This window comes from endosymbiont of Acanthamoeba sp. UWC8, from assembly GCF_000730245.1.
Taxonomy (GTDB): domain Bacteria; phylum Pseudomonadota; class Alphaproteobacteria; order Rickettsiales; family Midichloriaceae; genus Jidaibacter.
Genome location: NZ_CP004403.1, coordinates 1,439,054 through 1,496,724 on the forward strand (window position 1 = coordinate 1,439,054; position 57,671 = coordinate 1,496,724).

At 35.9% G+C, this 57,671-nt stretch carries 51 protein-coding genes and 1 pseudogene (2 of these 52 running past the window's edge); 30 read left to right on the top strand and 22 right to left on the bottom strand.

What is annotated here, in order from left to right; all coding sequences use genetic code 11:
* A protein-coding gene (locus I862_RS07965; RefSeq protein ID WP_052646536.1) for an EAL domain-containing protein crosses the window boundary here: on the top strand, positions 1 to 808 show its 3' portion. The gene continues 497 nt to the left of window position 1, outside the view; only the last 808 of its 1,305 coding nucleotides appear in the window; its start codon lies off the left edge, out of view; the stop codon is at positions 806 to 808.
* Between the two features lie 2 nt (positions 809 to 810).
* Positions 811 to 1,254, top strand: coding sequence for a protoporphyrinogen oxidase HemJ (gene hemJ / locus I862_RS06950; RefSeq protein ID WP_038540495.1), 444 nt, complete (start codon positions 811 to 813; stop codon positions 1,252 to 1,254).
* A gap of 123 nt (positions 1,255 to 1,377) precedes the next feature.
* Here the strand turns inward: hemJ and I862_RS06955 are convergent, their stop codons facing one another.
* A complete protein-coding gene (locus tag I862_RS06955) occupies positions 1,378 to 2,505 on the bottom strand; it encodes a leucine-rich repeat domain-containing protein (protein ID WP_038540498.1) in 1,128 nt (375 codons plus the stop codon).
* Positions 2,506 to 2,741: 236 nt separating this feature from the next.
* On the opposite strand from I862_RS06955, the gene I862_RS07970 reads away from it, so the two are divergent.
* Positions 2,742 to 5,072 (top strand): ankyrin repeat domain-containing protein, encoded by a 2,331-nt coding sequence (locus I862_RS07970; RefSeq protein WP_052646537.1) that lies wholly within the window; start codon positions 2,742 to 2,744, stop codon positions 5,070 to 5,072.
* 30 nt (positions 5,073 to 5,102) lie between these two features.
* Here the strand turns inward: I862_RS07970 and I862_RS06965 are convergent, their stop codons facing one another.
* Positions 5,103 to 5,687, bottom strand: a complete 585-nt coding sequence (locus I862_RS06965; RefSeq protein ID WP_052646538.1) for a COQ9 family protein — start codon at positions 5,685 to 5,687, stop codon at positions 5,103 to 5,105.
* A gap of 71 nt (positions 5,688 to 5,758) precedes the next feature.
* On the opposite strand from I862_RS06965, the gene map reads away from it, so the two are divergent.
* The 3 genes from map to gyrB all read left to right on the top strand — a co-directional run bounded on the left by map (position 5,759) and on the right by gyrB (position 11,546).
* On the top strand, positions 5,759 to 6,553 hold the full coding sequence (gene map, locus I862_RS06970) for a type I methionyl aminopeptidase (protein WP_038540500.1): 795 nt from the start codon (positions 5,759 to 5,761) through the stop codon (positions 6,551 to 6,553).
* Positions 6,554 to 6,723: 170 nt separating this feature from the next.
* Positions 6,724 to 9,024 (top strand): ankyrin repeat domain-containing protein, encoded by a 2,301-nt coding sequence (locus I862_RS06975; RefSeq protein ID WP_038540503.1) that lies wholly within the window; start codon positions 6,724 to 6,726, stop codon positions 9,022 to 9,024.
* Positions 9,025 to 9,122: 98 nt separating this feature from the next.
* Positions 9,123 to 11,546, top strand: coding sequence for a DNA topoisomerase (ATP-hydrolyzing) subunit B (gene gyrB, locus I862_RS06980; RefSeq protein ID WP_038540507.1), 2,424 nt, complete (start codon positions 9,123 to 9,125; stop codon positions 11,544 to 11,546).
* Position 11,547: 1 nt separating this feature from the next.
* Here gyrB and I862_RS06985 read toward each other — a convergent pair whose 3' ends face one another.
* The 3 genes from I862_RS06985 to gatA are packed head-to-tail and all read right to left on the bottom strand — an operon-like array spanning position 11,548 to position 15,441.
* Positions 11,548 to 12,504: an aminoglycoside phosphotransferase family protein gene (locus tag I862_RS06985; protein WP_038540510.1), complete on the bottom strand. Its 957-nt coding sequence runs from the start codon at positions 12,502 to 12,504 to the stop codon at positions 11,548 to 11,550.
* A 48-nt stretch (positions 12,505 to 12,552) separates the two neighbouring features.
* Positions 12,553 to 13,950 carry a class II fumarate hydratase gene (gene fumC / locus I862_RS06990; RefSeq protein WP_038540513.1) on the bottom strand — a complete coding sequence of 466 codons (1,398 nt, stop codon included), beginning with the start codon at positions 13,948 to 13,950 and terminating at the stop codon, positions 12,553 to 12,555.
* Positions 13,951 to 13,980: 30 nt separating this feature from the next.
* Complete coding sequence (gatA, locus tag I862_RS06995) at positions 13,981 to 15,441, bottom strand: Asp-tRNA(Asn)/Glu-tRNA(Gln) amidotransferase subunit GatA (protein ID WP_038540518.1); 1,461 nt, start codon at positions 15,439 to 15,441, stop codon at positions 13,981 to 13,983.
* Between the two features lie 221 nt (positions 15,442 to 15,662).
* On the opposite strand from gatA, the gene I862_RS07000 reads away from it, so the two are divergent.
* Together I862_RS07000 and I862_RS07005 are read left to right on the top strand one after the other, a co-directional pair.
* Positions 15,663 to 16,373 (top strand): hypothetical protein, encoded by a 711-nt coding sequence (locus I862_RS07000; protein ID WP_038540521.1) that lies wholly within the window; start codon positions 15,663 to 15,665, stop codon positions 16,371 to 16,373.
* A gap of 6 nt (positions 16,374 to 16,379) precedes the next feature.
* On the top strand, positions 16,380 to 17,093 hold the full coding sequence (locus I862_RS07005; RefSeq protein WP_148299508.1) for a hypothetical protein: 714 nt from the start codon (positions 16,380 to 16,382) through the stop codon (positions 17,091 to 17,093).
* Positions 17,094 to 17,473: 380 nt separating this feature from the next.
* Here I862_RS07005 and plsY read toward each other — a convergent pair whose 3' ends face one another.
* Entirely contained in the window at positions 17,474 to 18,055 is a 582-nt protein-coding gene (gene plsY, locus I862_RS07010; protein ID WP_038540527.1) for a glycerol-3-phosphate 1-O-acyltransferase PlsY, read from the bottom strand.
* Between the two features lie 6 nt (positions 18,056 to 18,061).
* Entirely contained in the window at positions 18,062 to 19,381 is a 1,320-nt protein-coding gene (hslU, locus tag I862_RS07015) for an ATP-dependent protease ATPase subunit HslU (protein WP_038540529.1), read from the bottom strand.
* 258 nt (positions 19,382 to 19,639) lie between these two features.
* On the opposite strand from hslU, the gene I862_RS07020 reads away from it, so the two are divergent.
* Both I862_RS07020 and phbB read left to right on the top strand, forming a co-directional pair.
* Positions 19,640 to 20,809, top strand: a complete 1,170-nt coding sequence (locus tag I862_RS07020; protein WP_038540532.1) for an acetyl-CoA C-acetyltransferase — start codon at positions 19,640 to 19,642, stop codon at positions 20,807 to 20,809.
* A gap of 22 nt (positions 20,810 to 20,831) precedes the next feature.
* On the top strand, positions 20,832 to 21,551 hold the full coding sequence (gene phbB, locus I862_RS07025; protein WP_038540535.1) for an acetoacetyl-CoA reductase: 720 nt from the start codon (positions 20,832 to 20,834) through the stop codon (positions 21,549 to 21,551).
* A 94-nt stretch (positions 21,552 to 21,645) separates the two neighbouring features.
* On the opposite strand, the gene I862_RS07030 is transcribed toward phbB, so the two are convergent.
* Together I862_RS07030 and I862_RS07035 are read right to left on the bottom strand one after the other, a co-directional pair.
* On the bottom strand, positions 21,646 to 22,734 hold the full coding sequence (locus I862_RS07030; protein ID WP_038540538.1) for a LysM peptidoglycan-binding domain-containing M23 family metallopeptidase: 1,089 nt from the start codon (positions 22,732 to 22,734) through the stop codon (positions 21,646 to 21,648).
* The gene (locus tag I862_RS07035; RefSeq protein ID WP_052646539.1) at positions 22,721 to 24,046 is read right to left on the bottom strand and encodes a M23 family metallopeptidase; all 1,326 of its coding nucleotides are present in this window, start codon (positions 24,044 to 24,046) and stop codon (positions 22,721 to 22,723) included. Before I862_RS07035 ends, I862_RS07030 begins: the two co-directional genes overlap by 14 nt.
* A 239-nt stretch (positions 24,047 to 24,285) precedes the next feature.
* On the opposite strand from I862_RS07035, the gene fmt reads away from it, so the two are divergent.
* Complete coding sequence (fmt, locus tag I862_RS07040; protein WP_038540540.1) at positions 24,286 to 25,215, top strand: methionyl-tRNA formyltransferase; 930 nt, start codon at positions 24,286 to 24,288, stop codon at positions 25,213 to 25,215.
* Here fmt and I862_RS07045 read toward each other — a convergent pair.
* Positions 25,212 to 27,371: a hypothetical protein gene (locus tag I862_RS07045; protein WP_038540543.1), complete on the bottom strand. Its 2,160-nt coding sequence runs from the start codon at positions 27,369 to 27,371 to the stop codon at positions 25,212 to 25,214. The genes fmt and I862_RS07045 overlap by 4 nt on opposite strands.
* An 88-nt stretch (positions 27,372 to 27,459) precedes the next feature.
* Positions 27,460 to 27,978, bottom strand: a complete 519-nt coding sequence (locus I862_RS07050; protein ID WP_038540546.1) for a DUF3576 domain-containing protein — start codon at positions 27,976 to 27,978, stop codon at positions 27,460 to 27,462.
* A gap of 142 nt (positions 27,979 to 28,120) precedes the next feature.
* Between I862_RS07050 and tpiA the strand changes: the two genes are divergently transcribed.
* Entirely contained in the window at positions 28,121 to 28,837 is a 717-nt protein-coding gene (gene tpiA, locus I862_RS07055) for a triose-phosphate isomerase (RefSeq protein WP_038540550.1), read from the top strand.
* A gap of 3 nt (positions 28,838 to 28,840) precedes the next feature.
* Here tpiA and I862_RS07060 read toward each other — a convergent pair whose 3' ends face one another.
* The 4 genes from I862_RS07060 to I862_RS07075 form a co-directional block, all read right to left on the bottom strand.
* Complete coding sequence (locus I862_RS07060; RefSeq protein ID WP_038540552.1) at positions 28,841 to 30,106, bottom strand: heme biosynthesis HemY N-terminal domain-containing protein; 1,266 nt, start codon at positions 30,104 to 30,106, stop codon at positions 28,841 to 28,843.
* Positions 30,099 to 30,881, bottom strand: coding sequence for a hypothetical protein (locus I862_RS07065; RefSeq protein WP_038540556.1), 783 nt, complete (start codon positions 30,879 to 30,881; stop codon positions 30,099 to 30,101). Before I862_RS07065 ends, I862_RS07060 begins: the two co-directional genes overlap by 8 nt.
* Positions 30,882 to 30,971: 90 nt before the next feature.
* On the bottom strand, positions 30,972 to 31,799 hold the full coding sequence (locus I862_RS07070) for a DsbA family protein (RefSeq protein WP_038540560.1): 828 nt from the start codon (positions 31,797 to 31,799) through the stop codon (positions 30,972 to 30,974).
* 32 nt (positions 31,800 to 31,831) lie between these two features.
* Entirely contained in the window at positions 31,832 to 33,172 is a 1,341-nt protein-coding gene (locus I862_RS07075) for a M48 family metalloprotease (protein WP_038540563.1), read from the bottom strand.
* Positions 33,173 to 33,299: 127 nt separating this feature from the next.
* On the opposite strand from I862_RS07075, the gene flhA reads away from it, so the two are divergent.
* A complete protein-coding gene (gene flhA, locus I862_RS07080; protein WP_038540565.1) occupies positions 33,300 to 35,420 on the top strand; it encodes a flagellar biosynthesis protein FlhA in 2,121 nt (706 codons plus the stop codon).
* Between the two features lie 7 nt (positions 35,421 to 35,427).
* On the top strand, positions 35,428 to 37,392 hold the full coding sequence (gene priA, locus I862_RS07085; protein WP_038540568.1) for a replication restart helicase PriA: 1,965 nt from the start codon (positions 35,428 to 35,430) through the stop codon (positions 37,390 to 37,392).
* A gap of 9 nt (positions 37,393 to 37,401) precedes the next feature.
* Here the strand turns inward: priA and cysS are convergent, their stop codons facing one another.
* From cysS to I862_RS07110, 6 genes and pseudogenes are all read right to left on the bottom strand, one after another.
* Positions 37,402 to 38,739: a cysteine--tRNA ligase gene (gene cysS / locus I862_RS07090; protein ID WP_038540571.1), complete on the bottom strand. Its 1,338-nt coding sequence runs from the start codon at positions 38,737 to 38,739 to the stop codon at positions 37,402 to 37,404.
* A 33-nt stretch (positions 38,740 to 38,772) separates the two neighbouring features.
* Positions 38,773 to 38,964, bottom strand: coding sequence for a hypothetical protein (locus I862_RS08450; RefSeq protein WP_038540573.1), 192 nt, complete (start codon positions 38,962 to 38,964; stop codon positions 38,773 to 38,775).
* 9 nt (positions 38,965 to 38,973) lie between these two features.
* Positions 38,974 to 39,474, bottom strand: a pseudogene (locus I862_RS08875) (peptidylprolyl isomerase); the annotation flags it as partial.
* A gap of 2 nt (positions 39,475 to 39,476) precedes the next feature.
* A complete protein-coding gene (locus I862_RS07100; protein ID WP_038540577.1) occupies positions 39,477 to 39,719 on the bottom strand; it encodes a SurA N-terminal domain-containing protein in 243 nt (80 codons plus the stop codon).
* A 19-nt stretch (positions 39,720 to 39,738) separates the two neighbouring features.
* Positions 39,739 to 41,937, bottom strand: a complete 2,199-nt coding sequence (locus I862_RS07105) for an LPS-assembly protein LptD (protein ID WP_038540579.1) — start codon at positions 41,935 to 41,937, stop codon at positions 39,739 to 39,741.
* Positions 41,938 to 42,070: 133 nt separating this feature from the next.
* The gene (locus I862_RS07110) at positions 42,071 to 42,958 is read right to left on the bottom strand and encodes a branched-chain amino acid transaminase (RefSeq protein WP_038540582.1); all 888 of its coding nucleotides are present in this window, start codon (positions 42,956 to 42,958) and stop codon (positions 42,071 to 42,073) included.
* 63 nt (positions 42,959 to 43,021) lie between these two features.
* On the opposite strand from I862_RS07110, the gene rsmA reads away from it, so the two are divergent.
* Positions 43,022 to 43,858: a 16S rRNA (adenine(1518)-N(6)/adenine(1519)-N(6))-dimethyltransferase RsmA gene (gene rsmA / locus I862_RS07115; RefSeq protein WP_052646541.1), complete on the top strand. Its 837-nt coding sequence runs from the start codon at positions 43,022 to 43,024 to the stop codon at positions 43,856 to 43,858.
* A gap of 1 nt (position 43,859) precedes the next feature.
* On the opposite strand, the gene I862_RS07120 is transcribed toward rsmA, so the two are convergent.
* Positions 43,860 to 44,285: an arginine repressor gene (locus I862_RS07120; protein ID WP_052646542.1), complete on the bottom strand. Its 426-nt coding sequence runs from the start codon at positions 44,283 to 44,285 to the stop codon at positions 43,860 to 43,862.
* A gap of 75 nt (positions 44,286 to 44,360) precedes the next feature.
* On the opposite strand from I862_RS07120, the gene I862_RS07125 reads away from it, so the two are divergent.
* The 15 genes from I862_RS07125 to I862_RS07985 all read left to right on the top strand — a co-directional run.
* Positions 44,361 to 45,137: an ABC transporter substrate-binding protein gene (locus tag I862_RS07125; RefSeq protein WP_052646543.1), complete on the top strand. Its 777-nt coding sequence runs from the start codon at positions 44,361 to 44,363 to the stop codon at positions 45,135 to 45,137.
* A 6-nt stretch (positions 45,138 to 45,143) separates the two neighbouring features.
* Positions 45,144 to 45,797, top strand: a complete 654-nt coding sequence (locus tag I862_RS07130; RefSeq protein WP_038540585.1) for an amino acid ABC transporter permease — start codon at positions 45,144 to 45,146, stop codon at positions 45,795 to 45,797.
* On the top strand, positions 45,781 to 46,473 hold the full coding sequence (locus I862_RS07135; protein ID WP_038540588.1) for an amino acid ABC transporter ATP-binding protein: 693 nt from the start codon (positions 45,781 to 45,783) through the stop codon (positions 46,471 to 46,473). The genes I862_RS07130 and I862_RS07135 overlap by 17 nt, the downstream gene beginning before the upstream one ends.
* 119 nt (positions 46,474 to 46,592) lie before the next feature.
* On the top strand, positions 46,593 to 46,778 hold the full coding sequence (locus tag I862_RS07140; RefSeq protein ID WP_038540592.1) for a hypothetical protein: 186 nt from the start codon (positions 46,593 to 46,595) through the stop codon (positions 46,776 to 46,778).
* Positions 46,750 to 47,637: a hypothetical protein gene (locus tag I862_RS07145; protein ID WP_038540595.1), complete on the top strand. Its 888-nt coding sequence runs from the start codon at positions 46,750 to 46,752 to the stop codon at positions 47,635 to 47,637. The genes I862_RS07140 and I862_RS07145 overlap by 29 nt, the downstream gene beginning before the upstream one ends.
* A gap of 164 nt (positions 47,638 to 47,801) precedes the next feature.
* Positions 47,802 to 48,287, top strand: coding sequence for a FixH family protein (locus I862_RS07150; RefSeq protein WP_148299510.1), 486 nt, complete (start codon positions 47,802 to 47,804; stop codon positions 48,285 to 48,287).
* Between the two features lie 204 nt (positions 48,288 to 48,491).
* Positions 48,492 to 50,906 carry a flagellin N-terminal helical domain-containing protein gene (locus I862_RS07155; RefSeq protein ID WP_038540602.1) on the top strand — a complete coding sequence of 805 codons (2,415 nt, stop codon included), beginning with the start codon at positions 48,492 to 48,494 and terminating at the stop codon, positions 50,904 to 50,906.
* Between the two features lie 93 nt (positions 50,907 to 50,999).
* Positions 51,000 to 52,817 (top strand): flagellar filament capping protein FliD, encoded by a 1,818-nt coding sequence (gene fliD, locus I862_RS07160; RefSeq protein ID WP_038540605.1) that lies wholly within the window; start codon positions 51,000 to 51,002, stop codon positions 52,815 to 52,817.
* Between the two features lie 22 nt (positions 52,818 to 52,839).
* A complete protein-coding gene (locus I862_RS07165; RefSeq protein ID WP_038540608.1) occupies positions 52,840 to 53,343 on the top strand; it encodes a hypothetical protein in 504 nt (167 codons plus the stop codon).
* Between the two features lie 127 nt (positions 53,344 to 53,470).
* Positions 53,471 to 53,986: a 2-amino-4-hydroxy-6-hydroxymethyldihydropteridine diphosphokinase gene (gene folK / locus I862_RS07170; protein ID WP_038540612.1), complete on the top strand. Its 516-nt coding sequence runs from the start codon at positions 53,471 to 53,473 to the stop codon at positions 53,984 to 53,986.
* On the top strand, positions 53,979 to 54,743 hold the full coding sequence (gene folP, locus I862_RS07175; protein WP_038540615.1) for a dihydropteroate synthase: 765 nt from the start codon (positions 53,979 to 53,981) through the stop codon (positions 54,741 to 54,743). The genes folK and folP overlap by 8 nt, the downstream gene beginning before the upstream one ends.
* A gap of 58 nt (positions 54,744 to 54,801) precedes the next feature.
* Positions 54,802 to 55,215: a glycine--tRNA ligase subunit beta gene (locus I862_RS08735; protein WP_052646544.1), complete on the top strand. Its 414-nt coding sequence runs from the start codon at positions 54,802 to 54,804 to the stop codon at positions 55,213 to 55,215.
* 37 nt (positions 55,216 to 55,252) lie between these two features.
* The gene (gene glyS / locus I862_RS07180; RefSeq protein WP_052646545.1) at positions 55,253 to 56,350 is read left to right on the top strand and encodes a glycine--tRNA ligase subunit beta; all 1,098 of its coding nucleotides are present in this window, start codon (positions 55,253 to 55,255) and stop codon (positions 56,348 to 56,350) included.
* Between the two features lie 113 nt (positions 56,351 to 56,463).
* Positions 56,464 to 57,003, top strand: coding sequence for a hypothetical protein (locus I862_RS07980; RefSeq protein ID WP_148299511.1), 540 nt, complete (start codon positions 56,464 to 56,466; stop codon positions 57,001 to 57,003).
* A gap of 30 nt (positions 57,004 to 57,033) precedes the next feature.
* A protein-coding gene (locus I862_RS07985) for a hypothetical protein (protein WP_148299512.1) crosses the window boundary here: on the top strand, positions 57,034 to 57,671 show its 5' portion. The gene runs 118 nt beyond the window's last position; the window shows 638 of its 756 coding nt (coding positions 1–638); it begins with the start codon at positions 57,034 to 57,036; its stop codon lies beyond the right edge, outside the window.

Genomic DNA, 57,671 nt, shown 5'->3' on the forward strand with positions numbered 1-57,671 from the left:
TCATTATATTTATAATGAGGATATCTCTCAAAAAATGCTTCAACATCAAAACCATATGAAGTTAGCAGCATATTTTCAAAGAGCAATTATCGAAAACCGTTTACGCCTGGCGTTCCAACCGATAATTGACAGCAAAACCGGAAAAGTTAAGCATCATGAATCTTTACTCAGAATAGTTACCGAAGAAAATAAAATAATTTCAGCAGGGCCTTTTATCCCTATTGCAGAATCAATGCGTTTTATCGACCAAATTGATTTTTTAGTATTAGACCTAGTGGTTAAGGAGCTTAAGTTTAACCCCGACGTTACTCTTGCTATGAATATTTCTAACCTTTCAATTGATAATACCGAATGGTTAAGGAAAGCTAAAAACCTACTTAAAGATCCCGGGATTGCATCGAGACTAATAGTTGAAATTACTGAGACTAGTATGCACAGAGAGCTATCAAAAGTTGCCTATTTTGTTGATACTCTGCAAAGTCTTGGGTGCTTAGTTGCAATAGATGATTTTGGCGCGGGCTATACTTCTTTTACTCAGCTTAAAATGATTCATGCTGACTTAATTAAAATTGATGGTATATTTATTCGCGATATAGTTGATAACCATGATAGCCGTTTATTTGTTCAAACGTTATTAGGGTTTGCTCATGGTTTCGGGATAAAAACCGTAGCTGAATTTGTGGAAACCGGAGAAATTGCCAAAACTTTAATTGATCTTAATATAGATTATATGCAAGGAAATTACTTTAGCCCTGCGGTAAATTACCGTACATGGATTAAAGATGATGTTTATAAAATTTTGAATTGAGTATGAGTGAATTTTTATTACAGAACTATCTAACCATTAAAGCGCTCCATATTATTTCAATAATATGTTGGATGGCAGGGTTGTTTTATCTGCCCAGGCTTTATGTATATCATACTAAAGCAAAGGTAGGCTCCGAGCTCGATCAAACTTTACAGGTAATGGAAAAAAAACTCTTAAAGCTGATAATGAACCCGAGTATGATAGCAAGCTTTGTGTTCGGGATTTTATTAATATATATAATCGGGTTTGAAAGCGGCAAGTGGTTACATGCTAAGATTTTATTAGTATTAATTATGGCTCTCACCCATGGCTTAATGGCAAAATATAGAAAAGATTTTGCGACGGGCAAAAATACTAAAGGTGATAAGTTCTACCGCGTGCTTAACGAAGTCCCTACTATACTTATGGTCATTATAGTTTTCCTTGCAATAACAAAACCTTTTTAAATAAAAATAAAGTAAATTTTTTAAAAGTAGTGTTGCAAAGCAATAATAAAAAGTTTTTCTGCTTTTGCAACACTACATGAAATCGGCACTTATTCTCCTTCACCCTACAACACTAGTGAGAAATTATCTTTCTAAAGTTGATTTATTAACATGAGAAGTAGCCCCTAATAATCTTGGCATTATACCTTGAGGGGTTTCAACTGTTTGAGATGTTACGCCTTCTTGTAATATTCTATCCGAGGACTTTATATCTTTAAATGATAAATAGCTATTTATATGATATATTAATTCATGAGGAAGTTTGTGTAATAATGAGAAACTTTCATTATCATCAAGCTGAATTTTCTTGCAAATTCCGGCCAAAGTAAAAAAGTTATCTTGTTTATAACACATATAACGCGTTGCTTGATGCATAAGAGACTTCATCTTTTCCTGCTCTTCTGTTGTAAAATTTGATAATAAGGATTCTTTATTAAGTATAACCTTAATTTTCGGCTGTAATTGCATAAAACTTCTAAAATTACTTTGGTCAATTATTTGGTTGTAAAGTCTTTCAATTTCATTGCAAAATATTACTCGGTTTTTTAAAATTAAATCATTAACTTCTTCAAATTTATCCGGGCTTATAGTTCTCTTACGTAGATTTATTTCCAGTATTGACTTGTTACTTTCTAAGAGCTTAATTAATTCTATTGCTCCTTTATCAGTTATATAGTCGTCACTTAAGTCAAGCGAAGTTATGATCTTATTCTCCTTTAAAGCTTCTGCAATTGCTATCCATCCTGCTTCTCTTATATTGTTATAACCTAAGTTAAGTAATGTTAGAGTTTTATTCTTCCTTAAAGTTTCTGCTATTGCTATCCATCCTGCTTCTCTTATCCTGTTATAACCTAAGTCAAGCGAGGTTATAGTTTTATTTCCCTTTAAAGCTTCTGCTATTGCTATCACTCCTGCTTCTTCTATATAGTTTCCACTTAAGTTAAGCGATGTTATAGTCTTATTCTCCTTTAAAACCTCTGCTATTGCTATCACTTCTGCATCTTTTAAATCGTTATCGCTTAAGTCAAGCGATGTTATAGTTTTATTCTCTTTTAAAACTTCAAAGAGAATTTTTAATTGAGATTCAGTAAAACTAGTATCTTGTAAAATAAATCCTGAATACTGATTTAATTGCTCTTTAAGCCTGAGTTGCAGCTCGTCACTCCCTAAAGCTACTATCTCATTCCAATTATCCTTATTAAAATACTTCATAAACATCCTATGTTATTTTAAATTACATGCTATTATACCATATTATTATTACTATTTTATTACATATTTGCTTTTTTATTGACCATGCACATGTTTTTTAATAAAAATGTAAAAACTAAATATATATATTTTTTTATTTTTGTTTTCAAAATACTATCCTTTTTAAGCCCGGGGTCTTACATCTTAAATACTTTTAAGTTATTATGCGTCTAAATTATATTTTATCAAAATAATCTATGCCTAAGAATAATAAATTAAAAGCAGTGTTGTTAATAGGCTCTGAACAGGAAGAGGAATATGCAATTTTATCAAAGGTTTATAATAAGGAAGGCTACCTGATTATAGGTAACGGTAAGGATCCGATAAATAATAAAGATTTGCACGGCTTAAAGGGACGAATAGATCATAACACACGAATAGATATAATAGCTCACGGAAATTCCGATGAAGGTACCCATCTGATTTCATTGAAGCAGGAAACTATAGAAACTAAATTGTTATTCAGTAACTTAAAAAAGCTGAGCAACGGAGAGGCGCTGCAGGTACATTTGTGGAGCTGCTACGGAGGAATAGCCTCAAACGATGCAGTGCATCTAAGTAGCGGCTCATTTCTTGTTACACACTCTTCCGCGGAAGAGAAAAGTCTTTCATGGACCGGTGTAAAATTAGGTAAAATAATTACGGAAATGGAAAATAATACTCATACGGCGCTGCCGTTTCAAAGCTTAGCGAAAAATTTAGCTTTGTATTATTCTAACCCGTTTACAATAAATAATTATATAAACGGTAAAGTTTACAGTTTATATATAGCTCCGAACCTGATCAGCATATTTAAAAACCCAGAAGAAGAACTGAATGATGCCGTCACGGAAGTTGGTTTATATTATGAAAGCTTGCTAAAAAATATATATGATAATAAAAAAACCGCTTACTTTACCCACACTGCTTTGGATGTCCCTCATTTTAATATCGAAGCAAGAGAATTCGTTTTACTTTCCAATTTTATTTATAATTGTGCTTTCAATAATTTAGATATTCTTCAAGAAATAACATCCGACGAAAAGTACACTGCTAACGTTGCCTCTTTGATCAATAAAAGCATAGACAGAATCAACCCTTTAGCAGCAGCTGCGATAGAAGGATATTATGATATTGTAAAACTACTTTTAGATAAAGGTGCTGATCCGAATATAGCAGCTAATAAGGGAGTTACCCCACTTTATATAGCTGCTCAAAATGGACATGTAAATGTAGTTGAGTTACTGCTAAAAAGAGGTGCAAATACCGATTTTATCACAGACGAGGGTATTACTCCACTTTATATAGCTGCTCAAAACGGGCATGTAAATGTAGTTGAGTTACTGCTAAAAAGCGGCGCAAATGTTGATCCTATCACGGGCAAGGGTATTACTCCCCTTTATATAGCTGCTCAAAACGGGTATGTAAATATAGTTGAGTTACTGCTAAAAAGAGGTGCAAATACCAATTTTATCACAGACGAGGGTATTACTCCACTTTATATAGCTGCTCAAAACGGGTATGTAAATATAGTTGAGTTACTGCTAAAAAGCGGCGCAAATGCTAATTTTATCACGGAAGAGAGTACTACTCCACTTTATATAGCTGCTCAGAACGGGCATGAGAACATAGTCCGGTTATTGCTGAGCCAAGGCGCCGAGGTGAATATCATTACAGACCAAAATGCTACACCTCTTTATATAGCAGTTCAAAACGGGCATGAAAGCGTAGTCAGATTATTGCTGAGCCGAGGTGCCGAAGTAAATTTTGCTGATGAAAACGGCTTTACACCGCTTTATATAGCTTCCAAGAAAGGATATGAAAATATAGTTAAATTATTACTGGAGCATAATGCAGAGATAAATTCAACTGCGGATAATGGTTTTACACCTCTTTATACTGCTGTGCTAAACGGGCATGAGGGAGTAGTAAAATTATTATTAAGTCATAATGCCGAGGTTGACATTGCCGTTAACCAAAGCACTCCTCTTTTTTTAGCTGTTCTACTGGGGTATGAAGGTATAGTTAGATTACTTTTGGAATATGGTGCAGAGGTTGATCATGTTCTTGAAAATGGGACTACACCCCTTTATGTAGCTTCTATTAAAGGATACAACAGTATAGTTAAATTACTGTTAAAGCATGGTGCAGATGTGAATCATGCTGCAAACGACGGTATTACTCCTTTAATGATAGCTTCAATGGGCGAATTGTACGATACGGTTAAATTGCTGTTGGAATATCATGCTGATCCTATGATCAGTGATCATAAGGGTATGATGCCTCTTATGACGGCTAGAATATTAGGAAACGATAAAATTGCAAAAATACTAGAACGTGCTATTAAACAAAATGCCGATAAATCAGAACATTTCATTGAAAAAGTATCTCAGCTTTATGCGGAAGAATATCTGGAAATGTATGAAGCTAAAGGTGTATACAGTGATTATGAGTGCGATAATGATATTCCGATATTCAGCTATCAAAGCAAATTCGGAAGTGAATTATTAATCTGCGAACCGTGTAATACTTTCCATGATGAGTTGTAATCAGCATTCCGAATAGTAAGTAGGAGCTGATTATTTCCTTGGGTTTAAAAACTTACCTATGCTTATTACGTTATCAATTCTTCTTTCCAGAAACCCTATGGTATCCTGATGGTTCATTGAATTATCATTTAACCAATATATTAATGTAGAAGAATAGACGGAAGAAAGAAGAGTGCGTTTAGTATAATAATTAAAATCGGTAGATTTATCAAATCCTGCTTCATACCAAATTATATCGGCAGCCTGCCATAATAACTTTAATCCGAGTGGTGACTTAAACGGAATACTTAAATAAGCTACGGTTTTGGCAATTACGTCTTTATTTTCAGCATATATACTCAGCTTTATTTTTATCGCTGCAATTATTCTATCCCTTACACGCATTTTATCCAAACTAAGCTTCTTAAGCTCTGCTATCATTTTCATCTCATTTCTTGCAATGAAATACTCTATAACCCTGTCTATACCGTTTTCAAAGACCACCTCCCCCAGATATTTATTATACCCTGCATTTTGGGAGGCTTGTTCCAGAGATCTAACCCCCCAACCGGATTGAGGAACAAGTTTAATTATTTCTTCTAAAATTTTTTCTTTTATTATATCTTGTTTTGTCATAAATCTATTATGGATGGTTTATTATTTAAATAGCGCATGTGCGCGTGTTTGTGTGTAGGTAAGGGTATTGTATGTCAAAAAACAGAGAAATTAAATTACATTCTAAAGAAGAATTTGAAAAAATGCGAATTGCAGGTAAAGCTGCCGCTGAAGTGCTCGATTTTATAACCCCCTATATTAAGCCCGGGGTTACTACTCTTGAACTTAACGATTTATGTCATAATAGAATAATTGAGATGGGAGGCATACCTGCTCCTCTAAATTATAAAGGATTCCCTAAATCAATATGTACTTCGGTGAATCATGTTGTTTGCCACGGCATACCAAGCGAGAAGGTATTAGATAACGGAGATATATTAAATATTGACGTAACGGTGATTATGGACGGTTGGCATGGCGATACCAATCGCATGTATTACGTCGGCGATAAAGTTTCCGTAAAGGCTGCCAGATTATGCCAAATTACTTATGAAGCAATGATGCTCGGCATAGAGCAGGTGAAACCGGGGGCAAAACTTAATGAAATCGGTAAAGCAATTCAAAACTATGCCGAGAAAAACAGCTTTTCGGTAGTAAGAGATTTCTGCGGGCATGGAATCGGACAAAAATTTCATACCGCTCCTAATGTATTGCACTATTATGACAAAATGGAAGATCTCATATTAGAAGAGGGAATGTTTTTTACAGTTGAGCCTATGATTAATGCAGGAAAATATGAAACTAAAGTTTTAGGCGACGGTTGGACGGCCGTAACTAAGGATCGTTCGCTTTCCGCCCAATTTGAACACACTATTGCGGTTACGAAGGACGGCTTTGAAATATTCACCACTTCTCCGAAATCTTATGTCTTACCTCCCTATAGTTGAAAGGTTGACAACATATTAAGCTTATAATAGCTAATTTCTAGTTGTAACAATTTTTTAATTTTTGATTAAGAAGTTATTGGTATTTTATTATATTAACTAATAATATAATTTTTTTTAATTAAAACTATATTATAGTATTCTTTTTATAATAAATAATTAGTTATATAAGTATGTTAAAAGATTATCAAAACGCTTTAAAACAAGAGTTTGTACGTATTGCCAAATTAAAAAAATTTGACAAAGAGACAAATGACTTTATTAATACATGCCAAGATATTACCTTATCATGCGTTGCAGGCAACGGATATTTTGAAGTAGTAAAACATCTTGTTCGGCAAGGGCTTAAAATTGACTTTGGTGCGGTAAACAATGCCCTTAACAATAAACATTTTGAAATAGCTCGCTATCTTGCTGAGCATGGCGGTTATATTAATGAAAATGCCATTGTATGGGCTGCAGAAAAGAATAATTTCGAAATGGTTAAACTCCTTGTCCAATGTGGCGGCAAGATAGATGAAGATGCCGTGGCATGGGCTGCGGCAAAGAATAATTTCGAAATGGTTAAATTTCTCATTGAGCATGGCGCTAGCATTAATGAAGATGCCGTAGAAAATGTTTTAATTGAAAATAATTTTGAAATGGTAGTATTCCTAATTAAGCATGGAGGTAAAATCGAAGATTATTTTGTACAATTTGCCGTAGCCCGTAATTATTTCGAAATAGCAAAATTTCTTGTCGAGCATGGCGGCAAGATTAATGATGTGTCGGTAAAAAACGCAGCTGCTAAAGGGAGTTTTGAAATGGTTAAGTTTCTTATAGAGCATGGCGGCAAGATTAATGATGAGGCGATGGGAACTTCGGTTGCTAAAGGAAATTTAGAAATGGTTAAATTCCTTATTGAGTATGGCGGCAAAATTAATGATGACATGGTAAAAACCGCAGCTGCTAAAGGAAATTTAGAAATGATTAAATTCCTTATTGAGCATGGCGGTAAAATTAATAATGCTTTGGAAAATGCAACGGCTAACGGTCATCTTGAGATAATTAAATATTTCGTTACTCAAGGAATTAAAATTAGCGAGGAAATTTTGATTAAAGCTGCCGAAAGCAATGACCGGGAAACAATAAAATATATAATTGAAACAATTGCAGAACCGAAAAATATAAATTTAAAAGATGGAAAACTTTTATTTTTACTTTCAGGAAATGATGAAATGTTAAAGTTAATATTAGAAACCGTAAAAGTTTCCGCTTACGAATTATATCAAATATCAAAAAATGCTTTCCTGAAAGGTAACTACGACTTAGCCGCCAAGCTACACGGTATGCTTGATAAATGCTTTAAAAGCAACTTAAGAGCCGATGTTGAAAGTGCAATTATAAAAGGGTTAAAAGCATCAGTTGAAAATAATAAACATCACGCAATAGTTAACCTTATTGATAAAGCCGGAATTAAAATTTCGGATAAGTATTCGCACCTGATAAATAATATTAAAGACGATATTGAACCAAATGAATTTAACTTTATATACGGCTTGACCCATAGACTTGCCCAACATTATATTAATTTATCCAAAACTTCCCTCGAAAAAAATTTAATGCCGGAAGCAATCGACCCGGAAGTTAAAAAAATACTATCGAAGGCCTTTGTGATAGATAATCAGGAAAGATTGGAGAATTTTGAACTATTAAAGCAAATTTTTCCTGATAATAAAGAGTTGTATAAAGTAAAAAACGAATTCGACGCTTATTATATGGTTGTCGGTAAAGCTCTCAATCAGCTGGATAAAGATTTTGCTCTTGAAGTACTGGCACTTAACGGGATTGGAGTTCCTGCGCTTGAAGAGCCTGTTAGGGTATACCGCGGTTTTGTCGCAAACATGGATGAAGGAAATATCGACGGTTTTTTTAAGTACGGTACAAGAGCTTTCGGTAAAGGGGAAATGCAGAAAACTTTGGGTTACCATGTCAGAGAAGCTTGGAATATGGTTGATAACGGGAACACCTATGTTTGGCAGTACGGAGCTACTTACGTATCTTTGGAGCCTTCCGTTTCGGCTATGTTTGCCAACGGGTTTATGGCTTCGATAAAAGGGGAGAATATATTGTTGGAAGCTAGGCTGGAAGCAGGATCTGTAAAAGTTTGTGGGCATAATACTCACGAATATGAGCTTGCTCCGAGCGGAATTGAAGCTGACGAAATTATAGCAATTTACAAGCTTGAAGAAAATACTGTAAAATCAGTATATAAAAATCCTTATCTGCAGGATTCCTCGCTTATTCCCCGCTTTAAAATTAATGACACGGTTACTCAAGATATTAATGCTATTGAAAAATACAATTCACTCGGTTGTGAAATTATCAAGTATGAAAATTATGAAGATTTTCTGGCTAAATATAATCATTTACCCGAAATGCTAATGCCGTATTTTGAAGGACGGATCTTTTATAATGAAACCCTTTTTGAGTAGAATATAGCCTTACTTTGCAATGATCTGCTTGTAAATTAATTGATATAACTGTAAAGTATCGTGAATAGGATTGTCTAATAATATACCCGCAGTACAAGATGAGCAACGTTTCCAAGAATGAAGAATCTACATTAAGCAAAACCAGCCAAGATTACGGCGCACATTCCATTCAAGTATTAAAAGGGCTTGAAGCGGTAAGAAAAAGACCGGGAATGTATATCGGTGATACCGATGACGGCTCAGGTCTTCACCATATGGTTTATGAGGTGGTGGATAACGCTATTGACGAGACTTTGGCCGGGCATTGTACGAAAACGTATGTTGCGATAAACCAGGACGGCTCAGTTACAGTGCGCGATGATGGGCGCGGTATACCTACCGGTATTCATAAGGAAGAAGGAATTTCAGCTGCTGAAGTTATTATGACTCAACTGCACGCAGGCGGTAAATTCGACAGTAATTCTTATAAAGTATCAGGGGGCTTGCACGGTGTCGGGGTTTCGGTAGTAAATGCTTTATCCAGCTGGCTTGAACTTGTGATTTGGCGTGACGGTAAAAAGCATTTTATGCGTTTTACCGACGGAGTTGCAGACGAAAGACTTAAAGTAGTCGGAGACAGCGAGGGTAAGCGCGGTACACAAGTTACCTTTATGCCTTCAACTGAAATTTTCTCAGGAATTGAATTTAGTTTTAATACGCTTGAACACAGACTAAAAGAGCTGGCATTTTTAAATTCCGGCGCAGAAATAATCTTAGAAGATTTTCGAGAAGACCCGAAGAAGAGCGTAACTTTTAAATATGATGGCGGTATTTCGGAATTTGCAAAGTATTTGGATAAAAACAAGCACCCTATTCACCCTACAATATTTATGACAGGTGAATCGGATGGAATTGTTGTGGAATGTGCCATGCAATGGAATGACAGTTACCATGAAAATTCTTTTTGCTTTACTAATAATATTAGGCAAAGAGACGGCGGAGCGCATTTAGCCGGCTTTAGAGGTGCATTAACCCGTACGTTGAATGCCTATGCTAATGAATCAGGGGTATTTAAAAAGCAAAAAGTAGAACTTTCCGCAGAAGATATGAGGGAAGGCCTAACTTCAGTATTATCTGTAAAAGTACCTGACCCGAAATTCTCTTCTCAAACTAAAGATAAGTTAGTAAGTAGTGAAGTAAGACCTGTTGTTGAGTCAATTGTTGCTGAAAAGCTTGCTAAATGGCTTGAGGAAAACCCTAACCAAGCGAAAACAGTAGTAGGCAAAATTCTGGAAGCCGCTTTTGCCAGAGAGGCCGCCAGGAAAGCAAGGGAGCTAACACGTAAGAAAAGCTCTCTTGAAATGTCTACTATTTCCGGAAAACTTGCTAATTGCCAAGAAAAGAATCCGGAGCTATGTGAGCTCTTCTTAGTAGAGGGAGATTCTGCAGGTGGTTCCGCTAAACAGGCAAGAGATAGAAAAATTCAGGCAATTTTACCGCTTAAAGGAAAAATTTTAAATGTAGAGCGGGCAAGATTTGATAAGATGTTAAATTCTGCTGAAATCGGAACACTTATTACTGCACTTGGCACAAGTATCGGTGATGAAGAGTTTAATATTGAAAAATTAAGATACCATAAAATTATTATAATGACTGATGCGGACGTTGATGGTGCACATATCAGAACTTTGCTGCTCACTTTCTTCTACCGTTATATGCCTGAGCTTATCAGGCGCGGCCATCTTTATATCGCTCAACCTCCGCTTTATAAAGTTAAGCGCGGAAACAGTGAAGTTTACTTAAAAGATGAAAGGGCTCTTCAGGAATATTTAGTTAGCTCAGCTTCCGAAGGAGCTATATTAGTTGAAAATGGAGCACAACGGGCAGGTAAGGATCTTGCAAATTTATGTCAGCAAGTGTTGCAATTTTATAATCAGCTTACTCATTCGGTTAAAGCTATTTCAAAAAACCTTCTTGAGGTTGCCGTTCTTGCCGATTTCTTTAATTTATCTTCAACTCTTGAAGAAGTAGCTGAAGATATGTTAAGTAGATTTAAAGCAATGACTGAAGGCAGTAAAGTTGATTGGAGCTATAAGATTGAAGAGAAGACTCTCACCATCGTTAGGCTGGAAAGAGGCGTACAGGAAAATTGGACTATTAACTCACATTCTTTACCGCAAAGAGAAATAGATGCTTTGAATGCAGCAGCTAAAAATATTAGGTCAGTTTTTGCACAAATAGTAGAAATTACCTTTAAAGGGCAAAAATGCATATGTCATACTCCATCTGAATTAATTGAGAAGTTATTCGAAATAACCAGAAAAGGCTTATATATTCAAAGATTTAAAGGTTTGGGAGAAATGAACCCTGAGCAGCTATGGGAAACTACGCTTAACTCGGATGCCAGAACCTTGCTTCAAGTTAAAGTTCAGGATATTGACCAGGCTGAAGAAGTATTTTCTACTTTAATGGGAGAAGTAGTTGAGCCAAGAAGAGAATTTATTCAATCAAATGCTTTGAAAGTTGAAAACCTTGATGCTTAATTTATGAAGCGGTGATAATAAAATCTCTTAAAGATTTTGCAATATAACCTTTATAACTTTGGAACTGATTTAAGTTCAAATGGTTTTCAACTCGACTGAAACTGAGGGCAAATACAAAGTATCTCAATATTTGCGCTAACTTTAAAGCATTGGAGAGTTTAAGCTCACTACCATAATCTCTCCACTCATAAAGGTAAGTTTTTTGAGCTTCCAAATATATATTGTCGGTCTCTTGTAATAAATGATTGCGTTTAGCGCTTTCTAAAAAAGAAACACAGGAAAAAAACGGGTGAGAAATAATCCAATCACCCCAATCATTAATAGTAATAAAACCATCTTGAACAAGTATATTATTATCATGAAAATCACCATGCTCTATTGTTTGCGGAATATTATATTTTAGTAATTGCTTACATAGTAATTCAACTTTAGGCACTAATTTATAAAGCCGCTTAATTTCGGATGTTGTCAAGCCATCTGATTCCAACAAATCTTTTTTAGTGATAAACTGTTTATATAGGTGCGGTAAATTATCAAGTCGCCGGTCATTATTAACCCCTAGCGCGGTTATCTTATCTATGTGGTTTATACTTTTAATTTGGAGGCGTGCATAAATTTTTAATACTTGGCAAAATAAGTCTACGCTAAAATTTTCTTTTAAAATATTTCTCAGCGGGGTTCCCGCATCTTCCGATATAAAACAATTAAGCTCGGCATTAGAGCATAAAATTCTCGCAACATTTTTTGATATGTGATCATATAATATCCGCACCAAAGCAGGCTCGTTTGCAAAAGCATCAGCCATTATTTTTAAATAAATCTTCCCGCTTGAAGTTTTTAAACAAATTACGCAAGACCACGGCATAGCCCGAATAATTTCAGGCTCCTCCAAAACTTGGATCTTTAAAGAATTTAAACTGCTTTTTGCCCAATTAATACATTCTAATATGTCGTGCATGTTAAAAGCTTGTTTCAATTTAAAACCGTATATAAAGCCAAAAGTGTATTAAATCATCTGCTCAGGTTTTACCCATATATTAAACTGTTCTTCGGAAAGCAAACCAAGTTCCAAAGCTGATTGTTTGAGGGTTAGGTTTTTTTTGTGTGCATTTTTAGCAATTTTTGCCGCATTGTCATAACCTATATGCGGATTTAAAGCAGTAACCAGCATTAGGGATTCCTGCATAAGTTTTTGAATCCTTGCCTCATTTGCGGTAATACCTGAAATACAGTGGTCAACAAAACTTACCATAGAGTCGGATAACAACCTTACCGATTGCAGGAAATTATAAATTATCACCGGTTTAAAAACATTAAGTTCAAAATGGCCGTTTGAGCCTGCCACTGTTATAGTGACGTGATTACCCATCACTTGGGTACATACCATTGTTAGAGCTTCACATTGGGTAGGGTTTACCTTACCCGGCATAATAGATGAACCCGGTTCATTCTCAGGCAACATAAGTTCACCTAAACCTGATCTGGGACCTGAGCCCAATAGCCTAATATCGTTTGCTATCTTCATTAAGCTTGCAGCAAGCACATTAAGAGCACCGCTTGCTTCGACCAAAGCATCGTTAGATGCTAAAGCTTCGAATTTGTTTGGTGCAGTCTGAAACTTATATCCTGTTTCGGTAGAAATTTTATCGGCTATTTTTTCTGCGAATCCCGGGCTCGCATTTAACCCCGTACCGACCGCAGTTCCGCCTTGAGCAAGTAAGGAAAGTCTGGGTAAGGTTGCTTTTACTCTTTCAATCCCGTATGAAATTTGTGTAGTATAGCCGGAGAATTCCTGACCTAAAGTCATGGGAGTTGCATCTTGCAAGTGTGTTCTGCCGATTTTTATAATATTTGCAAACTCTTTGGTTTTTTTATCTAAAGCTTGATGAATATAATTAAGAGCCGGAATTAATTTCTCATTTATTTCACAGACAGCAGCAATATGCATTGCAGTCGGATAAGTATCATTGGATGATTGCCCCATGTTTACATGATCGTTAGGGTGCACAGGTTTTTTAGACCCCATGGTTCCGCCCAGCATCTCTATCGCGCGGTTGGAGATAACTTCATTTATGTTCATATTAGTTTGAGTACCGGACCCGGTTTGCCAAACTACAAGCGGAAAATTATTTTCAAGTTTACCGGCTATCACTTCATCGGCAGCTGCACAAATTGCATCCGCAATTTTTTTATCCAGTAATTGCATTTCTTGGTTTACTGTCGCTGCACATTTCTTAATTACTGCCAAAGCTTTTATTAACGGCTTAGGCATTCTTTCTTCGCCAATCTTAAAGTTTCCGAATGAACGCTCAGTTTGTGCTCCCCAGTATTTATCAGCCGGTACTGCTATTTCACCAAATGTATCAGTTTCTAGTCTAATATTAGACCGGACATTATTCTCCATATACCCTCTCTTTATTGTTAATTAAATATTTCAAATACCCTTAAAGTTAGCACATTTCTCAATAATATCAGCAACTTTAAACACCGTTTCTTCATCATAAGATTTTCCGATCAGCTGTAGACCGAGCGGCAACCCATCGGAACCTAAGCCGGCCGGTACGGAAATACCCGGAAGACCCGCTAAACTTGCCGGAATGGTAAACACATCATTTAAATACATGGTAATTGGATCCTGCTTGATTTCGCCGATTGCAAAGGCGGTGGAAGGTGCAGTCGGCGTGAGTATTACATCAACTTTGCCGAACGCCTCTTGAAAGTCATTCGCGATCAATCTCCTTACCTTTTGAGCTTTGAGGTAATACGCATCATAGTAACCTGCCGAAAGAACATATGTACCGATCATAATACGACGCTTAACCTCTCTCCCGAAGCCTGTTGCACGTGTCTCTTTATACATATCGTCAAGCGTCCCTTTTTGCGGTAATACTCTTAATCCGTATCTTACACCGTCAAAACGTGACAAGTTTGAAGAAGTTTCCGCAGGAGCAATAATATAGTAAGTAGCGAGTGCATATTTAGTATTCGGTAAGCTGATTTCAACTATTTCAGCACCCGCAGACTTTAACCACTCAATCCCCTGTTCCCAAATTTTAGTTACATCCGGATGAGTGCCTTCCACCCGATATTCCCTCGGAATTCCTACCTTCAAACCTTTAATGCTTTGCCCTAGAGCAAGCTTGAAATCAGGAACGGGCATATTCATTGAAGTTGAATCTTTTTTGTCATAACCGCAGATGCTTTGCAGCATAAGAGCCGAATCCTCAACCGTTCTTGCAAATACACCCGCCTGATCGAGCGAACTTGCAAATGCAATCATTCCCCATCTTGAGCATCTGCCGTAGGTAGGTTTAATTCCGACGATTCCGCAAAATGCCGCCGGCTGTCTGATCGAGCCGCCGGTATCACTCCCTAAAGCTCCCATGCAAAGCTTAGCGGCAATAGCCGCCGAAGAACCTCCTGAAGAACCCCCCGGCACCAGATCCGTAGCATCGTCTTTTCTTTTCCATGGATTGATTACATTGCCGTAATAGCTGGTGGTGTTGGAAGAACCCATAGCAAGTTCATCCATATTGGTTTTACCGATCATTATTCCACCGTTATTGAATAAGTTAGTAGTTACGGTGGATTCATATTCAGGCTTAAACCCGTCTAAAATATGCGAACACGAAGTAGATAAAACTCCTTTAGTACAAAACAAATCCTTAACTCCGACAGGTATACCTTCTATTATCCCGCCGCCGTTACTTTGAATTTTTGCATCGGAAATTTTTGCCTGAGCAAGAGCTATTTCATGAGTAAGCACGGTAAAAGCATTAAGCTTTGAATGCTCAGCATTTTTCAAATGCGCTTGGGTCAGTTCAACCACAGTAATTTTTTTATCGGCAAGAAGCTTTTTCGCTTCGGAAATAGTCAGATTCGTAAGCTCGGTCATAAACATCAGCAGGATTATTGTTTAGAACATAAGATAAACATTTTCATAAATATTGCAATCAGGCAGAGAGAATTAATATGCTAAAAATATTTGAATTAAATACCTTTTGCTAACCCACGTTGATGTAGGCAAAAAATTAAATTCTGATTGAATTTGTTTTTTCATTGCATCTTACTATAATTATTTTATAATTTATTTTAATAAAAGTAATATTATTATCAATGAAACATTTACAAAGATTTTTGATTTTAACATGCGTTCTTCTGCTATCCGGGTGTGCCGGCCTGATCAAATCGGATTTTAGGCTTATATCCGAAGACTTTGAGGGATTTAATAAAAATGAAAAAGGTATAATTCTCTTTACTATATTACAAAATACTGACGTAGGAGTTTTTTTCACGGATATGAAAATGTTACCTAATTCATATACATTACGTAAAGTAAGCGATGAAGATAAGATCCCGAAAATAATCTATAGATTTCAACCATCTTATTTGAAATCAAAAGTTAACTATTATGCACAAAACATGCTATTCCTTGAACCCGGGCTTTACTACATAGATGAAATAACGCCGAGGCCTGGGGGTCGCTATTTCTCATCCCCGGGATACAAAAACGGAAAGATCATGTATGGGGCATTTGAAGTAAAAGCAGGACAAGTAATTAGTTTAGGCAGCATAGATATTAGTGACGGTAAATTAAAATTCATACGCGAAGATGAGAAAATAAAAAAAGAACTACATGCTGAAGGATATGATGAATTAGCAGCTAATATGAAGCCTGGAATTTTTTATGAAGGTGGATCCGCTATAAAGGTTCATAAAAATGGACAATTTAATATTTTACCAAAAGCTGTAATAGATAAAATAATTGAAGCTGCACGGCAAAACGCCTTAGCAAAAGCAAAACTATCTTTAAAATCGGAAATGTAAATCAAAATGATGAAACTTAAACCATTACAAACCTTTTATGTGTTGTTAACTGCCTTCCTTCTTGCCGGATGCTCATCTCATCAGCAAGCTAATATCAAAGATTTTAAGGCTTTGGATAATTCTAAAAAAGGAGTAGTGTTATTTATGATTACCGAAGACGAAGAGTCTTTGTTCCGCTCTCCGAAAAGACAAATTGCTTTAAGATATACTCTTTATAGATTATTTGGAGAAGATCTTTCGAAAAAAGGCGAAACATATGAATCCCTTACAACACAAACATATTTAGTTAATTTTAAAGCTAACTACGCAAGTACCATGCTTTTTCTAAAGCCCGGGTTATATGTTATTTACGATATATCTCTTATAGATTATTCTAATGTAAAAAGATGGTATAAACCAAGAATACTGGATAAGGGAGGCGCCATAATATACGGAGCTTTTGAAGTCAGACCTGGAGAAGTAATCAGTTTAGGGAGATTAGACGTTACTGATGAAAAATTTAACTTTATAAAAGAAGATGATAAAATTATTAAAGATCTGGAAAGTGCCGGATATAAAGACTTAGTTGCCAAAATGAAACCAGGTATTTTTTATGAGTCAGGTTCTTTAGTCCATACTTACACTGATATTGGTAAGGTTAAGTGGAAAGTTATTCCTCAACATGAAATTGCTAAAGAAATGCAATTTTTAATGTCGGGAGATAAGGGCAATAATAATTAATTTTATATAAGATTTATAATAGAGTTGTATTCAAGCTTTTATTTGTAAAACTAATTAAACCAGAGAGCCATAATATCCTTATATAGTAAATTAAGCTAAAAATCTGAGAACAAATACTCTTAGCCTATTAGTTGGATAAAAAATGATATACAATTAATTTTCGATAATAAATCATTAAAGTTGCCTGAAGACTTATTCAAATAAATGTGTAAGGTATTCAACTTAATTTACTATAAATATGAAAGGAACAGTCACCAGGGGGTTCTTTGCTTAAGGCATTATCCCCGCGCATTGCCAGTAATTCCGCATCGGTCGGTGACGATATAGTAAAGCATCCGGAGAAAATATTTTACTGTTAAAGCTTTCTAAAAACTAAGGCTTCATTTTTTAAACTTTAGTTCAGTACCGTTTAATAACCGTTTTATATTATCCTTATGCCTATAGAAGATAAGTATACAGAGCACTAGGCTCATAATAAAATAAGGAGTAGCAAACCAGAAAGCTGTAATAGTTGAACAAAGTGCTGCGCTTAAAGATGCCAAGGAAACTGTTCTACTCAAAGCAAAAACTAAAATCCATGAAAATACAAATACCAATCCGACATAGGGTACTGAAACAAGAAGTACTGCAACGGCAGTGGCAACTCCTTTACCCCCTTTAAATTTTAACCAGATGGGGAATATATGCCCTAACACTACCGCTGTTCCGCATAATGCAATCAGCGTGTCGTTAAAGTTTAAAAGCAGAAAGATTGTTATTGGTATAACGCCTTTAAGTGCATCTAAAATTAAAGTAAGTATTCCTAATTTTTTTCCTCCGACACGCATGGCGTTAGTTGCCCCTATATTGCCTGATCCGCTTTTTCTTAAATCGCCGTGACCCAGTAATTCGGAAAGTATTAACCCAAAAGGTATAGATCCCATAAAGTAAGAAACAAAAGTAACTATTATAAATTCAAACATATTTTTCTAAAGTATAAATTTACTTAAATCATGAGTCTTAGTTAAAGAGGTAAGGTTATCAACTACATAGTCACGATTAACCGTCACTTTAGCATAAGGAGTTTCAGTTGCCGAGAAGCTTACACCTTCTAAAAGTTTCTCCATAATGGTATGGAGCCGTCTAGCTCCGATATTTTCGACTTCCTGGTTAATTTCAGTAGCTACTTTTGCTATTTCCCTCAAACCGTCTTCACTGAACTCCAACTCAACATTTTCCACTGCAAGCAATGCGGTATATTGCTTCGGCAAGCTATGAGCAGGGTCTTTTAATATCTTAACCATATCTTCTTCGGTAAGCGGGTTAAGTTCTACTCTAATCGGTAGTCTACCCTGAAGTTCAGGAAGTAAATCCGAAGGCTTAGCTAAATGGAATGCTCCCGATGCGACAAATAGAATATGGTCGGTTTTTACCGAGCCGTATTTTGTAGTTACCACAGTACCCTCAAGGAGAGGTAATAAATCACGCTGTACCCCTTCACGGCTAACTTCTCCACGGCCTTGGCTTGCAGTACGAGAGGCAATTTTATCTATCTCGTCAATAAAAACTATCCCTTCATTTTCCACCAACCTAGTTGATTCTCTAATGACTTTTTCTTCATCTAATAGCTTATCGCTTTCTTCCTTGAGTAATGCCTCGAAAGCATCCTTAACATTAAGTTTTACTGTTTTAGTTTTTTGCCCGCCCAAAGCTTTGCCCAGTACATCCCCGATACTTAACACTCCCATTTGGCCGCCCGGCATTCCCGGTATATCAAAAGTCGGTAAATTCATTGATGGATTATCAGCTACCTTGATTTCAACCTCACTTCCGTCCATTTTACCTTTTCTAAATTTTTCATAAAATTTTAGCTTGGTTTCTTCACTGGCGTTTTCGCCGACCATAGCATCAATTAACTTAACTTCCGCTGCAATAGTCGCCTTTTCCGTAACTTCTTTGCGCATATTTTCACGTACTAAATTAATAGAAATATCCATTAAATCTCTAATAATTGAATCTACATCTCTACCTACATAGCCGACTTCGGTAAACTTAGTAGCTTCTACTTTAATAAAGGGAGAGCTTGTAAGCTTTGCAAGTCTCTTGGCAATTTCAGTTTTGCCGACTCCGGTAGGTCCGACCATTAAAATATTATGCGGAACAATTTCCTCTTTAATATCTTCAGGCACATGTTTTCTGCGCCAACGGTTTCTAAGTGCAATTGCTACGGCACGCTTAGCATTATCCTGACCAACAACAAATCTGTCCAATTCGGCGATTATTTCTTTAGGGGTTAGAAATGTAGGCATTCTTTTTCGTAAATTATTTCTTTAGGTATTTTAAAATAACTAATGTTCTAAAGAAAGCAAGGTATACCATACTATTAAAATATAAATTTTTGTTCGCAAAATAATCATTGATTTTGGTTGCATTTAGATTAACAATTTATTTCTTATTTGATTACTGTGCTGAATATTAAGTAACTATTATTGTCAATTGTTGCAAAGTCATGTAACTTATTAGTTTAGGCGGGATCAAAATTTTATTTTTAAGGAGAAGGTTGGTTTATGGAAGTGGTAATAGTTAGCGCACTAAGGACGGCAGTAGGAAATTTTAACGGAACCTTAAGCTCAATGCCTGCGCATAAGATGTCAGAAATATTAATTAAAAAAACTTTAGAAAATACTAAAGTAGCCCCAAATGAGGTGAGCGAAGTTATAATGGGACAGATTCTAACCTCAGGTGAAGGACAAAATCCTGCAAGGCAAGCCTCGATAGGAAGCGGTTTACCGTATACGACAACTGCCTTCACAATTAATCAAGTATGCGGTTCAGGCCTAAGAGCAGTAGCATTAGGGTATCAAGCAATCCTAACCGGACAAGCTAAAATAGTAATTGCCGGTGGGCAGGAAAATATGAGCCGTGCGCCTCATGCAGTGCATATGAGAAACGGAACTAAAATGGGTTCGGCAGAACTAACCGATCTTATGATTAAAGACGGGTTATGGGATGCATTTAATAATGTACATATGGGTATAACGGCAGAAAAAATTGCCGAGCAATTTAATATCAGCAGAGAAGATCAGGATAAATTCTCGGTTAATTCGCAAAATAAAGCGGAAGCCGCTCAAAAAGCAGGTAAGTTTAAAGATGAAATAGTACCCCTTACTATACCTTCCAGAAAAGGCGATATAGTCTTTGATCAAGATGAATTTATTCGTGTAGGAGCCAGCTACGAAGCTTTATCAGGAATTAGACCGGCATTTAAAAAAGACGGCACGGTAACTGCCGGTAATGCTTCAGGTATTAATGACGGGGCAGCACTTTTAATGCTTATGAGCAAAGAAGAAGCAGAAAAAAGAGGCCTAAAAATACTGGCAAAAATTAAGGACTTTGCCCAAGCAGGGGTGGATCCTATCATTATGGGAACAGGGCCGATAGATGCGTCACGAAAAGTATTGGAAAAATGCGGTTGGGCAGTAGATGACCTTGACCTTATTGAAGCTAATGAGGCGTTTGCAGCGCAAGCAATATGCGTCAACAAAAGCTTAAAATTAGATGAGACTAAAGTGAATGTGAACGGCGGAGCAATTGCATTAGGCCATCCGATCGGTGCATCAGGCGCAAGAGTTTTAGTAACCCTTATTCATGAAATGAATAAAAGAGATGCGAAAAAGGGCTTAGCCACTCTTTGCATCGGTGGTGGTATGGGTGTTGCTATGTGTATAGAAAGATAATTAATAAAATAGGAGAAAAATAATGGGAAGAAGAGCGTTAGTTACAGGTGGAACCAGAGGTATCGGAAAAGCAATAGCAATGGCTTTAAAAGCAGCTGGCCATAAAGTGGCAGTTGTTTATGCAGGAAGTGATGATTTGGCAAAGAAATTAGAGCAGGAAACCGGCATCAAAACTTTTAAATTGGATGTGTCTAACTATAATCAATGTGTAGAAGGAGTAGCAAAAGCGGAAGAATACTTGGGCGGTAATGTTGAAATCCTGGTAAACAATGCAGGGATTACACGTGATGCTATGATGCATAAACTCTCGTATGAAGATTGGAAGGCAGTAATTGATACCAACCTTTCTTCCGTATTTAATATGTCTAAATCCGTCATCCAAAAAATGAGGGATAATAAATTCGGCAGAATTATCAGCATGAGCTCGGTTAATGCTAACGGTATGATGGGGCAAACCAACTATTCTGCTGCAAAAGCAGGGATTGAAGGTTTTACTAAAGCACTGGCACTGGAAAGCGCAAGAGCCGGAATAACCGTTAATGCAGTAGCACCAGGATATATTAGCACTGAGATGGTCGCAGCAATGCCAAAAGAGGCTTTAGATGCAATTGTTGCTAAAGTACCGGTGCAGCGCTTAGGTAATGTAGAGGAAATAGCAAGAGTTATAGCATTCTTAGCTGATGATGCTTCAGGGTTTATTACCGGAACGATTATCCCGGTTAACGGTGCGCTAAGAGTATAATTTTAATATCTAAGTTATAAAATAAAAAGGCGGCTTTAGGGTCGCCTTTTTTATATAGTGCTTAGTAACAATATCTATAAAGATATACTTATTATTACTTCAGAAGCTTTTCAGGATTAATAGTCGATTTTCCTTTGCGCAATGAGAAGTAAAGCTGTGCTTTATCTACGTCTCCGGTTTTACCTACCTTAGCAATGGTTTGCCCTCTTGATACCTTATCTCCCTTTTTAACTAGAACCGAGCTGTTATGGGCATATGCTGATAAAAGATCATTTTCATGGCGTATGATCACCATTTTACCATAGCCTTCAACATCATTACCGACATATATTACCTCACCCCTACTTACAGCCGCGACGGGAGAGTTAAGCGGAGCAGCAATTGACATCCCCTCACTGAATTTACCCGGGCTTTGGCCATAATGAGATATAACCTTAGCATTCTCCCCGATAGGCCATACGAATTTATCTGAATTTAAAGGCGTAGGTAGGCTATAAGATAAATCAGTAGCTGGGCTGTTCCCATTCCCTTTTAATAAAGATTTGCTTTTATTTCTGCCTTCTTCATCACCTAATTGCTTCTCTAAACTTTGAAATTCTTCTTCTTCATAGGCATCTTTACTTGCCTCTGATTTAGAATTAGATATATTATTCTCTCCCTCATCAAGGGGAATGATAGGAGCTGCTTTTTCTTGTGCCACACCTTTGTACGGATCAAGCTCTTCAGCGTGAATATTATTATCTTTGTTGGTTAACGGAATCCTTAGTTTTTCCCCTATTTTAACATGATAAGGCGGATGGATATCATTTATTTTTACCATATCAGCAAAAGAAACTTTATATCTTAAAGATATGCCCATTAAAGATTCACCCGGCCGCACAATATGATAAAGCTCATTCGGGAGTCTGATATGCTGGCCGGCATAAATACGATAGGGTGGGCTTATTTTATTAATTTTAGCTAAATCTTTAAGAGAAATATTATTCTCAACTGCAATTTGTAAAAGCGTCTGCCCCGGATAGACGATCGCATACTTAGAAACACCGTCTTTACCGTAATAATAGTTTCCTTTATGACGTACGGCTGCCGGGTTTTGAGCAGAGCAGGATGAAAGTATAGCCGGTATTAATAAAGCAAAAGCTATCTTTTTTGTTGTGTTCATTTTTATATTATTTGTTCGCATCTTTTTTCTTAAACATAAGAATTTTTTCTTCCATACCTTTTAGCTGATTTTTAAATCTTTGTAAATCGGCTCCTGTGAGAGCAGGGAATTTAGGAAAGCTAATTTTGGACGGGTTGACTTGTTGGCCTCGTTCACGTACTTCGTAGTGTAAATGAGGGCCAGTTGCCATTCCGGTAGAACCGACAAAACCTATTATGTCTCCTTGGCTTACCCTACTTCCTTTTCCGATTCCGCTTGCAAACCTGTCAAGATGTGCATAGAGGGTAGAATACTTGGAGGAATGTTTAATCTCTAAATGTTTCCCATAACCGTTCTTAACTACTTTAATAAAATGAATGATCCCGTCACCTGCGGCAAACACGGGTGTTCCTCTGGGTGCTGCATAATCTAAGCCTTTATGCATTTTTGAATATCCTAAAATCGGATGCTTTCGTATACCATACCCGGAAGAAATTTTTGCACCGCTTATAGGAGTTTTTAATAAAGTTTTACGAATGCTTTCTCCTTTATGATCATAATAATCAGTAGCTTGATTATCTGATGCAAATCTGAATATCTCCTTTTTCTTGCCTGCAAGAGTCACGGCAGCATAAGTTATATTTCCGTCCCTTACTTTTTGTCCCTTCTCATTAATTAGATAGTCATAATAAACTTCAAATACATCACCAGGTTTTATATCCCTTTGAAAGTCAACGTTATAACTGAATAATTTTATGAGATCCATTATCGCATATGGGCTTACACCGGAGTTAACGGCTGATAAATATAAACTATCATTTATTGTGCCATGGGCGAAAACTTCTTTAACGGTAAGCGGTATTACTACAAGGTTAGCAATATATTCTTTTTCCTTATTGTCATACTTTACTTCGATGATCTTATCATCGGTAATTACTTTTATATAACTTACTTTTGAATAATAGTCATGATCCTCGGGTTTATCGGCTTCAGCTAAAAATTTAACCTCAACTTGGTTACCGATTTTTAACTTTGAAACTTCATAAACTTTATTGATTGCCGAGCTGATAGAGTAGGAGTCATTTATTGCAATACCCGCATCTGAAAATATTTTAAATAAAGTATCGCCTGATTGTACGGTAAATAACATTAAAGAATCTGTAGGATCCGGAGTTTTTTCCTGTTCTATTACTTCCGGCTTAGCTTCTACTGCTTCTTCGGGAGCAGTAATAGTCTCCAGATCTTTTTCCAGGTCATTAAATGAAATATAAAAACTGATGTTAAAAGCCAGTGATATAAATATAATTAAAAATAGGATGATATGTAGTTTATCAAACTTCTGTAATTTCCTCATTGACGCAAAGATTATTTATCTAATAGAAGATTTATAATATTATAAAGAGTCGGTTGCAAGAAATAATGCGAAACTATGATAAAATTCTTATATTTTCTAAAAAAGCTAATTAATAAAAATCAAGTTTAAAAATCCTCTATTTATCTATAACTAAAGAAAATATTGTGCAGCTTAAAATACTTTAAAGTTGCAATTCTTTTAGTTTCATTAGATAGTTTACAAAAAATAGTTGAGCAAGTATGAAAATAGTATTTATGGGTACCCCTGAATTTGCAATCCCGGCTTTAGAGGCTCTGATCGGTTCTAAACATCAAGTGCTTGCTGTTTACACGCGAGAGCCGAAACCTGCGGGTAGGGGAAAACAATTGTTGAGCAGTCCTGTTCAAACTATAGCTGAAGAACATAGTATACAGGTTTTTACCCCTAAGAATTTTAAAAATCCCGAGGAAATAGAAAAGCTGAAAGCTTTAGATGCTGATATAATAGTGGTAGTGGCTTACGGGTTAATTTTACCGAAAGCGGTTTTGGAAGCATTTAAATTCGGAGCACTTAATATTCATCCTTCAAAACTTCCCAGATGGCGGGGAGCAGCACCGATAGAAAGATGTATAATGGCCGGTGATGAAGAAACCGCAATTTGTATTATGCAAATGGATGAAGGGTTAGATACCGGGGATGTTATTTTGGAGGAGCCATATATGATTCCGCAAAATATGACGGGTAGAGAACTCGCGGCCGTTTTAGCCGAAAGAGGTGCGAAGCTTTTAATTGAAACGATTGAGCAAATTGAAAACGGTAAGGCGGTTCGAAAGCGGCAATCTGAAGAAGGATTAACCTACGCTAATAAAATTTTCAAGGATGAGGAAAAAATTGATTGGAATATGAGCGCACATCTGGTTAATGCGAAGATTAGAGCATTAAGCCCTAAGCCCGGAGCTTATTTTATATTTAGAAATGAAAAGATAAAAATTATTACGGCCGAATATGATTTAACACCTGTAGATGTGCCGATCGGCACGGTAATTGATGATCATATGACGATAGCATGTAAGGAAGGAGTGATAAAGCCCACACTGGTACAAAGAGAAGGCAGGAAAATGGTTTACACCGAAGCTTTCCTGAGGGGGTTCTCGGTTCCTATGGGAAGTGACCTTAATTGCAGCGGTTAACGTTCCGATTGAATAGTAGCTTCTTGTTGCTGCCTTTTTTCTATAACTCCTTCCACCCATTTAGGCTTCGGGTGCTCACCATGAGTTTGCGGTTTAATATCCTCTTTCATTTTAACTTTTTCATTTTCAAAGTTTTTCAAGTCTGTGTCACTGAACTTTGCAATACGTGGCTTTTCTATAGCAGGAGAGGTAATCTCTTCATCCTTATTTCTCTTAAACGGTTTTGTTACGGTATCTAAAATCTTATTAATTATCTTAGTAACCAAAGGCTGTTTTTCTCTATCCTCATATTTAAATTTATTATAGCTTGCCGTGTTTTGCTGAAGACCTTCTATATTATCTTTATAGGGATCCTGTGGGAAAGCGGCAAGGGTATCTTTTTTAATGCCGTGCGCTCCCCTGGTTCCGCCGTTGGCTGAAGCCATAAATTGAGTGTGCCCGCCTTTTACTTGAGTTTTTAAGTTCTCAATTTGTTGATCTTTTAATTGTAGTGCTTCATTCTCTACTTTAATAGATGGGGCGATTTTTAATTGTAGTTTTTCATTTGCTGCTTTAAAAGTTTGGTCAGTGAGTTCTAATCCTGTCCTATCCTTACCGCTTGCACATTGCACTACAACTTCGCTTAGTGCTATATTATTAAGTTTTGCATCTTTATTTAAAGCTCCATGAAGCAAAGAGAAGGCAACCGCATTCATCTCGGTACTTAGTTCAAGGTTGGAGTTATTAGGGTCCCTAAACAGGTGTGAAGTGGTCATAAGATGCTTAGCATCTATTGCATGCTCTAAAGCCTCCAATACTTCGAGTTCATAGCCAGCATCTTTTTGTCTTTTAAGTTGGGTTCTGGCTGCTTGTTCATTTTTCCCTGTGTTTAGAAACTTTGCAATATCTAATGAACCTCTCTTTTCTGAAATATAGCCTACATCCGACAAAATTTTCTCAAAGCCGGTATTATCATTTCTCGAGGCCAGACGCCAAATGTTAAACGGAGTTGTTGCTCTACGGCCACCCAACTTTTCCTGTCCCTTACCTACCTGTTCATGGATAGCGCTATCTATCCCGGTCGGGTTAGCCGGCGAATTAAGCACGTTAATAGTTGTGGTTCTTTCTTGGGGCACAAAACTTTGCAGCTGCCTTAAATTCTCAGTTGCTATCTCCTGGCGTTCTTCTTTTGAAATTTGTTTACCGTGGAACGATGCCGTGCCCGCATGTAGAGTCCTTGCTTTCATTTCTAATGTTATCGGTTTTGAATCAATTAAGGGGGAGCTTATATAAGTGGTTTTAGAATGTGCATTACGTATGCCTATCAACTCACCTCTCAGCTGGGTCGGTAGCACGAATTTTCCTTCGGCAATTTTGCCTGCATGCTCATGTACCAAATCTTTTAAATGCGGTGCAAGGTTATTATACCAATCCATATTTACAGGCTTACCTTCCATAGTGAGTTCTATATTTTCTCCTCTATTCGCATGCTTTATTGCCAGATATTGAAGTTTTTGATTATCGGTTAACCCAAGAAGCATGGCATCTGATTCTACGACTAAGCTATCTTTACCTTCGCTATCTTTTTGCTTAGTAATTGTGGTCACATGATAATGCTGATCGGAAAGGTTACCAAAATCTTTTGCAACCGAGATTTTTTTCCCGGCATTTTCTATGCCTGCTGCTTTGAGATAATCAACTAGTAAGGTATTATATGTTTTAATATTAGATTTTCCTTCTATATTACCTAAAAATACTCCTACAGCTTGCCTTATTTCCGCCCTTGCGATGCTTGCATTTAATTCGTCGATTTCTTTTCTTTCTAAAGCATGGCCGAGTAATTTTTCAGCAGCTCTTGCGGCATTTAAAAATTGGATCTTATATGACTCCGGGCTATCAAGCGGCGGCGGAGCAGCAGGGTCAACGTTATGTGCATCTCTAATTAACACTTTAGAACCGTCTTCTAAAGTGTTTCTTGTCCATTTTGTCCCTTCTCGAGCATCTCTATTCTCTTCCAGCTGTTCAATTAACTTGCCGTAATTAGGAGATTGGAGATCAAACTCAATCTCTTTAGGCTTAGGAATATCTTTTAAAGGAGTATTTATATAAGCAGCAATTTTCCGTTCAATTTCTTCTTGGTTTTGCTGAAGCCTTTCGTAGTTACTAGGATTTTTCATAATATAACAAAATAATTAACCTTTTATAGCGTTATACTAGCAACAAAAGGTTAATTAAGTGTTAACGAGAAATAATGTTTAAAGTAGTTTAAAGACTATTTACTTTAATTTCTCTGGCTTTAAGCAGAATTTTATCTTCCATATCTCTTGAAAATTGAGGAGTAATCGGGCTATCTTTCCATGCTCCATGAGCATCTTTAACTTGTTTGAAGGCTGAAACCTTAACTGCATCGGATCTTAAAGAAGCTCCGATAATCATGATATTAAATTTGAATCTTTCTTTAGCATTAGGGCTGCTTGTATACCAATCGGTAATAATAACTCCGCCGAAAGGATCCGCCGAAACAAGTGGTGCCTGCAGCAAATGAACCGAATCCAGAGAAGCTCTCCACAGGTAACTGTTAACATTTATTGCATCGGCAACCGATTTACCTTTTTTCTTAGTACCACCGAAAAGCACTATTCCATCATCGCCGGTAAGTTTACCCATTCTTTCCAATTCACGATCTTCCCTTGATTTAGGATAATTTGTTTCTTTATCTGCTTTTGAGCAGGAAGTAATGGTTAGAGCAGCTATAATTGTAGCCAAAACCGGGTACTTTTTCATAAGTTCACCAAATATTTATTTTGCTTAATTTCCTAGCATTCAAATCCGATAAAGTCAAGAATACGAGTTTTGCAATAAACTTGCTATTAGAATTAAAAAAATATAATTTTATATCTTAAATACCATATAAATTATTATTTCTATGTACCGAAAAATACTGATTGCTAATTGGAAAATGAACGGCAATTCGGAAAGCTTAAAAAGTCTTGCAGAACATTATATTAATACGTTCACCGAGGAACAAAAGGTAGAAGTTGTGCTTTGCCCTGCTCATCCTTACCTCAGCTTAGTAAATGATATAACCGGGGAGACTTCTATAGAGCTTGGTGCACAGAATATTGCCTCATTCCCAAAAGGCTCTTACACGGGCGAAGTCAGCGGTGAAATGCTTGCTGATATTGGGTGTAAGTATGTAATAATCGGGCACTCCGAACGAAGAAAGCTTTTCAATGAACAAAGTGAAGAAATAGCGCGAAAAATAGAATTAGCAGCGCAAAATAATTTAATCCCTGTGCTTTGTGTTGGGGAAGAGTTAAATAAAAGGCAGGATGGAAGTTATTTGAATTCCATTAAGGAGCAAATTGAAGACTCTCAAATTTTATCTCAAAAAAATGCGGTTATTGCTTATGAGCCGGTTTGGTCTATCGGTACGGGGGTGATACCCACTGTTGAAGAAATTGCAGAAGTTGTTGATATAATCACAACTATGTCAAAAGCAAAAGTGTTATACGGAGGCTCAGTAAGTGCCGATAATTCGCGCCTAGTATCAGGCATAGCTAATTTAGACGGGTTTCTGGTAGGTGCAGCGAGCCTAAAAGCGGAAGAGTTTTATGCAATATATAAAAGCTTATCAGGTTGAGCTTTAGACCCTTGCAATCGGAAAGCAATTGTTGGTCGGGAATTTAGTAATATCCATTGTGTTGAAATCCCAAAAATATAATAAATGGAAAACATCAATTTCCGAGCCTATTGCGCGTTTAACCCACTCGATTACTTCAGTAACATTCCCGTGTGTTTTTTGGCAATATTCAGCCATTATAAGGCATGCCCTAAATTTATAATTCTCTTCAATAGATTTTGATATTGCTTCAAAAGCGTCTTCATATTTTCCGATATCAAGGGCAGCTTTTGCCAGTAATAAATTGCTTTCATAATGACCTGGATTATAGCCGGTTATATTTTTTACAATTTTAAAAAACTTCTCATCCGTGTAATTTTTTCTTATGGAAACTAATATATCTGATGCGCTAAAACTTGGTTCTATTTGCCATACAGCCTTAATATATTTTATACTATCCTCGAATTTTTGAGCTGCAGCTTTAATTTTTGCCAATAAAATGAGGTTGGGAGTAAAGTCACTAAGGTGCTTATAGGAAGATAAAGCATATTTTAAGGCGTTTTCACTATCACGGGTTAGAAAATAGTTATTCGCAACTTTATAACAAGCAATTGATAATAGTTGTTTTCTTCTATTTTTAGCGAGTAAAGAAGATTGTCTGGAATTTTCAATAAAATCAATTAACTCTTCCCATTTATCCTCCATGATAAATGCATGAATATATGTGCTTAGTAGCCATTCGCTTTTATGAATCTTGTTAAGTTCATTGCAGTAAGTTATCACTTCATTCCAATTATTTTCCTGTTGAGCAACTGAAATTAACCCTTCTATGCCTGCGATTTTTGTTGCATCATTTTTAGATAAATTTAAAAAAGCCAACTTAATTTCACCCAGCTCCTCTTTTAACAAAGCTACTTCCGAGGCTAATAAGTTGGTTAAATTTTCAGGTAAATGTGTTCTTAGTCGGTTTAATGCTTTATTTGCTTTCGGATGATTATGATTATATATCGCAACCAGTAACTCCTCAAGTTTTAAAGGAATATTAACCTTATAAAAGGAAGTAATTAAATTTTTAAAATTATAAGGCAAGCCAAGTATGACAAAGAATATACGTATTAATAACAGCATTGCCATAAAAAAGAACAACAGAAACAATACTGATAAAGCAAAAGAAGTTTCTACATGGTAACCAAAGGCATCAAAACTGATGTTGCCGCTGTTTTGATACAACCATAAAAACCCGAAAGTAAGACAGGCTATAAAGATTAATAATGTAATAATTCTAATCATTTTCCAGTATACTCAATGTAAATTCATTTAAAAGTTTTTCTAAGCCAATTCTAGTATGCAGCAAATTTTGTAAGTATTCCAATCCTTTATTCTGATTAGAAACAGTTTTTAAAATATTATAAGCTGAAGCTATATTGCCCATCTCTACTGCTTTTTTGGCTTGCACCAGTTTATCTTTCCTTATCTTTTCCTGTTTATAATCCTTGCTGCTTGTAACCACTACCAATTTATTAAAATATTGTTTTGCTCTAGCATAGTAGCCTTCAGGCTGGGTTATTTCCGTACTATTATTTTCTATATTTTCAATTATTTTAATTAAATTGGAATTTGACTTAAGAGAAGGATAATCAAGTTTAATAAAATTATTCATTTTATCTTTTAAAAAGGAATCATGATAATCTGCAATCTTCTCTAAATCCGTAAGTACATTGTGTGAGTCTTTTAGCTTTTGCCTTAGCAGATAGATCCGCTTGATTAATTCGAACTTATTAGCCTTATTAACTATTTCCTCACTACTGGTTTTAGGAACATTTTTAAAAACTTTTAAGGTTTCGGCCAGCAAGTGTTTTTGTGCTTTTATTTCTTCTAGATTTGATAAGCTGTATTGTGTGGTATCCTGAACTAATAATATAGAATTACGAATTTGATCTAATTCTTTTTTTAGAAAAAAAAGACCTAAATATATGCTTAGGATTAGCATTCCTAACAATGCTATAAGTATGGGTGTCTTTTTTATTTTTTTGCTAACAATAGCTTCTTTTATTTCTTCATTCATAAAAAAACCTCTCCGAATATCTGGTAGAATAGACGAAGAGGTATAAAATTAATATTATTTTTTTTATAGTATTATTACAAAGTTAGCGAGTTACTTTGAATCTGCGGTTTGGGTAACTTTATTAGGCTGCTCTGCTTTAGCTTTAGCTTTAGCTTCGTTAATTTTTGCAACTAAGCTTTCGTAGCCTAACTCATTCATAAGCTCTCCGGCTATAATGAATGTAGGAGTTCCGCCTATGCCGACTGTTCTGGCAAGATTCTGATTAGCTTGGATAATTTCATTTATCCTATTATCAGTTAAAGCCTTTTTAAGATTAGGAATATTAACTCCGACTTTACCCGCTAAGCTAAGTAAAGCTTCTTCGTCTTTCTTACCTTTGTCGGTTAGTGCCGCTAAGTGGAATGCTAAATATTTGTCCTTATCAACTATATTTACAGCCAAAGCATATCTAGCCGCAAGTACTGAGCTTTCGCCTAAAATCGGTAATTCCTTAAACACATATTCTATATCAGGATTATGTTCAATAATTTTAGACTTGATATTTGCCGTGTGTTTGCAATAACCACAATTATAGTCAAAAAATTCAATTACCTTAACTTTAGCATTCTTCATTCCCACTCTCGGATCATCCGAATTATTTTCAAGTTCCGCTAAGTGAGTTTTTATTTTTTTACCTGATTCAGCAATTGCCTCTTGCATTTTTTTCATTTGATAATTTTCTAATGATTTAATAATCGCTTCAGGGTTATCTTTAATCACTCTTATTATAGTTTCTTCAAGAGCATTTTCATTTTCTCTAAGTTTCTCAGTATTAAGTTTTTCCGCAGAAGGAGATTTAGAATAATTAAAATAAGCAAAACCCAGGAAAGCAAAGAACCCTAAGAGGAAAACATAGGTGGATAAAATTCTATAATTCATATTGATGACCGTATTTTATAATTTACTGCAACTTATCTTTTAAAAGTTTTATGAGAATAAGCAAGTGATTTTCTATTTTTTATTGCTGTTTTAGCTTCTTCCAGTGCGCTCATATAAAATGGGTCTTTGATGTGATCGGATTTACTGCTTACACTATTAATAAATTTTTTAGCAGTTTTAGTATCTCCGATAATTGCAAATGCACGAGCGAGAGCTATATATGAATAGTCAGTCATATTTTCCTTACCCAAAACAACTCCTAAACTGTGCCAAGCACTAAAATTTGATCTGTCGACATCAATTGCAGAGCGTAAAAGTTCTCCGGCTTTTTTAAGGTCGGAATCGGCGGTAATTAATGCGGAAGCTAACTCGATTTTAAATATAGTAGATGTACTTTTAAGTTTTAATGCTTTTTCATAATAAGTAATAGACTCGTTAACCTTGCCGTTTTCATACAGAAATTGGGCTTTAAGTTCAATAAAGTAAGGATTATTCTGCTCTAATAAAAGCAGCTTATCTATGAGCTCGAGTGCGGTTTTTAATTTCCCGATTTTATAATAAGCAATCGAATGTGCATATAGGTCAGGTTTATCAGTGCCCCCATACTTTTTAAAAACTTCCTTAAAGGGAGAAGTAAAAGCAAATATCTTAGCTACAACCATTTTATACCTATGGTTTAAGCTTGCAGGGAGAGCCCCTGAAGATAGGTTGGTATTTTGCTTAATATAATTAATTCTTTCTCTGGAGACCGGGTGGGTAAGAAGATAAGGATTTGATCCCTTATAAAAAATTCTTTCATTACTATTTAAGTGGCGAAGGAGCTTAGATAAGCCATCAGGAGACAACTTAATCTTCTCTAAGTATTTAATTGCAGCAGCATCTGCTTGTGATTCCTGTATTCTTGAGTGCTTTAAAAAATCCATTTCAGCAGCATGTTTCCCACCCAATGCTACTGCACCGAAGGTTTCAAAATTTCCGCTTAATAACCCTGCGGCAGCTCCTAAAATAGTACTTGCAATCATTTTATTCTTCAAAGATTCCATCTTTTCGCGAGTTAACGAAATATGTCCTAAAGCAATATGAGCACACTCATGGGCGATTACTCCCGCGAGCACATCCGGGTTATCCGAAAAAGTAATCAGGTCGGTAAAGATAAAAATATTAGTATTATCCATTACAAATGCATTAATACTTTTATCGCCGACTATTTTGATTTTTAAATCTCTACCGGGTAAACCTGCTGCTGTGAAGATCGGTCGCGCAATTTCAGTTATTACTTCTTCTGCCTCTTCATCAATTATTATTTGCATGCCGTGTGCAGTGTTGCATATCAGAAATGCTGCAATAAAAATAATGATTTTTGAAATATGCATTTTCTACTTAGTAGGTTTTGAAGTAGTTTAACTTGAAAATTCTTAGAAATAAAAGAAAAAAGTATTAACAAAATATTATTCCCACCTATACTCATACTTATAAACATATTATATTGTAAGGATTTAAATGCGCATTGGGAGTTTCAATCTGCCATTTGATAAGGAAGGAATCTTAAACGGACTTTCCGGTTCAAAGCGCAATTTAGATATCTTTTTTGCAGTAGGTGTTCTTTGTATAGTCGGGGTGCTTATCTTTCCGATTCCTCCAATGGTAGTTGATTTTCTTTTAAGTATTTCGATCACACTTTCAGTTTTGATATTAATGACATCGCTTTTTATTGATAGGCCTCTGGATTTTAGTTCGTTTCCTACCGTTTTATTAGTTGTAACCATGCTAAGGCTTTCTCTAAGTATTGCAACCACCAGGCTAATATTAAGTAAAGGTCATACGGGTACCAGTGCGGCAGGGCACGTAGTTGAGGCATTCGGTTACTTTGTTATGCAAGGCTCGGTTATAATCGGAGTTATCGTTTTTGCTATTCTTACTATTATAAATTTTATCGTTATTACTAAAGGTTCGGGCAGGATTGCAGAGGTGGCGGCAAGATTTAGCTTAGATGCAATGCCGGGCAAACAGATGGCTATAGATGCCGATCTTTCAGCCGGATTAATCAGTGAAGAAATAGCACGAACTCGCAGAAAGCATTTAGAAGATGAAAATACTTTCTTCGGAGCTATGGATGGTGCTAATAAATTTGTTCGCGGTGATGCTATCGCTGCACTGCTTATCATATTTATCAACTTTGTTGCCGGTATTATAATCGGTACCGTGCAAATGGACATGAGTTTTGAAAAAGCGCTTACCACATATACCATACTTACTATCGGTGACGGATTGGTTACTCAGATACCGGCATTAATAGTATCTACAGGGGCAGGTTTATTGGTAACAAAATCAGGTTCTACCGGCTCCGCTGAAAAGGCAATATTTGAGCAGTTGGGAAGTTATCCGAAAGCTTTAGGAGTTAGTTCGGGGTTAATTGCATTTATGGCGATGATGCCTGGGATTCCTGCTGTTCCTTTTCTATTTGTAGCCGGTATAACTTCAGGCCTTGCATATTATTTAAATAAGGCTAAAGCTAAGGTTAAAGCGGATGAAGAGAAAGCAGATGGTAAAGCTCAAGGTGATGAAAGTGTTGACGGAACCGCTCCTGAGGATGCTTTAAGTGATACTTTACAAATTGATACTATAAAACTGGAATTAGGTTATGAGTTATTATCTTTAATTAATTATCAAAAAGGCCATAAATTAACTGATCAGATAAAAGCCTTAAGAAAGCAGATTGCCAGAGATATGGGGTTCATTATACCTTCAATTAGAATACAGGATAATCTTGAGCTAGACCCGACTACCTATTGTATTAAGATTAAAGATATAGAGTGCGGCAGGTCGAATGTCAGGCCGGAAATGCTGTTAGTAATGGAGCCGAAAGGAAAAGCTATTGAGCTTCCGGGAGAAGTCACGACTGAACCTGCGTTCGGGTTAGCTGCTAAGTGGATACTTGAAGATCAAAGAGAAGAAGCACTATTTAAAGAGTATACGGTAGTTGACCCGCCGACGGTTATTATCACTCATTTAACGGAAATTATTAAGGAAAATATAACTGAGTTACTTACCTATAGCCAAACCCAAAAGCTAATCGATGGATTATCCCCCGAACATAAGAAATTAGCTTCGGAGATCATTCCTTCACAAATTTCTACCACAGTTTTACAGAGGATTTTACAGCAGCTTTTATCCGAAGGGGTATCAATTAGAGATTTATCCACTATTCTTGAAGCTGTTTCCGAGATTTCAGTGAACACCAACAATGCATCAAAAATTGCGGAACATGTGAGAACCAGGCTTTCTAAGCAAATCTGCCATACTAATACTAATGAAAAAGGATATATACCGATAGTTATATTATCACCTCAATGGGAACAGGCATTTGCAGATGCAATTACCGGAGATAATGATGAAAAGCAACTTATAATGGCGCCGAGTAAATTGCAGGAATTTGTTGCTTCCATTAATAAAGTTTTAGAGAGACATGCGCTTGAAGGGGAGTTTCCCGTAATTTTAACTTCCTCAAATCTTAGACCTTTTATTAGAGCTATTGTTGAGAGATTAAGGGCAAATATAGTAGTGTTATCGCAAAGCGAAATTCACCCTAAAGCTAAAATTAAAACAATAGGTCAAATTTAATTAAATAATGGAAACACTTTATTCTGTTTTGCTACCGCTAAGGTTCGATAAGCCTTTTACCTATAAATATACGGGTGAAGATGACTTATCGCACGGGCAGCTAGTTAAAGTTTCTTTCAGAAGCACCGAGATAATTGGTGTTATTATAGGTAAGACCAATGAAAGCCATGGTAAACTTAAGGAAATCAGTAAAGTTTATAGGGGGCTGAAATTTGAAGAAAGCCTTATAAAATTTATTGGCCGGGTAGCGGATTATAACATGGTACCCAGAGGGTTAATACTTAAAATGGTACTTGGGGGCAATAAGCATTTTGATAAAGAAGTTAAGTTTGAAATAGAAGCGCATAAAACCATATCAAACTTGGTGAGCTTAAGAGAGGAACAACAAAGTGCTTTAGAGCTTATTCAAGAAAAGTTGTCACAAAATCAATATAGCTCTATTTTACTTGAAGGTATAACCGGTTCCGGTAAAACGGAAGTTTACTTAAAAGCTGTGGAAGAATTAATTAATCAAGGTAAACAGACGCTAGTGCTATTGCCTGAAATTGTTTTAACCACTCAACTTATGCAAAGATTTGAAGAAAGGTTAGGTTTTAAGCCGGTTCAGTGGCATTCAAGCATTTCTCCTAAGGAAAAAAAAATATATTGGGAGGCGGTTTTCAGCGGTAAAGCAAAATTTATAGTCGGGGCAAGGAGCGCGTTATTCCTGCCGTATAGGAATTTAAAGCTGATTGTAATCGATGAAGAGCATGATCAATCATACAAGCAGGAAGAAGGAGTAATCTATAATGCTCGAGATATGGCGATTTTAAGGGCAAGTTTGGAAAAAGTACCTATTATTCTCTCTTCAGCTACTCCTTCTTTAGAAAGTATATATAACGTTAAGCAAAACAAGTCTGAAAAAGTTTATCTTTCTTCTCGTCACGGAACAGCAACATTACCGGAAATTAAAATAGTTGATTTGAATAAAGAGCAGCTTAATAAAGGAGAATGGATTTCTCCCACCTTAAAAAGCCATCTTGAAGAAATCCTGGCTTCAAAGCAACAATCTTTATTATTCCTTAATCGTAGAGGGTATGCTCCGATTACCTACTGTAGTAACTGCAAAACTAAAGTAGAATGCCCGGATTGTAATTTTTGGATGGTAGAACATAAGAAAAAAGGTGTTTTACAATGTCATTATTGTGGGTATTCAATTGAGAAAGTGCAAAAATGTACAACATGCGGCAGTACCGAAAAAGTTTTTGCCTTAGGCCCGGGGGTAGAAAGAATAGAAGAAGAAATCAAAAAACTTTTGCCTGATGCCAGAACTGTCTTATTTACCAGCGATACCATCGAAAACCATAAAGAAGCTGAAAAGATAATTGATGCAATTATGAATAATGAAGTTGATATTGTAATCGGTACCCAAATGGCGGCAAAAGGGTTGCATTTCCCTAAGCTTAACTTAGTCGGGATAATAGAAGCTGATAAAAACTTAGTCGGCGGAGACATAAGAACACTAGAGCGGACCTATCAGTTACTGCATCAAGTTTCAGGCAGGGCAGGGAGAGAAGCTGAGAAAGGAGTGGTAATCATTCAAACTTATGAACCGGAAAGCGCATTGCTAAAAAACTTAAGCAACGGAAATAGTGAGAAGTTCTATGAAGCGGAGTTAAATGATAGAATGGAAGCTGATATGCCCCCCTATTCAAAACTTGCAATTATAACTTTACAATCTATAAGTGAACAAGCTTGTTTGGATACCGCAGATCAAATCGCTGCTCATATTCCTGAAACCGGCAATATTACTGTTCTAGGCCCCTCACCTGCTCCGATCTTTATGTTAAGAAAAAGATATCGTTATAGATTCATTATTAAGAGTGCAAAGAATATAAATATGCAAAAGATTATTGCTCATTGGCTTTCTAAAATTAACCTCTCTCCAAGAGTTAAGCTTAAGATAGATATTGACCCTTATAGTTTTTTATAAGAAGTATTGTCAAAGCTTGCTAATTTCAAAAGTTCCTTTGGTATCTTTTATAGTATAACCTTTGCTCTCAATTTCTCCTCTTAAAGAGTCAGCTAATTGCCAATTTTTTTCCGCCTTAGCTTGCATGCGATTGTTTGCAAGTTTTATAATTTCAGCAGGTATAGTTTCAATATCTTTTAAAAGATTTAAACCTAAAAATTCGGCATTTCTATAAAGATGAAGCGCCATAGTTTCATTGCCTTTGAAAAACTGATCAGCATAACCATGAAGTCTGGCAAGAGCAGCAGGAGTATTTAAATCATCTTTTAAATCTTCTATTACTTCAAGGTTAGCTGTAGAAGCTAAGTCTTCTTTATTAAATTTACTTAATACGTTTCTGAATCTCTCAATAGCCTTTTTCGCATCGTCAATTGCTTTTTGGGTAAAATCTTGAGGCTTGCGATAATGAGTCGTGAGGTAAAAATACCTTAGCACAGTGCCCTCAATTCCTTCACTTAAGGCTTCTCTCACGGTTTTAAAGTTATTTAGGCTTTTGCTCATCTTCTCGCCGTCAACAGTTAAAAAACCGTTGTGTACCCAGTAACGGGCAAATTCGGCGGAATTATTAGCGCATACGCTTTGAGCAATTTCATTTTCATGATGAGGAAAAGTTAAATCTATTCCTCCGCCATGGATATCAAAAGTATTGCCGAGGTGCTTTTTACTCATTGCAGAGCATTCAATATGCCAACCCGGTCTACCCCTGCCCCATGGGCTTTCGAAGCTGGCATGGTATTCATTTTCTTTTGCGGGCTTCCATAAAACAAAATCAGCCGGGTGCTTTTTGAAAGGTGCAACCTCTACTCTTGCTCCTGCAATCATTTCTTCAACACTTCTTCTTGAAAGTTTGCCATATCCCTCAAAAGACTCAATGTTAAAAAGAACATGCCCTTCTACCGGATAAGCAAACCCTTGCTTGATTAGGCTCTCGATCATTTCAATCATCTCTTGGATATGTGCGGTTGCTCTCGGCTCAATTGTCGGAGGAAGGCAAGAAATGGCCGCTATATCTTCATGATAATAATCGGTAATACGAGTGGTTAGGGAGCTAATATCTTCTTTATTGAGTTCGGAAGCTGTAATGATTTTATCGTCGACGTCAGTAATATTACGAACAAAGGTAACCTTAGGATACACTTTTTTCAGTAACCGATATAAAGTATCAAACACCACAGCAGAGCGCGCATTACCAAGATGAGGACGATCATAAACGGTAGGGCCACAAACATACATCTTAATATGAAGCGGATCTATGGGAATAAATTCTTCTTTAGCTTTGGTAAGTGTATTAGTTAAAAATATGGACATATTTTTTTATATTACCCGATTTGGATTTAAGAATTATTTTAAATCAATAAAAGCTTGGTTTCTAAGTTTTAAAAGATAAGCCTTAACTCGGTTATCGAGCTTCCTTTGTTTCAAAGATTCTCTTAATTCCTCATCTTTAGCCAAATTTGAAGGGGGTAAATCTTCTTTTTGCTGCGGAGCAACCTTTCTATCAAGTACTTTTATTATATATACGCTATCATTCATAATAATGGGCTCAGAAATTTCACCCGGCTTAAGATTAATTACTGCTTCAACGAATTCATTAGATAGCTGTTTGATATAAAACCAACCTATCTCTCCTGATTTAGCAGCACTGGAGCTTTGAGAAAAGTTTTTGGCAAGTTTGGCAAAGTCAGCGCCGTTTTTAATTTGGTCAGCTAATTGTTCTATTAAATCTTTAGCTTCCTCAATATTATTAGTGCCGGTAAAGATTGCTATTTCTGCAAGTCTTACTTTATCTTCATCTCGAGTTGTAGAGTGAGTTCTTTGTAATAGAGGGGAATCTTTGATATCCTGCTCGGTTACTACTACAAACGGTTCAATTTGAGTTTTAATAAGTTTTGACCAAAGTAATTGATGCTTTATTTGATTTTCCAGTTCATCTTGAGAAATTCCCGAGTTTTTTAAAAATGCATCAAGTTGGCTAATCTTTAAATTATTATTAGCTGCAATAGTATGAAAAGCACGTTTAATATCTATTTCATCAACTATGATATTTAGTTTTTTGCTTCCTGTTCAAAAAGCTTTTCATCTATTAGCATCTGTAAAACTTGGAATTTTAAAGCTTCTAAAGCTTTCGGGTTGTGAGGCAGATTATTGGATTTTACAACCAATTCTATTCTGCGATTTAGATCTAGGTCGGTTATCGGCATATGGTTTACGACTGCAACAACTGCTTGTTCAGCAGCATATGAGAGTTGGTAAAAGATAATAAATATAAATAACAATATTTTTTTCATTCTACTCCTTTTCCTCTAATTAAAATCCGGGAATCTTAACATTTAAAGCATATGTCGTGCTTGGTTTTAAATCATTAAGCTTTGTATGGTCTCTTTCTACAACAAAAAATGTCTGTAAGCAATCTCCGAGATAGTTAAGATTCACCCCTTCGGAAATTTTCTTACTTGCTCCGGGGATTTTACCGCCTAATTTTCTCTTTACATGCCCCCCTAGCCACCAATCATTATAAATATTATATGAAGCTGTGCTTGTTACATCTTTGCGATAAATTTTATTAAGTTGGTTATTATAAGTAAATATTTTTTTACCGACTTCCATATAATTTATCGACATATTCCATTCAGGTAAATTTAAAGAAGTATATACTTCATTACGCATTACGGACAAATCTTTGTTATCTAATCTTAATTTATGCACAAGGTATACTTCTTTGATGGGCTGTAAATATACTTTACTTACATAATCGGATCTCTTTTCTGTAAGGCCGGAAGCTTTACCGTAATTTTCATGCTTTTTAAAATTAAAAACTTCTCCGACGGTAAAACCGAGGTTTTCAATATATTTGCTTTTTAAATTACCTCTTAAGCCGTAATTTAAGCGAGATCCTGTTTCTAATTGGTCATGCCCTAAATACCTGTTGCTACTTATTAAATTTAAGGCAGAAATTTCAAAAAACTGGCTATCCTCATTAGGAATTATATGTGACGGTTTATGATCGCGGGCAATTATCAGATTTGCAATCGGTTCAAGAGTTATTGTTCCGAAATTAGTATAATTTACAAGAGGTAATCTCCATTCGATATCAAATTGCGGATAAGCCATCGTGGTGTTACCTACCGGTTTATCGCCGGTAACTTTTTTAGAGTTATTACTTTGGTGTACCTGATAATAATCACCTCTAATACTTCCACCTATTTGTAATAACTGCCCATAGGGTAAAACAAAAGGGACTTTGTATCCGACAGTAGAAGATAACCTTTGGTATTTTAAACCGGTATTTCTATGCAAATTCAAAGCATCAATATCAAAATAAATTTTTGAGTTATTATACTCTAAGTCTTTATCAAAATAACCTCTCAACCAAGGAACAACTCTAGGAGCTGTTTTCCAATCTGCGTCGGTATAAGCCGTATTTAAATTTTGGAAGTATAGAGTATCTAAAAATAAATAATTATTATCCCAGAAATTCCTAACAAATCCATTGGTAGTTAAGATATCTTCCTGGCTGATTTTATATTTTTTAAGATATGTTTTACTCTTATCATATACTCTCATTAGATTAAGACCGATATAACTATCAAACATAGTATTTTCTAAAGTAAAGAGGGATTCGAAGTTAATATGGCCTCTCACTTGTTTACTGTTTTCAACCACTGTACCATCTTTTAGAACTTTCTTAGTATCAATCATGCTACCTTCTAATAGGTATTCACCATGATCGGTTAAGTGCCTAAAGTTTCCTTCCAGTAACGGTTGATCTTTTGTAAACAGCCTGACTGATGTAGTTGCATCCATGTTAGGGGCTATGTTCCAGTAATAAGGAGTTCTTATGCTGTAACCGAAGTCATTTGTCCAAGTGAAATTCGGTGATAAGAACCCACTCTTACGCTTGGCTCCCGGAGTAGGAGTGACAATATAAGGCGTATATGCAATCGGAGTTCCAAAGGCTTCTAATCTTGCGTGTTTATAAGTGATAGATTCCTTATCCCGGTCAATTAAGGCTTCTTTTGCCCTAATTTGCCATAAGGGTATATTGGGAAACACATTGTTTTCACATATCCGACAGGTTGAGAAGACTACGTTGCCCATTTGCATCTTAGTTTTACTGAAGATCTCTACTTCTGATGCAGATATTAAACCGTTCTCAGTAAGTCTTCCTTTAAAATTTAAGGCTCTTCCTTTATATAAAAACCTATCCAGATTTAAAATGTCGGCAAAATAAACGCTGCCGTCCTCTTTAAGAATGGCAATATTTCCTTTAGCGTAATATTTATCTTCAGCCTTATGGTAATGCATTTCTTCAGCTGTTAAGACTTCATTGCCTTGCACAACTATAACATCTCCCTTAAAAATAATTACCTCATCGGCATCATTGTAAAAAAGATCATTATATTCTATATATACCGGTTTATTTTGGGAGTTTACGTAAGTATTTCCATAACTTGTTTTATAGGCAAAGAGTATTAAACCGATAAAAAATAATATTAAACGCTGCATTGTTAATTTCAAATAAAGTAAGTATTGTTATATTTAGCAAAAAATTATAATTTTAACAACTAATTAACTTTGTTAATCCTTTGTTAGAAAATCGTGAATAATTTATCGGTAATGTGTTCGGATTATTGTTAGCCTAAGCATTAACCAATTTGCTGTAAGCTTCCATTAAAATTTTAAGTTTGTGGTTTTTTATATCAAAACCATAGGTGGCTTTAGTTGCTGCAATTTGCCCGATCGGCATTATTTCAATAGCCGTGCCTGTAAAAAATGCTGCCTCAGCTTCATTTAAATCTTCAATTTTTATGTATTTCTCTATTACCTCCATACCATTAGTCTTAGCAATTTCAATTACGGTTTGCCTGGTAATTCCGTTTAGAAAACAATCCGGAATCGGGGTTAAAAGTTTATTACCTGAAATAATGAAAAAATTTGAAGTAGTTGCTTCAGTAATATTTTGGTTTATATCAAGCATGAGGGCATCATCAAATCCTTTTGCGGTAGCTTCATTTTTTACCATGGTTGCAATCATATATATTCCCGATGCTTTGCTTTTAAAAGGCGTACAAGCGGCCGGAGGCTTTATCCAATTGCTTATTACAACTCTTGCTCCTCTTTCTCGTATAGTTGTTCTGGATTGTTCAAAAGTTTCCCATCCCGCAATTGCAGTATGCACTTTACAGTTATTTCCTGAAATTAGCATAGTTTCACTGCCGAGCCATGCGACTGGTCTTAAATACCCGTCTTTAATATTTTGTTTTTTGATCACGTTAATTGCAGCGAGCTCAAGCTCTTCCAGGGTAAACGGTAGATTATACCCGACAAGTTTCGCCGAGTTGATTAATCTTTGTTGATGCTCCCTTAGTTTGAAGGGTTTATAATTATAAATTCTAATACCTTCAAAAACGGTACAGCCGTAATGCAATCCATGAGTAAGAATGTGAATTTTAGCATCTTTCCACTCGACAAAATTGCCGTCAAACCAAATAAAACCTTCCCTTTGATCAAATGGAATAAGAGACATAAAAAACTCCTGTTAATTTATAAGAAGGAAGATATATTAGTTGCAAACTCAAAGCAATAATCTATGGATAAAATTTCAAATATACTGCCTTCAATTAGTGAAATAATTAAAAGGTATAAATTAATACCAAACAAAAAGCTTGGGCAAAATTTTATCCTTGATACTGATATCACTGATAGAATAGTTTTATCGGCCGGAAATTTAAAAGGGGTTAATGTACTTGAAATAGGTTCAGGAGCAGGTACTTTAACCAGATCATTATTAGCAAGTAATGCTGAAAAAGTTGTTGCCGTTGAAATGGATGTAAACTGTATTAAAGCTTTAGAAACTCTAATTACTGCAAATGTTGAGCGTTTAAAGGTAGTGCAAGGAGATGCTCTCAAAATTAAGGAAGAGGAGGTAATTGACTATCCTGCTAAGGTGATTGCCAACCTTCCGTATAATATCGGTACCGAGTTAGTATTAAAGTGGATTACAAAAACAAATTTATTTGAGTCTATCACGGTAATGTTGCAGAAGGAAGTAGTAGAAAGAATGTCGGCAATGCCTTCAACTACACATTACGGGAGGCTCTCAATTATATGCCAATTGTTATGCGAAGTTGAGAAAAAATTTGATGTTGAAGCGCATCATTTTTATCCTCCTCCCAAAGTGACTTCAAGTATAGTAACTATAACCCCGAGAAAAGAACCTCTTTATAATGCAAATATTAGTAAAGTGGAGAAAATGACCCAAATCTTATTTGGTCAACGTAGGAAAATGGTCAGATCTATATTAAAAAATAAAGTTCAGAATCTGGAATCAGTGCTTGAGGAGTTAAACATTAATCCGCTTGCAAGGCCGGAGAATCTTACACTTAAAAATTTTTGTGATCTGGGGGATAAAATTATTTCCCTATAAGCTACATTATGAGCTCTTCAACTTGCCTTCTGGCTAGATGTAATTTATTGGGATTTTTTACTGCTATAAAAATTGTATCATCTCCGGCTATAGTGCCTGCTATTTCTGATACCAGTTGGGATTTAGCTTCGATTTCATTATCAATTATAATAGCTATTGAATTGGCAACGCCCGGAATAGTCTTGATTATAAGAAGATTGGGCTCCGAAATATTGATATATTTAATAACTGGCCTAGAGAAAAAGGTTTTTTTCTCTTTTACTTTGTAAATGCTGTTCTCTTTTTCAATATTCAGCTTCTTTAGTTTTCTAGATAGTGTAGATTGCTCTACGTGTTCTTGCGACAACTCCTCTATCTTAAGCATTAAAGCTTCCTGGCTCGAAATTTTCTCATTTTTTATAATTTCTAAAATCAGCTTTTCAATCATGGGTTATGAAGTTATATGTTGCATATGTATGCATAATAGGTTAGCATAGTATGCAAAGAAAAGTCGAGAACAAAAATGAAAAAGAAGCTTATAATATTAGTTCTAGGCCTACTATCAATTACGCTTATAATGTGCTTAAATCCATTTGCCGAGCATGATAATGTAGATAGGGATATAAAAAAGACTTTAGTTATGGGGGTATCTTTAGACTATCCGCCTTTCGAGTTTATGCATTTAGGTAAGCCGCAGGGGTTTGATATTGATTTAGCATATATGCTTGCAAATGAGCTTGATTTCAAGCTTGAGATTAAAGACATGGATTTCGGTTCCTTAATTCCTGCGTTAAATAGCAAGCAAATAGATTTTATTATTTCAGCTATGTCGCCTTCTCCCGAGCGTGCTAAAAACGTAGATTTCACTAAATTATATTACCAGGCTAAAATAGAGATCTTAACTCTTGACTCGAAAGATATAGAAGCAATATCCCGATTTGAAAATAAAAAAATCGGAGTGCAGATGGGTTCAACTATGGAAGCTTACTTAAAGAAAAAGCAAGCGGAAATACCCTCGTTGGAAATTTTATCTATTGCCAGAGTCCCTGCATTAATTGAGGAATTGAAAATCGGAAGGATAGACGGGGTTTTATTAGATGCGGAAATCGCAAGAAAAATAATTTCTAGAAACCCGAATTTAAAATCCGGAGTTATTGAAGATTTTATAGGCGGTAATGCAGTTGTCTTACCCCTTAAATCAGAACTCACCGAAGCTTTTAACTATGCTTTGGATAATCTTGAAAAAGAAGGCAAGTTAAGAAGCTTAGAACAAAAATGGATTGTTGAAAGTAAAGAGTAAAAATTTATGGTTAATTATGATTTTCAGTGGGTGTTATATATTGTTGAAGGAATAACTATTACTTTACAGTATTCCCTTACCTCGGTGTTTATCGGGTTTTTCCTTGGAATTATATTCGCATTTATTATTTTAAGTGAAAATAAAGTACTCTCCTTCCCTGTGAAGCTTTATGTTTCAATAATAAGAGGTACCCCCCTTCTACTGCAATTAAGCATTGTCTATTTTGCCGTGCCTGCCCTTACTGGGTATAAGATATCGGCGTTTGCTTCCGGAGTTATTGCCTTTTCTATTAACTCAAGTGCTTATATATGCGATATAATCAGAGCCGGGGTTCAAGCCATCGACAAGGGGCAATTTGAGGCAGCTAGGGTTTTAAATATACCTTATTTCTTTATGATGAAAGATATAATTTTACCTCAGGCATTAAAAAATATATTACCTGCACTTATTAACGAAGTAGCTGGTATGATTAAAGAATCCTCAATTATTGCGATAATCGGGGAGGCAGATTTGATGAGAAGGGCGCAAGTAGTTGCTGCTGAGCAGTATACTTATTTTGCTCCGCTTGTTGTCGCCGGGATCTGTTACTATATACTGGTAATTACTTTAACTTATTTTGCTAAAATTTTAGAGACGAGATTACATGCTAAGTATAAATAATTTAACTAAATATTTTGGTGACCACAAAGTATTAGACGGGATAAACTTTAAAGTTAGCAGAGGAGAAGTTATTTCTATCATCGGCTCATCGGGAAGCGGTAAATCAACAATTTTAAGATGTATAGCAGGCCTGGAGGATTATACCCAAGGTGAAATCAAAGTGGGTGCGAATAGTAAAAAACATAACATAGGTATGGTATTTCAAAACTTTTGCCTTTTTCCTAATATGACCGTGTTACAAAATTTGACCTATGCACCGGTTAAAATTTTGAAGAAGAGTAAGCAGGAAGCAGAGGATAAAGCAATAGAGCTACTTAAAAAAGTCGGGCTGGAAACTTCAGTGGATAAATATCCTTCTGCCCTCTCGGGCGGCCAAAAACAAAGGGCGGCAATTGCAAGAACATTATGTATGGAGCCGGAAATCCTGCTTTTCGATGAGCCGACTTCAGCACTTGATCCCGAAAACGTTAAGGAAGTTTTAGAAACCATAAAACAACTCGCGCACACTAATATTACGCTTATTATAGTAACTCACGAGATGCTGTTCGCTAAAGAGATCTCTGATCGGGTTATATTTATCGATGGGGGAAAAATTTTAGAAGATGCTTCTACTTATGAAATATTCAATAACCCTAAAAGTGAACGCTTAAAGCTGTTTTTAAAAAATATTCTGTAGAGATAAATCTTGTCTTAGATGTAATAATAATTAATCTGAAAATGTTAGGTTTTATTAAGTATATAGAATAACTACTTAAATGAAAGCCGTGCGTATAAAATATTAAGGGGGGAATAAATATGACGAATTCGATTAGCTCAAATTTAGTTACTAACGCTGCAGGCACAACGATAGGTAAAACCTCTAAAGCTTTAGGAAAAGCTGCCGAACGGTTATATAAGGGAGAAAAGATCACAAAACCTTTCAATTATGCATTTGATCTTTCAAGCGAAGTAGATGCAAAAAAAAGTCGGAGAAGCAATTGATGAGGCGATTGCCAAAATAAAAGCTGGGAGCTCCAAAACAAATATAAAAAATTTTATTTATGACCCGGCGGCAATAGAAGTCAAGCATGGGACTGCGGTGCTTGGGATGTCTGACGGTGCATCAACATGGATTCTGGATGGCCTAACAAGAATGAGGGAACTTACCATGGAAGCTGCCATGGCAAGCTCTTCGGATGTTGAAAGAGGGTATTACAATGAGGAATTTGTGCAGCTTGTATGGGAGCAAGAATACCTTGTAAAAAAGACTGTTTCTGCAAATATAACTTTTACAGCTATACCAGGTACAAATGATGCTATAGCTGCTTTAAACATAAATGGAGTCATTTTTGATTTTGACTTTGGTGGTTCAACCGTGGTAACCGGTGCCAATATAATAATAGACGGAGATTTAACTACTACTAAAGCAAGTGCTATTGCTGACATTATTAACAATGTCGGTGCTGATTATCATTCAACAATGACTGAGCAAAATGCAGCAAGGCTATCTGATCTGGTTGCAGCTGTTAATGGTAACACTTTAACTATTAACAGCAAAAAAGAGGGTATTGCAGGTTTGTTTTTAGTAACTGCAGGCGGTGTAGCAAACTCAGCTGAATACATGGTGTCTACTTCAGCGGGAAGTGTATTATATACTGTTAATAATACTGCTGCAGGAACTATAAGCGCTTGTTGCTATCAGGGATTTAAATTAGAACAAGAACACCTTGTAAGTACTAGGGTATTCAACAATAAGGCATTACTTGAGGGCATATCTTTTAAAGACGAAAATTTAAGCGATAACACCTTTGACGGAGCGGCTCCGGTGGATAATGCCCTACATATCAATTTTGAATATTAAATTTCCTGATAATTCTAATTAGCAACCGGCTGTTATATAAAAATAATCGGTTGCTAAGTAAGTCAGCCTAAAAATTTAATCAGCAAAATATTGCTTTTATATTATGCATGTAGTATTTCCTATATTAAAGCATCTTGGTGCGCCATATTTTAAAAGAGCATGCTATGGAAACCAAAAAATCAATAATACCATATTTATTTATTGCCTTCATACTTCTTTATGTAACTCTGGATTCAATCTTTATTTATATTTCTAAAAATTCATATAATGGAATTATCACAGAAAATGCTTACCAAAAAGGGTTGGATTATAATCAAGTAATTAAGGAAAATGAAGCGCAAAAGAAACTGGGATGGATCGGTAATCTTAGATATTATTTGGTTGGCAAAAACTTAGTCGAACTTGATTTTACCCTTTTTGATAAGAAATATCGCCCGGTTAAAGGCGCTGAAGTTGAAGTGCGTATTATGAGGCCGGTAACTGATAAGTATGATACAGTTGTGAAGTTGGAGGAGATTTCCTCCGGCAGATACTCAAACAAAGTGCAGCTGCCGCTTCAGGGACAATGGGAAATAAAACTGAAAGCTTCAGTCAAAAACGATATATTCTTTTTAAATAGAAGAATTACAATCAGCGATAAGGAGCAGTGAGAATATAGTATATTTATCGCTTTATATATTAAATTAAAGTTAAGAAAATTTGTCATCGCTTTAAAATAATTGATAAAAAAATATTGCCATAAGTTCATTTTAGAATTAGCATTAAGTTATTAGGTAAAGTTTCAATATAGATTCAATCTTTATCTACTACAGAGACATTAGTCTCAATCAAAAAATCCAAGTAGGAAAAAAATTATGACAACTTCAATCAGTTCAAATTTAACTGCAAACGTTACTGGTGCAACAATAGGCAAAACCAGCAGTGCAATTGCAAAAGCCGCTAAGCAATTATCTACAGGCGAAAGAATTACTAAAGCATCGGATGATGCGGCAGGTTTATCGGTTGGTACCGGTTTAAAAATAAACATGACTGCACTTCAAACCGCTTTAAAGTCAACCGGACAAGCAAATGCAGTGCTCGGGGTGGCTGACGGTGCGGCAAGCGGGATTCTGGACGGCTTAACAAGAATGAAAGAGCTTACTATGCAAGCTGCCATGGGAAGTTCTTCACCGAATGAAAGAGGATATTACGACGAGGAATTTCAACAACTTGTAAGTGAGCAAGATCGTCTTGTGGATACCAGCACATTCAACAATAAGACATTACTTGACGGGTCTCTTTCCAGTGGTAAAGGCGTAGAATCAAATACTGCTTCCGCAAGTGAAGGTGCATCCGCTTCTGCAAATATAACTTTTACCGGAACCGTTGGTAGTGCTAACGCAGTAGCCGCTTTAAATATAAACGGTGTCGCATTTGATTTTGACTTTACCGGTGCCGCAACAGTTGTAACAGGTGCTAATATAGTAATCGACGGTACCTTAACTACTACCAAAGCAAGTACTATTGCTGACATTATTAACAACGTCGGTGCTGATTATCACTCAACAATGACTGAGCAAAATGCGGCAAGGCTATCTGATCTGGTTGCAACTGCTAACGGGAACACTTTAACTATTACCAGTAAAAAAGAAGGTGTTGCAGGTTCATTCTTAGTAACAGCAGGCGGTGTAGCAAACTCAATTCAGTATATGGCGACTACTTCAGCAGGAAGTACATCATATACTGTTCTTGATGCTACTGCAGGTACTATAAGCGGTTATTACTCGGCAGGTTCCACAACCGGGTCTCTAGGAAGAAGTTCTGTAAGTGTGCAAGGTACAATCGGTGATAATATTCTTAAGACCTTAACCCAAACTACTGCAACTTCAGGCTGGGTAACCGTAAATGCAACAGATTTAGCGAATGATGATGTTTTAAGTGTATTTGGAACAAAACTTACTTTAAAAGATAAGGTGGAAACTCCTGAATCCCAAATTTTAAGAAGTAAGACAAGCGATTTGGAAACTTTAAAAAATATTGCAACATATTTAAATAATTCCGAAGATTCTAATATTGCCAACTATATTTATGAAGCTAGATTAGATTCCGGTAACCTGGAAATTAGAGCTACTGCAAAAGGTGCGACAAGCACATTTAACGGTGCAAATTTAATAATTGATACTACAGCTGTATCGGTTAGTGCGGGAACTGCAGGTGCTGCTGACGGTATTGATGTTTCTCATATTAGTGATAATGCCTCCTTTATGGGTAAGCTAAGTGGATTTACGGCAACAAGAACCGGAGATGATGCGGTTAAGCTAAGCATAAAAGCCGGTGACTATACTTATGAAGCTGAAGTAAAAGATACCGCTCCGACTGCAGACTATATCATCAGAATGAAATCTAACGATCTAGACGGGAAAGGCGGATACTTTGATTTGCAATTAGCTGCTAACAATGGTGTTACTGTTGCTAATCAACCTGAAGCCGATAACTTCGCTAAAAGACTTAATGATGCCGTAGCTCCACTTAATTTCTACCAAAATAGAGATATCTCTACCTTTGATGCAAGTGGAACTTCAATTGAAGATACCGTAATCACTCTGACTTCAAAAAGCTTTGATGCAATTAACGTTGCGGATATTAAAGTTGTAGGTTCTACGGAAACTAATGACCAGAAGGCTCAACTCAGTATTACTTTAAGTGACGGGAGAGTATTCTCTAAGTCAGATTTAGCTGAAAGCGCGCCTAAAGGACAAAAAATTGAGCTTATCAATACCACGGATAGTAATGAAAAGATCTCTATCATTTGGGGTAAAGATATTAAGTTCATAACTGATACTGAAGTTAACACATTACAGAATGATTTACTTTCAGCATTTAAAGCGAATCAAGTTGGGATGAGCTTCCAAGTAGGAACCAAAACCGACCAGGTAATCGGCGTTGAATTAGGTGATTTAAGTACCAAAGCTTTATTTAAAGGTGAAGTTCTAGATATTTCAACTGAAGAAGGTGCAAAAAAAGCCGGAGAAGTAATTGATGCGGCGATTGACGAAGTAAAAGGAGCAAGAGCTAGTATTGGTGCGCAACAAGCAAGGTTTGACAGTGCTGCATCAAATATTGCAACTACTCTTCAAAATACCGATGCTGCAAGAGCAGTGTATCTTGATACTAACGTCGCCGAATCATCTACTAACTTCGGGCTAGCTCAAGTTAAGATGAATGCGAGCATTTCAGTATTGGCTCAAGTAAATAACTTACCGCAAAGTTTGTTAAAGCTACTTGGTTAATATTTAAAAATAGAAAGCTTGGGGAGAAATACCTCCCCGGGCTTTTTTTACAATAAATTTTAGTTCTTCTAAGTATTTAAAAAAAGGGAAAAAATGGGGTCAATGTTAAGTTTAGGAAATTTTGATACTATAGGGGGAAAAAAAGTCCTCACCGGAGGTAGTCTAGGGCTTGATGTCAAAGAAATAATCGAAGGTACAGTCTTCCCGAAAAAACTTGAGATTGAAAAAATTGAGGATTCATTATCAATAACTAATAAAAAATCTTTAGTGTTTAAAGAGCTATCCACATATGTAAAAAACCTGGAAACTTCCGCAACTTCATTAAAAAATGCAGCGGGTAACAATAAGGATGTTTTTTCTAAGAGAAACGTCTCCACAACAATGGGCAACGGTACCGCAGCGGATAACTATATTTCAATCAGCGCAAAAAACGGAGCGCCAATCGAAAATTTTAGTATTGAAGTTCAAAAAATCGCAAAAGCAAAAATGCAGCAAAGCTGGTCATTTTCATCAAAGACTGACGGAGTTACCAACGATCCTTCCGCTCCCGCAAGCGGAAAGTTTAATGCAGGCATATTCCAAATTAACGGAATTGATATAACTTTGGATGTGGGTGATTCACTAAGCACAATCCAAGATAAAATTAATGCCAAAAGCTCGGCAACTAATGTTTCAGCTAAAATAATTCAGCCGGATGTAGGGCAATACCGGCTTATACTTGAATCAAGCTTAACGGGAGTGGAAAATGCATATATCCTGAATGACCCGAGCAATGTTTTAAACAACGTCTTTACGCAAGATCCGACTAATAACCCTAACTTAGATGTACAAGCCGCTCAAGATGCAGTCATGGTTTATAACGGAAATATTACTGTAACCAGGCCTTCAAATAAAATTACCGATTTTATCGACAATATAACTTTTACATTGTCGGAAGAGACTAAAGCAGGGGATATTATTAATGCTAGCATTAGCCCTGATACTAAGGCAGCTCATGATGCAATCACTCAATTTGTAGAAAATTATAATGTACTTACAATCTTTATTCAACAACAGGATTTTATTGCTGCACAAAAGCCGGATAAAGATGAAACCAATGATGAAAAAACTACCAGACTTGCAAATTTAAAAAAAGATTCTTTAGTTAAAACTATTAAATCCAATGTTAAAAATATTATTACCCAAGCAGTGGAGGGGCTTCCCGATCATAACACTCTTGCAAGTATAGGAATAACATTCGCTAAAAAAGAAGCCGCCGTTTTTCAGGAAAATAACTATACAGGTGTTTTAGTAATAGATGATAACAAGCTTAATTCTGCACTTTCAGACAATATGGAAGATGTGAAGAAATTATTCGGATTAAATTTTACTTCCGACTCGGCTAATCTATCTATGGGTGCGAAAAGGGGGACTAATATTAATGCCGATTCATTTAAGTTTGATATAGATGTTAATAGAGCTGATTTGAACGATAGAGTGCGAGTTACTTATACTTCACCGACCGATTCATCACCTGTTACAATTAATGCTTCCCTAACTTTGAAAAATCCTGACGATGTCACACAAGGATATAATATACAAGGAATTGCAGGAACAATTCTAGAAAACTTTGATTTTTCCTATACGGGTAACGGTGTAGAGATAATCAATAGTTCCATAACTCAAGGGTTCGGCGATAAAATCAGTAATTACATAAGCGAGCTTAATAAAGAAGAAGCTTTTACCAAAGCTCAAAAAACATTAACCGACTCAGTAGAAAAGTATAAAAAAGAAATTGAAAAAAAGAATGAAGCTATGGATAAAGAAAGAGAATTTTTACTGAATAAATACGGTAAGCTCGAAGCTTTATTCAGGGAGTTGAATTCTACGTTAGAATTTTTAGAAGCACAGCAGCAATATTCGACTAAATAATAATACCGATTAGGGAGCTAATATGATTTCAGGAATTAATTTATTTGCAATCAATGAAGATAAATCTGAAACAAAATATGCAAATCCCTTATATACTAATAAACTAAATAACTACGGTAGTAACAATTTATATAATCCGATAAATGCATTTAGCATATATATTAGAGCTTTTGAATATGTCGGTAATACATGCAAATTCGCCGTAAACGAGCTGAAGGAAATAAAGAAGATTTCCGCTGATAAGATCGGTAAGCAAAAACAATCCTTGGCACAAAGAAGGCTTGAAGTATATAATAGAATTGATAAATCCTTGAAAATTATAATGGAATTCAGGAAAGTATTTTCCCTTTCGGAAGAGCATGAATTACAAGTGCATTTAAAAGATATTGATGGTAGGTTGGTCTTTATTTATGATAGTCTTGTTTTAGCAAACGCAACTTCAAAAGAAAAATACTTCGAGGAAGCAGGTATTGTTACTAATTATCTGACGCAATTTTTTATTGCTATGCAAAAAAAATATACATGATTCAGTACCCACTGCTAATTTAGAAAGTATTGAGCAAAGCAAAGTCGGAAACTTCATATCTTGAAAGCATTTTAAAACTGGATCATAGCAATAGTATTTATTATAATAAGCAAAAAAGCATTTTTTTATGAAATATCTTTTTAGCTTAGGTTCAAACCTTCTTGATAGAATTTTTTATCTGTCGCAAGCAGTAAGTAAACTTACATTTTTAAAAGAATACAAAATTTCCTCGATTTATGAGACTAAAGCCCTGTTACTTGAGGGCTATAATCCTGAATGGGATAAAGATTTTTTGAACTTATGCCTAAGTGGGTTTTCTGATTTGGATCCTTTTCATATGCTTGGAGTATGTAAACAAATTGAGGTGGATTTAGGAAGAGACTTAGCCACACCCAGGTGGTCTCCAAGGGTGATTGATATTGATATCTTACTTGCTGGTGACTATATAATAAATAATAATAAAATTAATATCCCGCATCAGGGTATGTTGGAGAGAGAATTCGTTTTAGTTCCTGCGTGCGAAATTGAAGCAAATCTAATTCACCCTATTACAAATAAGCCTTTACACTATGCTTTAAAAAAGCTACATCTTAACCAAATATCGAAGGTCAAAAAAACTAAATTAGAATTAATAAATGGCTAAGCTAGTTGGAATCCTGAACGTTACTTTAAATTCTTTCTCGGATGGCGGGAAATACGCTGTACCACAGGACGCTATAAACCGTCTTTGCACACTTTTTGAGGAAGGTGCGGATATTGTTGATATCGGAGCAGCTTCAACTACATATGGTGCAGAGCTCGTTACCCATCAGGATGAATGGAAAATACTCGAGCCGATTTTAAAATGCCTGGATAAAAAACCGATAAGTGTTGATACATATAACTATCAAACGGCCGAGAAGGCAATATCATATGGTGCCGAGATAATTAACGATGTATCTTTCGGTTTAAATGATAGTATGCTGAAGCTGGTTGCTGAAAGTAAGGTAAAATATATATTAATGTATAGTTTAGTTGTACCTGCAAATAAAAATGTCAGAGTAAATAATATAAATGAAATTGAATATGGTTTTGAAAAGAAAGTTGAAGCATGTTTAAAATACGGCATTGCGTTAGATCAGCTGATTATAGATCCGGGAATCGGCTTCAGTACTAACCCCAGACAATCTTTTGAAGTACTAAAAAATTTAGAAAGGTTTAGGAAATTCGGTACCGAGATCCTAATCGGGCATTCCCGTAAATCTTTTTTAGAGCTTATTTCGGAGTATCCTCCCCAAGAAAGGGATTTGGAAACTTTAACCGCCTCACTTTACCTAAGAACTCAAGCGGATTATCTAAGAATTCATAATGTAAATTGGCATAGAAGAGCCTTTAAAGTGGCGGAAGCATTAAATTTTTAATCCATTATTAGTGCATTTGTGCTAATGTTCTTATTAAAATAAAATAAATTGAAATAATATGAGCGAATTTTTATTAGAATTATTTTCCGAGGAAATGCCGGCTAAAATGCTGGCTGCATTTGCTGCCGCTTTAGAAAAGAATATAGTCGATAAATTAGGGCAAAAAATTGAATCAAAATCTTTTTATACTCCAAGAAGGATTTGTATACATATTAACGGATTATCAACTGAAGTAGCGGAACAGACAGAGGAAGTAAAAGGACCTAAAGAAAGTGCGCCTGAGGCGGCTTTAGACGGTTTCATGAGAAAATATAACCTTTCTGATAAATCAGAGTTGGAATTAAGGGAAGGATGTTATTTTTATAAATTAAAACGGAATCAAAGCGATTTAAAGTCAGTACTCAAAGAAACTGTTGAAGTTAGCTTAAGTCAAGCTATATGGCCAAAATCAATGAGATGGGGGGAATTATGATATCAGGTGGGTAAGACCGCTGCATTCAATAGTTTGTTTGCTTGATAATGAGGTGTTACCGGCTAAATTCGGTCATATAATTGCCTCAAATAAAACTTACGGGCATAGATTCCTTTCGGGTAAGGAAATCACAGTTAATTCGGCAAGTCTTATAGAGTATAGTAAATTACTTAAAGAAAATTTTATAATTTTAGATGCATTAAACAGAAAAGAAATTATACAACAGGAAATCCAAAAAATTATATCCGGGAAAAATCTAAGCATTATTGAGGATAATGAGCTTTTAAATGAAGTAGTAAATTTAGTTGAATATCCTGTAGTTTATTTGGGGCAGATTGATGAAAAATTTATGACCCTGCCTGAAGAAGTATTAATTACCACGCTTAGAAATAATCAGCGCTATTTAATGCTGAGGAATAGTACTTCCGGAAAATTAGCTCCATATTTCATCATAGTTTCAAATACTATCGGACAAGATCAAGGAAAGGAAATCATTCATGGTAACCAGACTGTGCTAGGTGCGAGGCTATTTGATGCCTTATTCTTTTATGAAAATGATAAAAAAATGAAGTTGGAAAAAAGAATTGAGCAGCTGAAAGCCCTAACTTTTCATAAAGAAATCGGAAGTGTTTATGATAAGATAGAAAGCGTAAAAGCTATTGCTGAAAAATTATCTAATAGGCTACAGGCTGATACTGCAAAAGTTATAAGAGCGGTTAGTTTAATGAAAGCTGATCTTGTAACTGAAATGGTAGGGGAGTTCCCTGAATTGCAGGGGATTATGGGGTATTATTATGCATTAAATGATGGGGAAGGTGAAGATATAGCAATTACAATAAGAGACCATTATAAGCCTTTAGGACCTAATGATTATGTTCCGACTAATAAAGTCGCGGCAATTGTAGCGCTAGCTGATAAGCTTGATACTTTGAATCAAATGTTTGCAATTAATATTAAGCCTACTGGCTCAAAAGATCCGTTTGCACTACGCAGGGCAGCAAACGGAGTAGTAAGAATCATAGCTGAAAATAACTTTGCACTGGATATTAAAACTGATTTAGCAGATTTGAATATTAGAGAAGATGTAATAAATTATATATCTGAACGTGAAGTTTCAATTAATAACTTTAATTAAATTAGCTGTTTAATTTAAAACTTTACTAAAAGCTAACAAAATTTAATTGGAAAAGGTAATTAAATAATATATAGTTTGTACTAATTTTGAAACTTTTGCTTATAGTTACAGATATGAAAACTACATTTTTAAAAACAGTGCTATTTGTTACATTAGTTAGTTTGCTCAACGGGTGTGCTCCGGATCTTTCAAGTAATGTATATACCAGTGATTCAAGGTTAAATTTAACCCTTGAAGGTCAGATTGTTTCGGTGCGTCCGGTTGTTATAAAAGGCTCGGAGAAGCTATCGGATAATGTTATAGGTATAGCCGGAGGCGGAGCTATGGGTGCAGCTGCAGGTGCAGGGATCGGTGCCGGTACCGGTCAGGGTGCAGCTATAGTAGGTGTAGCAATCGCGGGTGCAGCAGTCGGAGCACTTATTCAGGATAAATTAAGCCAAGCTAACGGCAGTGAGTATATTGTAAAAGTTGATATATCTAAACTTAAGAATGTTTACTATGAAGGTAGTTCTGCAATGAGAAATGCAATTTCCACTGCAACAACTAGTGGATTAATCGCCGTTGTTCAAAGCAATGTTCCTCTTCTCCAAGAAGGGCAAAAGGTGTATGTCATTTTTTCAAATATCGGTGCACGAATTACTCCGGCTCTATAATTAACTAAAATAATATTGAGATTTTTTGATATGCGTCTTTTACTTATATTACCTTTTATTTTAGTAATTATAACTGCTTCAGGTTGTGCGAAAGTTACAAAAGAGCGCCATTCCCCGGATTTTGAAAGTAAAATTAAGGAGTATAATGATGTAGTGGTTCTACCTCCTAAAGTTGAAGTTAATATGGTTGATGTGGTAGGTAAGAAAAAGCGCATGCATGACTATGAAGATCATCTTGAAAATATAATTAAGGAAGAAGTGGTAAAGGCTGTTCAGGATAAAGGGTTCAGAGTTAAAAAGTTACATAGAAGAGAGATATGGGAACAACAACTATCCGAAGATTTCGGACGATTGCAGCAATCTTTTAATGCAGCAAAGAATAAGCTTTATGCACGTGTTTTATGGGAAGAGGAAAAGGCATTTTCCATCACGGAAAATTTAGGTTTACCCGCGATACTTTTCGGGGGAAAAACTAATAGTAACTTGTTATTATTCGTAGATTATGAAGGGGCAATTAAAACTAACGGCGCCAGGGCTCGTGATTTTGTAATAAGTATTCTTGCTAATTCAAGTGCCGCCGTAGAAGACGCCGATGCATCATTTCTTTTAGTCGCAATCGTTGATGCAACAAATGGTAATATCTTATGGAGTAATATAATTTATACAGC

Coding starts and splice junctions, on each gene's coding strand:
- hemJ (WP_038540495.1), top strand. CDS start 811: ATGAGTGAATTTTTATTACAGAACTATCTAACCATTAAAGCGCTCCAT.
- I862_RS06955 (WP_038540498.1), bottom strand. CDS start 2,505: ATGAAGTATTTTAATAAGGATAATTGGAATGAGATAGTAGCTTTAGGG.
- I862_RS07970 (WP_052646537.1), top strand. CDS start 2,742: ATGCCTAAGAATAATAAATTAAAAGCAGTGTTGTTAATAGGCTCTGAA.
- I862_RS06965 (WP_052646538.1), bottom strand. CDS start 5,687: ATGACAAAACAAGATATAATAAAAGAAAAAATTTTAGAAGAAATAATT.
- map (WP_038540500.1), top strand. CDS start 5,759: ATGTCAAAAAACAGAGAAATTAAATTACATTCTAAAGAAGAATTTGAA.
- I862_RS06975 (WP_038540503.1), top strand. CDS start 6,724: ATGTTAAAAGATTATCAAAACGCTTTAAAACAAGAGTTTGTACGTATT.
- gyrB (WP_038540507.1), top strand. CDS start 9,123: ATGAGCAACGTTTCCAAGAATGAAGAATCTACATTAAGCAAAACCAGC.
- I862_RS06985 (WP_038540510.1), bottom strand. CDS start 12,504: ATGCACGACATATTAGAATGTATTAATTGGGCAAAAAGCAGTTTAAAT.
- fumC (WP_038540513.1), bottom strand. CDS start 13,950: ATGGAGAATAATGTCCGGTCTAATATTAGACTAGAAACTGATACATTT.
- gatA (WP_038540518.1), bottom strand. CDS start 15,441: ATGACCGAGCTTACGAATCTGACTATTTCCGAAGCGAAAAAGCTTCTT.
- I862_RS07000 (WP_038540521.1), top strand. CDS start 15,663: ATGAAACATTTACAAAGATTTTTGATTTTAACATGCGTTCTTCTGCTA.
- I862_RS07005 (WP_148299508.1), top strand. CDS start 16,380: ATGATGAAACTTAAACCATTACAAACCTTTTATGTGTTGTTAACTGCC.
- plsY (WP_038540527.1), bottom strand. CDS start 18,055: ATGTTTGAATTTATAATAGTTACTTTTGTTTCTTACTTTATGGGATCT.
- hslU (WP_038540529.1), bottom strand. CDS start 19,381: ATGCCTACATTTCTAACCCCTAAAGAAATAATCGCCGAATTGGACAGA.
- I862_RS07020 (WP_038540532.1), top strand. CDS start 19,640: ATGGAAGTGGTAATAGTTAGCGCACTAAGGACGGCAGTAGGAAATTTT.
- phbB (WP_038540535.1), top strand. CDS start 20,832: ATGGGAAGAAGAGCGTTAGTTACAGGTGGAACCAGAGGTATCGGAAAA.
- I862_RS07030 (WP_038540538.1), bottom strand. CDS start 22,734: ATGCGAACAAATAATATAAAAATGAACACAACAAAAAAGATAGCTTTT.
- I862_RS07035 (WP_052646539.1), bottom strand. CDS start 24,046: ATGAGGAAATTACAGAAGTTTGATAAACTACATATCATCCTATTTTTA.
- fmt (WP_038540540.1), top strand. CDS start 24,286: ATGAAAATAGTATTTATGGGTACCCCTGAATTTGCAATCCCGGCTTTA.
- I862_RS07045 (WP_038540543.1), bottom strand. CDS start 27,371: ATGAAAAATCCTAGTAACTACGAAAGGCTTCAGCAAAACCAAGAAGAA.
- I862_RS07050 (WP_038540546.1), bottom strand. CDS start 27,978: ATGAAAAAGTACCCGGTTTTGGCTACAATTATAGCTGCTCTAACCATT.
- tpiA (WP_038540550.1), top strand. CDS start 28,121: ATGTACCGAAAAATACTGATTGCTAATTGGAAAATGAACGGCAATTCG.
- I862_RS07060 (WP_038540552.1), bottom strand. CDS start 30,106: ATGATTAGAATTATTACATTATTAATCTTTATAGCCTGTCTTACTTTC.
- I862_RS07065 (WP_038540556.1), bottom strand. CDS start 30,881: ATGAATGAAGAAATAAAAGAAGCTATTGTTAGCAAAAAAATAAAAAAG.
- I862_RS07070 (WP_038540560.1), bottom strand. CDS start 31,799: ATGAATTATAGAATTTTATCCACCTATGTTTTCCTCTTAGGGTTCTTT.
- I862_RS07075 (WP_038540563.1), bottom strand. CDS start 33,172: ATGCATATTTCAAAAATCATTATTTTTATTGCAGCATTTCTGATATGC.
- flhA (WP_038540565.1), top strand. CDS start 33,300: ATGCGCATTGGGAGTTTCAATCTGCCATTTGATAAGGAAGGAATCTTA.
- priA (WP_038540568.1), top strand. CDS start 35,428: ATGGAAACACTTTATTCTGTTTTGCTACCGCTAAGGTTCGATAAGCCT.
- cysS (WP_038540571.1), bottom strand. CDS start 38,739: ATGTCCATATTTTTAACTAATACACTTACCAAAGCTAAAGAAGAATTT.
- I862_RS08450 (WP_038540573.1), bottom strand. CDS start 38,964: ATGAATGATAGCGTATATATAATAAAAGTACTTGATAGAAAGGTTGCT.
- I862_RS07100 (WP_038540577.1), bottom strand. CDS start 39,719: ATGAAAAAAATATTGTTATTTATATTTATTATCTTTTACCAACTCTCA.
- I862_RS07105 (WP_038540579.1), bottom strand. CDS start 41,937: ATGCAGCGTTTAATATTATTTTTTATCGGTTTAATACTCTTTGCCTAT.
- I862_RS07110 (WP_038540582.1), bottom strand. CDS start 42,958: ATGTCTCTTATTCCATTTGATCAAAGGGAAGGTTTTATTTGGTTTGAC.
- rsmA (WP_052646541.1), top strand. CDS start 43,022: ATGGATAAAATTTCAAATATACTGCCTTCAATTAGTGAAATAATTAAA.
- I862_RS07120 (WP_052646542.1), bottom strand. CDS start 44,285: ATGATTGAAAAGCTGATTTTAGAAATTATAAAAAATGAGAAAATTTCG.
- I862_RS07125 (WP_052646543.1), top strand. CDS start 44,361: ATGAAAAAGAAGCTTATAATATTAGTTCTAGGCCTACTATCAATTACG.
- I862_RS07130 (WP_038540585.1), top strand. CDS start 45,144: ATGGTTAATTATGATTTTCAGTGGGTGTTATATATTGTTGAAGGAATA.
- I862_RS07135 (WP_038540588.1), top strand. CDS start 45,781: ATGCTAAGTATAAATAATTTAACTAAATATTTTGGTGACCACAAAGTA.
- I862_RS07140 (WP_038540592.1), top strand. CDS start 46,593: ATGACGAATTCGATTAGCTCAAATTTAGTTACTAACGCTGCAGGCACA.
- I862_RS07145 (WP_038540595.1), top strand. CDS start 46,750: ATGCAAAAAAAAGTCGGAGAAGCAATTGATGAGGCGATTGCCAAAATA.
- I862_RS07150 (WP_148299510.1), top strand. CDS start 47,802: ATGGAAACCAAAAAATCAATAATACCATATTTATTTATTGCCTTCATA.
- I862_RS07155 (WP_038540602.1), top strand. CDS start 48,492: ATGACAACTTCAATCAGTTCAAATTTAACTGCAAACGTTACTGGTGCA.
- fliD (WP_038540605.1), top strand. CDS start 51,000: ATGGGGTCAATGTTAAGTTTAGGAAATTTTGATACTATAGGGGGAAAA.
- I862_RS07165 (WP_038540608.1), top strand. CDS start 52,840: ATGATTTCAGGAATTAATTTATTTGCAATCAATGAAGATAAATCTGAA.
- folK (WP_038540612.1), top strand. CDS start 53,471: ATGAAATATCTTTTTAGCTTAGGTTCAAACCTTCTTGATAGAATTTTT.
- folP (WP_038540615.1), top strand. CDS start 53,979: ATGGCTAAGCTAGTTGGAATCCTGAACGTTACTTTAAATTCTTTCTCG.
- I862_RS08735 (WP_052646544.1), top strand. CDS start 54,802: ATGAGCGAATTTTTATTAGAATTATTTTCCGAGGAAATGCCGGCTAAA.
- I862_RS07980 (WP_148299511.1), top strand. CDS start 56,464: ATGAAAACTACATTTTTAAAAACAGTGCTATTTGTTACATTAGTTAGT.